This is a genomic window from Dinoroseobacter sp. S375, from assembly GCF_049800775.1.
Classification (GTDB): Bacteria; Pseudomonadota; Alphaproteobacteria; order Rhodobacterales; family Rhodobacteraceae; genus Dinoroseobacter.
The window spans coordinates 113,664-168,765 of record NZ_JBNAFR010000007.1; the positions used below are offsets into that span (position 1 = coordinate 113,664).

At 66.0% G+C, this 55,102-nt stretch carries 57 protein-coding genes and 2 tRNA genes (1 of these 59 running past the window's edge); 34 read left to right on the plus strand and 25 right to left on the minus strand.

Annotated features, from left to right (window positions below):
- Positions 1-1,402, minus strand: the 5' portion of a protein-coding gene (tkt, locus tag ACP150_RS15645; RefSeq protein ID WP_424967599.1) for a transketolase. It extends 614 nt beyond the left edge of the window; the window shows 1,402 of its 2,016 coding nt (coding positions 1-1,402); the start codon lies at positions 1,400-1,402; the stop codon falls past the left edge of the window.
- 328 nt (positions 1,403-1,730) lie between these two features.
- On the opposite strand from tkt, the gene ACP150_RS15650 reads away from it, so the two are divergent.
- The 7 genes from ACP150_RS15650 (at position 1,731) to ACP150_RS15680 (ending at position 6,966) form a co-directional block, all read left to right on the plus strand.
- Positions 1,731-2,171 (plus strand): hypothetical protein, encoded by a 441-nt coding sequence (locus tag ACP150_RS15650; protein ID WP_424967600.1) that lies wholly within the window; start codon positions 1,731-1,733, stop codon positions 2,169-2,171.
- Between the two features lie 2 nt (positions 2,172-2,173).
- Positions 2,174-2,584 carry a cell division protein ZapA gene (locus ACP150_RS15655; RefSeq protein WP_424967601.1) on the plus strand — a complete coding sequence of 137 codons (411 nt, stop codon included), beginning with the start codon at positions 2,174-2,176 and terminating at the stop codon, positions 2,582-2,584.
- A gap of 3 nt (positions 2,585-2,587) precedes the next feature.
- A complete protein-coding gene (gene speB / locus ACP150_RS15660) occupies positions 2,588-3,550 on the plus strand; it encodes an agmatinase (RefSeq protein WP_424967602.1) in 963 nt (320 codons plus the stop codon).
- Positions 3,551-3,614: 64 nt separating this feature from the next.
- Complete coding sequence (locus ACP150_RS15665) at positions 3,615-4,073, plus strand: DUF1499 domain-containing protein (RefSeq protein ID WP_424967603.1); 459 nt, start codon at positions 3,615-3,617, stop codon at positions 4,071-4,073.
- Between the two features lie 63 nt (positions 4,074-4,136).
- Positions 4,137-5,192, plus strand: coding sequence for a peptide chain release factor 1 (prfA, locus tag ACP150_RS15670; protein WP_424967604.1), 1,056 nt, complete (start codon positions 4,137-4,139; stop codon positions 5,190-5,192).
- Positions 5,189-6,013, plus strand: coding sequence for a peptide chain release factor N(5)-glutamine methyltransferase (gene prmC / locus ACP150_RS15675; RefSeq protein WP_424967605.1), 825 nt, complete (start codon positions 5,189-5,191; stop codon positions 6,011-6,013). The genes prfA and prmC overlap by 4 nt, the downstream gene beginning before the upstream one ends.
- A 257-nt stretch (positions 6,014-6,270) precedes the next feature.
- On the plus strand, positions 6,271-6,966 hold the full coding sequence (locus tag ACP150_RS15680; protein WP_424967606.1) for a DUF4167 domain-containing protein: 696 nt from the start codon (positions 6,271-6,273) through the stop codon (positions 6,964-6,966).
- 69 nt (positions 6,967-7,035) lie between these two features.
- Here the strand turns inward: ACP150_RS15680 and ACP150_RS15685 are convergent, their stop codons facing one another.
- On the minus strand, positions 7,036-7,362 hold the full coding sequence (locus ACP150_RS15685; RefSeq protein ID WP_424967731.1) for a HesB/IscA family protein: 327 nt from the start codon (positions 7,360-7,362) through the stop codon (positions 7,036-7,038).
- 85 nt (positions 7,363-7,447) lie between these two features.
- On the opposite strand from ACP150_RS15685, the gene ACP150_RS15690 reads away from it, so the two are divergent.
- From ACP150_RS15690 to scpB, 6 genes are all read left to right on the plus strand, one after another.
- Entirely contained in the window at positions 7,448-8,611 is a 1,164-nt protein-coding gene (locus ACP150_RS15690) for a deoxyguanosinetriphosphate triphosphohydrolase (protein ID WP_424967607.1), read from the plus strand.
- Between the two features lie 103 nt (positions 8,612-8,714).
- Positions 8,715-10,460 (plus strand): arginine--tRNA ligase, encoded by a 1,746-nt coding sequence (gene argS, locus ACP150_RS15695; protein ID WP_424967608.1) that lies wholly within the window; start codon positions 8,715-8,717, stop codon positions 10,458-10,460.
- A gap of 80 nt (positions 10,461-10,540) precedes the next feature.
- Positions 10,541-11,470 carry an SPOR domain-containing protein gene (locus ACP150_RS15700; RefSeq protein ID WP_424967609.1) on the plus strand — a complete coding sequence of 310 codons (930 nt, stop codon included), beginning with the start codon at positions 10,541-10,543 and terminating at the stop codon, positions 11,468-11,470.
- Positions 11,467-12,474, plus strand: a complete 1,008-nt coding sequence (locus ACP150_RS15705) for a glycoside hydrolase family 3 N-terminal domain-containing protein (RefSeq protein WP_424967610.1) — start codon at positions 11,467-11,469, stop codon at positions 12,472-12,474. Before ACP150_RS15700 ends, ACP150_RS15705 begins: the two co-directional genes overlap by 4 nt.
- A 24-nt stretch (positions 12,475-12,498) precedes the next feature.
- Positions 12,499-13,293 carry a segregation and condensation protein A gene (locus ACP150_RS15710; RefSeq protein ID WP_424967611.1) on the plus strand — a complete coding sequence of 265 codons (795 nt, stop codon included), beginning with the start codon at positions 12,499-12,501 and terminating at the stop codon, positions 13,291-13,293.
- Entirely contained in the window at positions 13,293-13,961 is a 669-nt protein-coding gene (gene scpB, locus ACP150_RS15715) for an SMC-Scp complex subunit ScpB (RefSeq protein WP_424967612.1), read from the plus strand. The genes ACP150_RS15710 and scpB overlap by 1 nt, the downstream gene beginning before the upstream one ends.
- Before the next feature lie 165 nt (positions 13,962-14,126).
- Here scpB and ACP150_RS15720 read toward each other — a convergent pair whose 3' ends face one another.
- The 10 genes from ACP150_RS15720 to ACP150_RS15765 all read right to left on the minus strand — a co-directional run bounded on the left by ACP150_RS15720 (position 14,127) and on the right by ACP150_RS15765 (position 20,968).
- Positions 14,127-14,681: a hypothetical protein gene (locus tag ACP150_RS15720; RefSeq protein ID WP_424967613.1), complete on the minus strand. Its 555-nt coding sequence runs from the start codon at positions 14,679-14,681 to the stop codon at positions 14,127-14,129.
- A 349-nt stretch (positions 14,682-15,030) separates the two neighbouring features.
- Positions 15,031-15,336, minus strand: coding sequence for a hypothetical protein (locus tag ACP150_RS15725; protein WP_424967614.1), 306 nt, complete (start codon positions 15,334-15,336; stop codon positions 15,031-15,033).
- Positions 15,337-15,354: 18 nt separating this feature from the next.
- Entirely contained in the window at positions 15,355-16,458 is a 1,104-nt protein-coding gene (locus tag ACP150_RS15730) for a 2'-deoxycytidine 5'-triphosphate deaminase (protein WP_424967615.1), read from the minus strand.
- A 57-nt stretch (positions 16,459-16,515) separates the two neighbouring features.
- Positions 16,516-16,592 (minus strand) — tRNA-Pro (locus tag ACP150_RS15735).
- 99 nt (positions 16,593-16,691) lie between these two features.
- Positions 16,692-17,339, minus strand: coding sequence for a MerR family transcriptional regulator (locus ACP150_RS15740; RefSeq protein ID WP_424967616.1), 648 nt, complete (start codon positions 17,337-17,339; stop codon positions 16,692-16,694).
- Positions 17,340-17,378: 39 nt separating this feature from the next.
- Entirely contained in the window at positions 17,379-17,684 is a 306-nt protein-coding gene (gene ihfA / locus ACP150_RS15745; protein WP_424967617.1) for an integration host factor subunit alpha, read from the minus strand.
- Between the two features lie 113 nt (positions 17,685-17,797).
- Positions 17,798-18,772 carry a beta-ketoacyl-ACP synthase III gene (locus ACP150_RS15750; protein ID WP_424967618.1) on the minus strand — a complete coding sequence of 325 codons (975 nt, stop codon included), beginning with the start codon at positions 18,770-18,772 and terminating at the stop codon, positions 17,798-17,800.
- Positions 18,765-19,916: a phosphate acyltransferase PlsX gene (gene plsX / locus ACP150_RS15755; protein ID WP_424967619.1), complete on the minus strand. Its 1,152-nt coding sequence runs from the start codon at positions 19,914-19,916 to the stop codon at positions 18,765-18,767. The genes ACP150_RS15750 and plsX overlap by 8 nt, the downstream gene beginning before the upstream one ends.
- A 33-nt stretch (positions 19,917-19,949) precedes the next feature.
- On the minus strand, positions 19,950-20,156 hold the full coding sequence (gene rpmF / locus ACP150_RS15760) for a 50S ribosomal protein L32 (RefSeq protein WP_424967620.1): 207 nt from the start codon (positions 20,154-20,156) through the stop codon (positions 19,950-19,952).
- Positions 20,157-20,374: 218 nt separating this feature from the next.
- Positions 20,375-20,968 (minus strand): YceD family protein, encoded by a 594-nt coding sequence (locus tag ACP150_RS15765; protein WP_424967621.1) that lies wholly within the window; start codon positions 20,966-20,968, stop codon positions 20,375-20,377.
- A 214-nt stretch (positions 20,969-21,182) separates the two neighbouring features.
- Here ACP150_RS15765 and ACP150_RS15770 point away from each other — a divergent pair, with 214 nt between their 5' ends.
- The gene (locus tag ACP150_RS15770) at positions 21,183-21,641 is read left to right on the plus strand and encodes an outer membrane protein assembly factor BamE (protein ID WP_424967622.1); all 459 of its coding nucleotides are present in this window, start codon (positions 21,183-21,185) and stop codon (positions 21,639-21,641) included.
- Between the two features lie 20 nt (positions 21,642-21,661).
- Here ACP150_RS15770 and ACP150_RS15775 read toward each other — a convergent pair whose 3' ends face one another.
- Together ACP150_RS15775 and ACP150_RS15780 are read right to left on the minus strand one after the other, a co-directional pair.
- Positions 21,662-22,495 carry a sulfotransferase family protein gene (locus ACP150_RS15775; protein WP_424967623.1) on the minus strand — a complete coding sequence of 278 codons (834 nt, stop codon included), beginning with the start codon at positions 22,493-22,495 and terminating at the stop codon, positions 21,662-21,664.
- An 81-nt stretch (positions 22,496-22,576) separates the two neighbouring features.
- A complete protein-coding gene (locus tag ACP150_RS15780; RefSeq protein WP_424967624.1) occupies positions 22,577-24,412 on the minus strand; it encodes an ABC-F family ATP-binding cassette domain-containing protein in 1,836 nt (611 codons plus the stop codon).
- 256 nt (positions 24,413-24,668) lie between these two features.
- On the opposite strand from ACP150_RS15780, the gene purL reads away from it, so the two are divergent.
- From purL to ACP150_RS15810, 6 genes are all read left to right on the plus strand, one after another.
- Positions 24,669-26,828 carry a phosphoribosylformylglycinamidine synthase subunit PurL gene (gene purL / locus ACP150_RS15785; protein ID WP_424967732.1) on the plus strand — a complete coding sequence of 720 codons (2,160 nt, stop codon included), beginning with the start codon at positions 24,669-24,671 and terminating at the stop codon, positions 26,826-26,828.
- A gap of 165 nt (positions 26,829-26,993) precedes the next feature.
- Positions 26,994-27,230 carry a BolA/IbaG family iron-sulfur metabolism protein gene (locus ACP150_RS15790; protein WP_424967733.1) on the plus strand — a complete coding sequence of 79 codons (237 nt, stop codon included), beginning with the start codon at positions 26,994-26,996 and terminating at the stop codon, positions 27,228-27,230.
- A complete protein-coding gene (locus tag ACP150_RS15795) occupies positions 27,227-27,505 on the plus strand; it encodes a hypothetical protein (protein WP_424967625.1) in 279 nt (92 codons plus the stop codon). Before ACP150_RS15790 ends, ACP150_RS15795 begins: the two co-directional genes overlap by 4 nt.
- Positions 27,498-27,860, plus strand: coding sequence for a Grx4 family monothiol glutaredoxin (gene grxD / locus ACP150_RS15800; RefSeq protein ID WP_424967626.1), 363 nt, complete (start codon positions 27,498-27,500; stop codon positions 27,858-27,860). The genes ACP150_RS15795 and grxD overlap by 8 nt, the downstream gene beginning before the upstream one ends.
- 61 nt (positions 27,861-27,921) lie before the next feature.
- Positions 27,922-28,428 carry a GNAT family N-acetyltransferase gene (locus ACP150_RS15805; RefSeq protein WP_424967627.1) on the plus strand — a complete coding sequence of 169 codons (507 nt, stop codon included), beginning with the start codon at positions 27,922-27,924 and terminating at the stop codon, positions 28,426-28,428.
- 191 nt (positions 28,429-28,619) lie between these two features.
- Complete coding sequence (locus ACP150_RS15810; protein ID WP_424967628.1) at positions 28,620-30,059, plus strand: exopolysaccharide biosynthesis polyprenyl glycosylphosphotransferase; 1,440 nt, start codon at positions 28,620-28,622, stop codon at positions 30,057-30,059.
- 417 nt (positions 30,060-30,476) lie between these two features.
- Here ACP150_RS15810 and ACP150_RS15815 read toward each other — a convergent pair whose 3' ends face one another.
- Positions 30,477-31,235 (minus strand): GNAT family N-acetyltransferase, encoded by a 759-nt coding sequence (locus ACP150_RS15815; RefSeq protein ID WP_424967629.1) that lies wholly within the window; start codon positions 31,233-31,235, stop codon positions 30,477-30,479.
- A gap of 123 nt (positions 31,236-31,358) precedes the next feature.
- Here ACP150_RS15815 and msrB point away from each other — a divergent pair, with 123 nt between their 5' ends.
- Entirely contained in the window at positions 31,359-31,751 is a 393-nt protein-coding gene (gene msrB, locus ACP150_RS15820; RefSeq protein WP_424967630.1) for a peptide-methionine (R)-S-oxide reductase MsrB, read from the plus strand.
- Positions 31,752-31,802: 51 nt separating this feature from the next.
- Here the strand turns inward: msrB and ACP150_RS15825 are convergent, their stop codons facing one another.
- Positions 31,803-32,558, minus strand: a complete 756-nt coding sequence (locus tag ACP150_RS15825) for an SDR family NAD(P)-dependent oxidoreductase (protein WP_424967631.1) — start codon at positions 32,556-32,558, stop codon at positions 31,803-31,805.
- 295 nt (positions 32,559-32,853) lie between these two features.
- On the opposite strand from ACP150_RS15825, the gene ACP150_RS15830 reads away from it, so the two are divergent.
- The 4 genes from ACP150_RS15830 to ACP150_RS15845 all read left to right on the plus strand — a co-directional run bounded on the left by ACP150_RS15830 (position 32,854) and on the right by ACP150_RS15845 (position 37,423).
- The gene (locus tag ACP150_RS15830; protein WP_424967632.1) at positions 32,854-33,450 is read left to right on the plus strand and encodes an outer membrane protein; all 597 of its coding nucleotides are present in this window, start codon (positions 32,854-32,856) and stop codon (positions 33,448-33,450) included.
- 198 nt (positions 33,451-33,648) lie between these two features.
- Complete coding sequence (cysS, locus tag ACP150_RS15835; protein ID WP_424967633.1) at positions 33,649-35,019, plus strand: cysteine--tRNA ligase; 1,371 nt, start codon at positions 33,649-33,651, stop codon at positions 35,017-35,019.
- Complete coding sequence (cimA, locus tag ACP150_RS15840) at positions 35,016-36,656, plus strand: citramalate synthase (protein ID WP_424967634.1); 1,641 nt, start codon at positions 35,016-35,018, stop codon at positions 36,654-36,656. The genes cysS and cimA overlap by 4 nt, the downstream gene beginning before the upstream one ends.
- Positions 36,653-37,423 carry a squalene/phytoene synthase family protein gene (locus ACP150_RS15845; RefSeq protein ID WP_424967635.1) on the plus strand — a complete coding sequence of 257 codons (771 nt, stop codon included), beginning with the start codon at positions 36,653-36,655 and terminating at the stop codon, positions 37,421-37,423. The genes cimA and ACP150_RS15845 overlap by 4 nt, the downstream gene beginning before the upstream one ends.
- A gap of 39 nt (positions 37,424-37,462) precedes the next feature.
- Here the strand turns inward: ACP150_RS15845 and ACP150_RS15850 are convergent, their stop codons facing one another.
- The 3 genes from ACP150_RS15850 to cobA all read right to left on the minus strand — a co-directional run bounded on the left by ACP150_RS15850 (position 37,463) and on the right by cobA (position 40,904).
- A complete protein-coding gene (locus tag ACP150_RS15850) occupies positions 37,463-38,689 on the minus strand; it encodes an MFS transporter (protein ID WP_424967636.1) in 1,227 nt (408 codons plus the stop codon).
- A 71-nt stretch (positions 38,690-38,760) separates the two neighbouring features.
- Positions 38,761-40,062: a cobyrinate a,c-diamide synthase gene (locus tag ACP150_RS15855; RefSeq protein WP_424967637.1), complete on the minus strand. Its 1,302-nt coding sequence runs from the start codon at positions 40,060-40,062 to the stop codon at positions 38,761-38,763.
- Positions 40,059-40,904, minus strand: coding sequence for a uroporphyrinogen-III C-methyltransferase (gene cobA / locus ACP150_RS15860; protein WP_424967638.1), 846 nt, complete (start codon positions 40,902-40,904; stop codon positions 40,059-40,061). The genes ACP150_RS15855 and cobA overlap by 4 nt, the downstream gene beginning before the upstream one ends.
- 97 nt (positions 40,905-41,001) lie before the next feature.
- On the opposite strand from cobA, the gene ACP150_RS15865 reads away from it, so the two are divergent.
- From ACP150_RS15865 to ACP150_RS15890, 6 genes are all read left to right on the plus strand, one after another.
- Entirely contained in the window at positions 41,002-42,051 is a 1,050-nt protein-coding gene (locus ACP150_RS15865; protein ID WP_424967639.1) for a cobalt-precorrin-5B (C(1))-methyltransferase, read from the plus strand.
- Complete coding sequence (locus ACP150_RS15870) at positions 42,048-42,794, plus strand: cobalt-precorrin-6A reductase (protein WP_424967640.1); 747 nt, start codon at positions 42,048-42,050, stop codon at positions 42,792-42,794. The genes ACP150_RS15865 and ACP150_RS15870 overlap by 4 nt, the downstream gene beginning before the upstream one ends.
- Entirely contained in the window at positions 42,776-43,408 is a 633-nt protein-coding gene (locus ACP150_RS15875) for a DNA-3-methyladenine glycosylase family protein (RefSeq protein ID WP_424967641.1), read from the plus strand. Before ACP150_RS15870 ends, ACP150_RS15875 begins: the two co-directional genes overlap by 19 nt.
- The gene (locus ACP150_RS15880) at positions 43,405-44,076 is read left to right on the plus strand and encodes an alpha/beta hydrolase (protein ID WP_424967642.1); all 672 of its coding nucleotides are present in this window, start codon (positions 43,405-43,407) and stop codon (positions 44,074-44,076) included. Before ACP150_RS15875 ends, ACP150_RS15880 begins: the two co-directional genes overlap by 4 nt.
- A 211-nt stretch (positions 44,077-44,287) precedes the next feature.
- Complete coding sequence (locus ACP150_RS15885; protein WP_424967643.1) at positions 44,288-44,884, plus strand: HNH endonuclease; 597 nt, start codon at positions 44,288-44,290, stop codon at positions 44,882-44,884.
- Between the two features lie 191 nt (positions 44,885-45,075).
- The gene (locus ACP150_RS15890; protein WP_424967644.1) at positions 45,076-45,852 is read left to right on the plus strand and encodes a transglutaminase-like domain-containing protein; all 777 of its coding nucleotides are present in this window, start codon (positions 45,076-45,078) and stop codon (positions 45,850-45,852) included.
- Between the two features lie 9 nt (positions 45,853-45,861).
- Here the strand turns inward: ACP150_RS15890 and ACP150_RS15895 are convergent, their stop codons facing one another.
- Positions 45,862-46,806, minus strand: a complete 945-nt coding sequence (locus ACP150_RS15895) for a radical SAM protein (RefSeq protein ID WP_424967645.1) — start codon at positions 46,804-46,806, stop codon at positions 45,862-45,864.
- Between the two features lie 197 nt (positions 46,807-47,003).
- Here ACP150_RS15895 and zwf point away from each other — a divergent pair, with 197 nt between their 5' ends.
- The 3 genes from zwf to pgi are packed head-to-tail and all read left to right on the plus strand — an operon-like array spanning position 47,004 to position 50,762.
- Complete coding sequence (zwf, locus tag ACP150_RS15900; protein WP_424967646.1) at positions 47,004-48,458, plus strand: glucose-6-phosphate dehydrogenase; 1,455 nt, start codon at positions 47,004-47,006, stop codon at positions 48,456-48,458.
- On the plus strand, positions 48,458-49,132 hold the full coding sequence (pgl, locus tag ACP150_RS15905; protein ID WP_424967647.1) for a 6-phosphogluconolactonase: 675 nt from the start codon (positions 48,458-48,460) through the stop codon (positions 49,130-49,132). Before zwf ends, pgl begins: the two co-directional genes overlap by 1 nt.
- A gap of 25 nt (positions 49,133-49,157) precedes the next feature.
- Entirely contained in the window at positions 49,158-50,762 is a 1,605-nt protein-coding gene (pgi, locus tag ACP150_RS15910) for a glucose-6-phosphate isomerase (protein WP_424967648.1), read from the plus strand.
- Here pgi and ACP150_RS15915 read toward each other — a convergent pair.
- From ACP150_RS15915 to ACP150_RS15935, 5 genes are all read right to left on the minus strand, one after another.
- Positions 50,753-51,238: an acyl-CoA thioesterase gene (locus ACP150_RS15915; protein WP_424967649.1), complete on the minus strand. Its 486-nt coding sequence runs from the start codon at positions 51,236-51,238 to the stop codon at positions 50,753-50,755. The genes pgi and ACP150_RS15915 overlap by 10 nt on opposite strands.
- A 15-nt stretch (positions 51,239-51,253) precedes the next feature.
- Positions 51,254-51,327: transfer RNA gene (locus ACP150_RS15920), tRNA-Gly, on the minus strand.
- A 47-nt stretch (positions 51,328-51,374) separates the two neighbouring features.
- Positions 51,375-53,459: an ASKHA domain-containing protein gene (locus ACP150_RS15925; RefSeq protein WP_424967650.1), complete on the minus strand. Its 2,085-nt coding sequence runs from the start codon at positions 53,457-53,459 to the stop codon at positions 51,375-51,377.
- Between the two features lie 136 nt (positions 53,460-53,595).
- Complete coding sequence (locus ACP150_RS15930; protein ID WP_424967651.1) at positions 53,596-54,207, minus strand: DUF6778 family protein; 612 nt, start codon at positions 54,205-54,207, stop codon at positions 53,596-53,598.
- 150 nt (positions 54,208-54,357) lie between these two features.
- Entirely contained in the window at positions 54,358-55,071 is a 714-nt protein-coding gene (locus tag ACP150_RS15935; protein ID WP_424967652.1) for a hypothetical protein, read from the minus strand.
- Positions 55,072-55,102: the final 31 nt, after the last annotated feature.

A 55,102-nucleotide genomic window follows, 5' to 3' on the forward strand; every position in this document is an offset into this window, starting at 1 on the left:
CGATGGAGTCGTGGGTCATCACATAGACCACCGGCTGCTTCATCAGCGCCGACAGACGCATGGCCCCACGGGCATAATCGGTGAAGCACATGAAGGTGCCGCCATAGGGGCGCACCCCGCCATGGAGGCTCATGCCGTTCATCGCCGCCGCCATGCCATGCTCGCGGATGCCGTAATAGACGTAACGCCCGTCGCGGCTCTCGGGCATGAAGGTCCCGAGATCGGCCGTCTTGGTGTTGTTCGACCCGGTCAGGTCCGCCGAGCCGCCCACGGTCTCAGGCATGATCGGGTTGATCGCCCCAAGCGCCATTTCGGACGCCTTGCGAGTGGCCACCTTGGGCGCATCTTCGGAGGTTTGCTTTTTCAGCGCCTTGATCGTCGCGCTCAGCTTCTTGGGCAGCTCGCGCGAGAAGGTGCGGGCAAACTCGGTCTGCTTGGCGCCGGACAGCTTGGCAAAGCGCGCGTCCCATGCGGCTTTCTCGTCGGAGCCGCGCGCGCCGATGGCCTCCCACTGGGATTTCACATCCGCCGGAACCTCGAAGGCGGCGGCGGACCAGCCCCAGGCCTCTTTGGCGGCGGCGTTCTGGTCCCCATCGGTCAGCGCGCCATGGCCCTTGGAGGTGTCCTGGGCCGCGTGGCCGAGGGCGATATGGGTCTTGCAGGCGATCATTGCCGGGCGCGCGCTGGCCTTGGCCTCGGTGATCGCGCGGTCGATATCGGCGGGGTCATGCCCATCGCAGGAGAACACGTCCCAGCCGGAGGCGGCAAACCGCGCAAGCTGATCCGTGCGGTCCGACAGGTCGACCTTGCCGTCGATGGTGATGCCGTTGTCATCCCAGAGCACGATGAGCTTGCTCAGCTCCTGACGCCCGGCAAAGGCGATCGCCTCCTGGCTGACACCTTCCATCAGGCAGCCATCGCCCGCGATCACCCAGGTGTGGTGATCCATGATCTTGGCCCCCCAGCGCGCGCGCAGGACTTCCTCGGCCATGGCAAAGCCCACGGCGGTGGCAATCCCCTGGCCGAGCGGGCCGGTGGTGGTCTCGATCCCGGCGGCGTGGCCAAACTCCGGGTGCCCGGCGGTCGAGGCGCCGAGCTGGCGGAAATTCTTGATTTCCGACAGGGGCATGGACTCGTATCCCGTGAGATAGAGCAGGGAGTAGAGCAGCATCGAGCCATGGCCCGCCGACAGGATGAACCGGTCACGGTCCGCCCAGTCCGGGGCGCTCGCGTCAAATTTCATGTGCTTTTCAAACAGCACGGTGGCCACATCGGCCATCCCGATCGGCATGCCCGAATGCCCCGAATTCGCGGCAGCCACCGCGTCGAGGGTCAGGCTCCGGATCGCGGTCGCTTTCATCCAGTGTTCAGGGTGCGCAGAGCGCAGGGCAGCTATATCCACGGAGGCTTCGTCCTTCTCGGCTCGTATTTCAACGGGTCGGCGCGACGCCGTGGGCCGCTCTTTAACCATCGGTGGGCAAAGTGCAACCTTTGCGGGCGATCTGGGCGGCCCGAAGCGGGCGGGGAGGGGCCTCCCCCCGAAATGGGGGGGCGCATTTGCGCGACCTGCTTGGTAACGTGCGCACGCCGAACCCATCGAATCGCCCGGCGCGGGGCAGCGGGGGATCGGCGCGGCGGGTCCGAAAAGCGCAGCGCGCTCAGGTCAGGACCGCTCAGGCCGGGAACACATGACCGAGAACGGACAAAAAGAAGAACAGGAGAGGCGCGCCATGAGCGATATCCCTCAGTTGGAGCAACGTATTGCCGTTGCCCTGGAACGCATACGGGCCGGGGTGGACGCCCTGGCGGCCCCTCAGGACACGTCCGAACTGGTCGCGGCCGAGGCCCGGGCCGATGCGCTTGCCGCCGAGCTGGCTGGGGTGAAGTCGCAACTGGGCGCGGCGCGCGAGATCGAGGCCGAGGTCACCGCCCTGCGCACCAAGCTGGCCGAGGCCGATGCCGAGAAGGGCGAGCTTCTGACGACGATCCAGTCGCTGCAGGGCGTGAATGCCGATCTGCGGGCGGCGGCGGCCGAGGGGCTGTCGGATCCCGATGTGATCAACAAGGCGCTGGTCGCCGATCTCGAGGCGCTGCAAACCGCGCGCGCCGCGGATCTGCGCGATATCGAAACCCTGCTGGCCGAGCTGGCCCCGATCGCACAGGAGGCCTGATCATGCCCGAAGTGACCATCTCCATCGGCGGCCGGGATTTCGCCGTGGCCTGTCAGCCGGGCGAAGAGCCCTATCTGCAATCGGCGGCCGAAATGCTCAATGCCGAGGCCTCGGTTCTGTCGGACCAGCTGGGCCGGATGCCGGAATCGCGCATGCTGCTCATGGCGGGGCTGATGCTCGCGGACAAGACAGCGGCCATGGAAGACAAGGCCAATGCCGCCGAAGCGAAGCTGGCCGAGGCGATGGGCGCGCTCGAGGCGTTGCGCAACGCGCCGGCGCCCGAGCCCGAGCGCATCGAGGTGCCGATGATCCCGCCCAGCGTGGCCGAAGGCATGGCCGAGCTGGCCGCCCGAGCCGAAGCCATGGCCGATGCGGTCGAGGCGCGGGCCGCCGAGCGTGCGGACACGGCCTGATCCATGGCGCTCGAAGACGCGTCGGGCGAGGTCGACAATGCGTTCACCCGGCGCGAGGCGCGCGGGCTCAGCTATGAGGCGGCCTATGGCGGCGCGCTCAGTTTCCTGCGGCGGCGCTATACCAAGGATCTGACCGGGGTGGATGTGGCCGTCACCGGCGTGCCCTTCGATCTGTCGGTCACGAACCGGCCCGGTTGTCGGCTGGGGCCGCGGGCGATCCGCGAAGCCTCCAGTCTGCAGCCCTTCGATCCGCCCTATGGCTGGGGCTTTGATCCGATGACCGAGGTCTCGGTGGTGGATTACGGGGATCTGGCGTTCGATTATGGCAAGGCGGCGGGCTTTCCCGCCGCGCTGACCGCGCATATCGCCGGGATCCTCGAGGCGGGTGTCGCGCCGCTCACCATGGGCGGGGATCATTACATCACCTATCCGATCCTGCGGGCCATGGCGGCCAAGCACGGGCCATTGTCGCTCTTGCAGTTCGACGCCCATTCCGACACCTGGCCGGACGAGGATTTTGACCGGCTCGACCATGGCACGATGTTCTACAAGGCGGTGAAGGAGGGGCTGATCGACCCCAGCCGCTCGGTGCAGGTGGGGATCCGGACCACGAACGAAACCGATCTCGGGTTTCACGTGATCGACGCCCGCGAGGTGCATGAGGCGGGACCAGCCGCGGCGGCCGAGAAAATCCGTGCGATTTTGGGAGCTAACAAGACATACCTCACCTTTGACATTGACTGCCTGGACCCGGGCACGGCGCCGGGCACGGGGACGCCGGTCTGGGGCGGGCTGAGCGCAGGTCAGGCGGCGATCCTGCTGCGCGATCTGGCGGGGATCCACCTGGTCGGGGGCGATGTGGTCGAGGTCTCGCCGCCCTATGATCCGTCCGGGGCCACGGCTGTGGCCGGGGCGCATGTGCTGACCGAGATCCTCTGCCTCTGGGCCTGGACGCGGCGGGGCTGAGTGCCCTTGCGCAATGGGTCTGTCTCCTTAAGTCTTGGGGCAGAGCAAGCAAGGGAGCCGCAGAATGGGCAATTGGATAGGCGTGCTGATCATCGTGGCGATGTTCGCCGTGGTCGGCGTGATGGGGTATTTCCGTTTGGCGCCCACCGATGCCGAAAGCTGGCATGTGGACCCGACCGATCTGAGCCTGAGCGATGGCAAGGGCGCGGCGTTGGTGCGGGCGGATGGCGCACTCAGCAGCCCGGTCTTCGACGAGACCCCTGAGGCGCTTCTGGCGCGGGTCGATGCGGTCGCGCTTGAGACCCCGCGCACCCGGCGCATCGCCGGCAGCGTGGACGCGGGGCGCATCACCTACATGACCCGTTCGCTGATCTTCGGCTTTCCCGATTTCACCACCGTGACCGCCATCCCCTCGGGTGCGGGCGCAGAGCTTGTCGCCTATGGCCGTCTGCGCTTTGGCAGCTCGGATATGGGCGTCAACAAGGAGCGACTCGAGGGCTGGCTGGCCCAGCTCGGCGGCTGAGCGCGTCCGGGCCGGGACCGGGGCCTCTTGACCCCGGCGGGGCCGGGCGGCACAACCCGCGCCATGGTTCCCACGGATAAACTCGCCCAGATCACCGAACGTTTCGAATATATCGAGGCGTGCATGGCCTCTGGCACAGCCGGGGATGACATCGCAGCCCTTGGGCGCGAATACGCGGAGCTCAAGCCCGTGGTCGAGGAAATCTCCGCCTATCACAAGGCGTTGGAGGATCTGGCCGAGGCTGAGGCCATGATGGACGATCCCGAGATGCGCGCGCTCGCCGAAGAGGAGCTGCCCGAGCTCAAGGCACGCATTCCCGAGATGGAACATGCCTTGCGCCTTGCACTCTTGCCCAAGGATGCCGCCGATGCCCGCCCGGCGATGATCGAGATCCGCCCGGGCACGGGCGGCGAGGAGGCCGCGCTCTTTGCCGGGGATCTGTTGCGCATGTACCAGCGCTATGCCGAGGGGCAGGGCTGGCGCTTTCAGATCGTCGAGGAAAGCCTGACCGAACTTGGCGGCATCAAGGAAGTGATCGCCAATGTGGCCGGGCCGGGGGTCTTTGCGCGGATGAAGTATGAAAGCGGCGTGCACCGGGTTCAGCGCGTGCCCGTCACCGAAAGCGGGGGGCGGATCCACACCTCTGCCGCCACGGTCGCAGTTCTGCCCGAGGCCGAGGAGGTCGATCTCGACATTCCCGCCAGCGATCTGCGGATCGACACCATGCGGGCCAGTGGCGCGGGCGGACAGCATGTGAACACCACCGACTCGGCCGTGCGGATCACCCATCTGCCCACCGGCATCATCGTTGTCAGCTCCGAGAAGTCCCAGCACCGCAACCGCGAGATCGCCATGCAGGTCATGCGCGCGCGGCTCTATGATCTGGAACGCCAGCGCGCCGATGCGGAACGCTCCGCCGCGCGCAAGGGGCAGGTGGGCTCCGGCGACCGCTCCGAGCGGATCCGAACCTACAACTTCCCGCAAGGCCGGATGACGGATCATCGGATCAACCTGACGCTCTACAAGCTCGATCAGGTCATGCAGGGCGATCTGACCGAGGTGATCGATGCGCTGATCGCGGATGATCAGGCGCGGCTGCTGGCGGAGGTGGATGGATGATCGACGGGCAGGCAGAGGCGCTTCGGGCCATGGCCGAGGCCGGGGTGGCGGACCCGTCGGGGGATTTCCGCCGCCTTTACGAGTGGGCCTATGCCAAGGGCGAGGAAGACCCCGAGCCGCAGACCCGGGACGCCCCCAATGACTGGACCCTCTACCTGCTGAAGGACGCTGTGGATGCGCGCGTTGCACGTCAGCCCGTGTCGCAGATCATCGGGACCCGCGCCTTCTGGGAGCACGCGTTCGAGGTCACGCCGGATGTGCTCGATCCGCGCCCGGATACCGAAACGCTGGTCGAGGCGGCGCTGGCGCGCCCGTTTGACCATGTGCTCGATATCGGGACGGGGTCCGGCTGCATCCTGCTGTCGCTGCTTGCGGCGCGCCCTACGGCAAGCGGGATCGGCGTGGATATCTCCGAGCCCGCGCTGGCCGTGGCCCGCCGCAACGCCGCTGCGCTGGAGCTGACGGACCGGGCGGTGTTTCGCCGCTCGGACTGGCTTGCGGAGGTGCCCGAGCAATTCGACCTGATCGTGTCGAACCCGCCCTATATCGACGCGGCGAGCTACAGCGCGCTGGAGCCCGAAGTGCGGCAATGGGAGCCGCGCAGCGCCCTTGAGGCGGGGCCGGACGGGCTCGACGCCTATCGTGCCATCGCGGCTCAGGTGCCCAAGGCCTTGAAACCGGGCGGGCGGCTCTTGCTGGAGATCGGCCATGATCAGGGACAATCCGTTCCAAAGCTGCTGGCCGGTGCCGGAATTGAAACGGTGAACCTGTTAAAGGATCTTAACGGCAAGGACCGCGTGGTCGTTGCAAACTTGATCTGAATCGCGTTCGCCCGGGGAAATCGCATTTCCATATGGGTTTGGCATAAAAAACGCCGTTTTTTGCTTGCCCCACGCGCGCGCACATGCTTACTGAACCGCACGGGTAGCGCGACCTCGCACGGCGAGGGCCGCTCGTATAACCCAAATCATCACCGATATCCGTGGCGCAGGCAGAAGCTTCGCTGCAATGACGGATAAAGCTGGATAGGCCCCTTGGGCGGTATCTCCGACTGCCACAAAGGCGGAAAAAACCTGATATGAGATCATCTAAGTCCCGGTCGCGGAATAAGAATAATCGGCGCAGCGTTGGCAACATCGTCAACCGCGTCTTTGACAGTTCTGGTCCCGAAGGCAAGGTGCGCGGCACGCCGCAGCAAATCATCGACAAGTACCAGACCCTGGCGCGGGATGCCCAGCTGGCCAATGATCGCGTGGCGGTCGAAAACTTCCAGCAGCATGCCGAGCATTACACCCGCATGCTGGGCGAGGCGATGCGCGAGCAGGAAGCCCGCCGCGAGCAGCAGGAACAGCAGCAGCAACAACGCAACAATCAGCGTAATTCGGAACGGGGCGACCGGTCCGATCGCGGCGATCAGGGCCAAGCGCGGTCGCAGGATCCGGGTGATGCGCCGCAGCCCGACGCCGCCGCACAGCCCAAGGCCCCGGCACAGAGCGACAGCTCATCCTCGGATGTCATCGACCTGAATGCGGGCGCTGATGCCGATACCGGTCTGGTCGAGACGCCCGAGAGCAAACCGGCCCGCAAGCCGCGCACCCGCTCGCGGCGCAAGAAGCCCGAGGATACCCCGGCAGCAGCCGCACCGGCCGATGCGGGTGGCGAGGACGCTCCGGCATCCGCGCCGAAAAAGGCCCCCAAGGCCGAGCAATCCGGCGAGGCCCCCGCAGCGGCCGCCGCCGAAGCCCCGGCCTCGGACACTCCCGCCGCCGAGTAAGGCGGCGCGGCCCGTCGGGCGACGCTGTCAAAGCAGGTTTGGGCCAGTCCATGGGGTGGCCCGGCACGTTTACATCGAGAAACTGGTCCCGCAGCCGCAGCTCGAGCTTGCATTCGGGTTGTCGATGGTAAACCGCGCGCCGATCAGTTCTTCGGTGAAATCGATCACGGCATTTTCGAGAAAGGGCAGGGACAGGGCGTCCACGACCACTTTCTGGCCTTTTCCTTCGAGGATCAGGTCATCCTCCGCCGGGTCGTCCAGCTTGATCTCGTATTGAAACCCGGAACAACCGCCGCCCTCAACGGCGACGCGCAGGGCTTTCACCGCATCCCCATCGGCATTGATCTCGGCAAGCCGCGCAAAGGCGCGCTCGGTCACGGTGGGGGGCAGGGTCAGATCCATAGCATCGCTTCATCTGTTCTTGAGGGTCATCTTGCCATATAAGATGCAGCAAAACAGAGAACAAGAACAGGCAGATCATATGAGAGCGCCCTTTGCGTGCGACCCCAACGGCTCGCGCGGACGGCTCCATGGCGAACCCGAGAGCGATTTTCGCTCCTGCTTTCAGCGGGATCGCGACAGGATCATCCATGCCAGCGCGTTCCGGCGCCTCAAGCACAAGACCCAGGTTTTCGTCGAGCATGAGGGTGATTTCTTTCGCACCCGGCTGACCCATTCCATCGAGGTGGCGCAGGTGGCGCGCACGATCTCGGGCGCGCTGGGGCTAAACGAGGAGCTGACCGAGGCGGTCGCTCTGGCCCATGATCTGGGTCACACGCCCTTTGGCCATACGGGCGAGGATGCGCTGGACGCGCTCATGGCGCCCTATGGCGGGTTTGATCACAACGCGCAGGCGCTCAAGATCGTCACGGATCTCGAACGGCATTATGCCGAGTTCAACGGGCTGAACCTGACATGGGAGACGCTGGAGGGGATCGCCAAGCATAACGGCCCGGTGATCGGCGAGCTGCCCCATTCCCTCGCGCAATACGTGACGCGCCACGATCTGGAACTTGGCACCCATGCCAGCGCCGAGGCGCAGGTCGCGGCCCTTGCCGATGACATCGCCTATAACAACCACGACCTGCAGGACGGGCTGCGGGCGGGGCTGTTCTCGCAGGCCGATATCCTCGATCTGCCCCTTGTGGGGCCGGCCTATGCCGAGGTGGATGCAAAATGGCCCGGGCTCGAGCCGTCGCGCCGCAAGCATGAGGCGCTCCGCCGGGTCTTTGGCATGATGGTGGCCGATGTGATCGCCACCAGTCGCGCAGGGCTAACGGAGGTCGCGCCGAAGAATGCACAGGCCGTGCGGGAGCTCGGACGCGCAATCATCCGCTTCTCGCCCGAGATGTGGCAGAGCCTGACCGAGATCCGCGCCTTCCTCTTCACCCGCATGTACCGCGCCCCAAGCGTCATGGCCAAGCGGGCCGAGGTGACTTGCGTGGTCAACGAGCTCTTCCCGGCCTATATGGCCGACCCGTCCCGCTTGCCCGCCCGCTGGCAGCCGGACATCCTTGCCACCCGGACGCGCACAGATCTGGCGCGGATCGTGGCCGATTACATCGCCGGGATGACCGACCGCTACGCCCTGCAGGCCCATGCCCGTCTTGGCGAGACCGAGGACAGCGCCGCCGCCGCCTTGTGAGCGCTGGTTCTCGCCGCGGTCTTCTCAGCCCGGTCTGGTGATTTCGGTTGGACCCGGCGGGGCTTGTTGCTACACCCCAGCCGACCCTAATCCGAGACCGACCATGAACCTGTTTACCGATCTGCGCGCGGGCGTTCTGACCGCGCTGAGCGAGATGCAAGCCGAAGGCGTCCTGCCCGAAGGGCTGGACTTTGCCAATGTGGCGGTGGAGCCGCCGCGCGATGCGGCCCATGGGGACATGGCCACCAACGCCGCCATGGTGCTGGCCAAGCCCGCCAAAATGAAGCCGCGCGACATAGCCGATGCGTTGGCGGCCAAACTGGCCGCCGATCCGCGCGTGGCCAGTGCCGAGGTGGCGGGGCCGGGCTTTCTGAACCTGCGGCTCGCGCCCGAGATCTGGCAGGGGCTCGTGCGCAACGTCCTCGAGACGGGCACGGGCTTTGGCCGGTCGGATATGGGGCAGGGCAAGAAGGTCAATGTGGAATATGTCTCGGCCAACCCGACCGGTCCGCTCCATGTAGGGCACACGCGGGGTGCGGTCTTTGGCGATGCGCTGGCGAGCCTGCTGGATTTTGCGGGCTACGAGGTCACGCGGGAATACTATATCAACGATGGCGGCGCGCAGGTCGATGTCCTCGCGCGCTCGGTCTATCTGCGCTACCTCGAGGCCCATGGGCAGGAGGTCGCCTTCGAGGATGGCACCTATCCCGGCGACTACCTGATCGCCGTGGGCGAGGCGCTCAAGGCCAAGGTCGGGGATGCCTTTGTGGGCAAGGGCGAGCAGTTCTGGCTGCAGGAGGTCCGCGACTTCGCCACCGACGCGATGATGGACCTGATCCGCACGGATCTGGCCAGTCTCGGCGTCAAGATGGACGCGTTCTTTTCGGAAAAGAGCCTCTATGGCACTGGCCGGATCGAGGCGGCGATTGCCGATCTCGACGCCAAGGGGCTGATCTATCGCGGTACGCTGGAGCCGCCCAAGGGCAAGGTCCCCGAGGATTGGGAGCCGCGGGAGCAGACGCTCTTCCGCTCGACCTCCCACGGGGATGACGTGGATCGTCCGATCAAGAAATCGGACGGCAGCTGGACCTATTTCGCGCCGGACATCGCCTATCACTTCGACAAGGTGGAGCGGGGCTATGACGCGCTGATCGATGTCTTCGGTGCGGATCACGGCGGCTATGTGAAGCGGATGAAGGCGGCGGTCTCGGCCCTGTCCGAGGGGCAGACGCCGCTCGACATCAAGCTGACGCAGCTCGTGCGGCTCTTCAAGAATGGCGAGCCGTTCAAGATGTCCAAGCGCGCTGGGACCTTTGTCACGCTTGCCGATGTGGTCGAGCAGGTGGGCCCGGATGTGACCCGCTTCGTGATGCTGACCCGCAAGAACGACGCGCCGCTCGATTTCGATTTCGACAAGGTGCTGGAGCAGTCGCGCGAAAACCCGGTGTTCTACGTGCAATACGCCCATGCCCGGGTCTGCTCGGTGCTGCGCAAGGCGCGCGAGGCCGGGATCGATGTGGATGATGCCACGCTGGCGGGCGCGGATCTGTCGGGGATGCGCGATCCGGCCGAGCTGGCGCTGGCGAAGTCGCTCGCGGAATGGCCGCGCCTCGTGCAGATCGCGGCGCGGACGAACGAGCCGCACCGAATCTCTTTCGCGCTTTACGACATCGCCTCGGACCTCCACGCGCTGTGGAACAAGGGGAATGACACGCCGGAGCTGCGCTTCTTCCAGGAGAGTGACGCAGAGGCAACACAGTCGAAAATCGCACTCGCGCGAGCCTGCGCCGTTGTTATTTCGACCGGTCTTGGTATCCTTGGGGTGGCCCCCGTGGAAGAGATGCGCTGATCAAAAACCAAGCGCGCCGCCTCGGGATCTGAGCAGTCGACGACCCTCCTGCGCTGCGGAGGGATGTGAGAGGCAGGACAATGACCGTGTACGAGAGCGACGCCTATGGGGCGTATGATGGGCGCGAGTCCGTCGAAGGGGCGGCCCCGCTGGGCCGCGCAATGGGCCCGCTTGTCACCAGCATGGGCGCGGTGGCGTCCCTGGCGCTGGTGGCGGGGCTTGGCATGTGGGGCTACGATCTGGCCATGCGCGATGTGGCCGGAGTGCCGGTGATCCGCGCGCTCGAAGGACCCATGCGCGTGCAGCCGGACGATCCCGGTGGCCGTCAGGCCGAGCATCAGGGCCTTGCCGTGAACGCCGTGCAGGCCGAGGGCGTTGCCGAAGCGCCGCCCAACCAGATCATCCTCGCGCCGTCGCCCATCGACCTGAGCACCGCGACCCCCGCCATCCCCGAGGGGCAGGCCGTGGCCGCACCGGCCATTGATGTGGCCCAGCCCGCGGGCGAGGAGGCGCCTGAAGCGCCGGCGGCCAACACGACCGGGCTCGCCGTGGACAACCTGATCCGTGATCTCGTGGCCGAGGAAGAAGCCAACCGCCTGCAGATCGTGCCGGCAAGCCAGCCCGGTGTCGCCCGCTCGCCGCGTCCGACCGCCCGTCCGGCGGCCATGGCCTTTGCCAGCCGCGCCGGGGCCGGGGTCGATTTCACCGCCATTTCCGCGCCCTTGCCCGCAAGCTTTGTCGAACCCGAGACGATCGCGCTCGGCACCCGCATGGTGCAGTTCGGGGCCTTTGATGATGATGCGACCGCGCGGTCGGAATGGGACCGGATTTCGGGCCAGTTCGCGGACTATCTGGTGGGCAAGGCCCCTGTGATCCAGCAGGCCGAGCGCGCGGGTCAGGTGTTCTACCGCCTTCGCGCCACCGGGTTCGAGGATCTGGCCGATGCGCGCCAGTTCTGCTCGCTCTTTCTTGCCGAAAACATGGCCTGCATTCCGGTGGTCTATAAGTGACGCAAGCTGACGCGCCGCGTCCGACCGCCGTCATCTTTGGCTGCGCGGGGCTTGAGCTGACCCCCCAAGAGGCGGCGCTGTTTGCAACCAGCCAGCCTTGGGGCTTCATCCTCTTTGCCCGCAACATCCGGGACCGCGCGCAGATCGCCAAGCTGACGGCGGACCTGCGGGCGGCGGTGGGCTGGCACGCGCCGATCATGATCGATCAGGAAGGTGGGCGCGTCGCGCGCATGGCCCCGCCTGACTGGCGCGGGTTTCCCCCGGCACTGGATCAGGCCGCAGCGCCTGACGCCGCGCGGGCTTTCTGGCTGCGGGGGCGGGCCATCGCGCTCGATCTGGCCGAGGTCGGGATCGATGTGAACTGCGCGCCGCTGGCCGATATCGCGCTGGACGAGACCCATGCGGTGCTGCGTAACCGCTGCTACGGGACCGAGGTCGCGCAGGTGGTCACCAATGCCCGGGCCATGGCGGATGGAATGCGCGCGGGCGGGGTGCTGCCGGTGCTCAAGCATCTGCCGGGCTATGGCCGCGGTACGGTGGACAGCCATCTGAACCTACCCCGTGTCTCGGCCGGGGCCGCAGACCTGCGCGCCACGGATTTCGCGCCCTTCGTGGCCCTGAATGACATGGCCATGGGCATGACCGCCCATCTGGTGTTCGAGGCGTTCGACAAGGACCGCCCGGCCACGGTCTCGCCCGTGATGATGGATCTCATCCGCAGCGAGATCGGCTTTGACGGGCTTCTGATGACCGACGACATCTCGATGGAGGCGCTGTTCGGCGATCTGCCCTGGCGGGCGCTGGCCGCGCTCGATGCCGGATGCGACCTGATCCTGCACTGCAACGGCGATCTGGCCGAGATGGTGCGCCTGCACAAGGCGCTGCCCCCCATGAGTACCGCGGCCTGCCGCCGGGCGGAGCGGGCCCTGGCCGAGCGCCAGCCCCCTGCGCCCGTTGACATCCCGGCGCTGGACGCCGAACGTAAGGCTCTGGAGCCGTCCTGAGCGCGCTGAGGGCCGAAAGAGCCGATGACAGACCCCCAAGGTGAGATTTCCCTGGCCCCGGCCAGTGTCGAGGACCGGCTCGCGGCCGAAGCCCTGATCGTGGATGTGGACGGGTTCGAGGGGCCGCTCGACCTGTTGCTGTCCCTGTCGCGGACCCAGAAGGTCGATCTGCGCAAGGTGTCGGTCATGGCGCTGGCCGAGCAATACCTCACCTTCATCGAGAAGGCCAAGGAGCTGCGGATCGAGCTGGCGGCGGATTATCTCGTCATGGCGGCCTGGCTGGCGTTCTTGAAGTCTCGGCTGCTCTTGCCGCCGGATCCGTCCGATGAGGGCCCGTCGGGTGAGGATCTGGCGGCGCATCTGGCGTTCCAGCTCGAGCGGCTCGAGGCCATGCGCGAGGCCGCGGCCAAGCTCATGGCGCGGGACCGGCTGGGCAAGGATTTCTTCGCCCGCGGCATCCCCGAGCAGGTGACCCGCTCGCGCCGGGTGACCTATTCCGCGACGCTCATGGACCTGATGCAGGCCTATGCGCGGATCCGGACCAAGGATGATTTCCGCCCCTTCGTCTTTGACCGGGACTCGGTGCTGACCATGGAACAGGCGCTTGACCGGATGAAAACCATGGTGCGGTTTGCCGGGGACTGGACGGATCTGTCGGCCTATCTCCCCGAGGGTTGGGTGATGGACCCCAAACGCCGGCGCTCGGCCACGGCGGCGACTTTTGCCGCTTCGCTGGAGCTGACCAAGGCGGGCAAGATCGAGCTGCGCCAAGGCGACACCTTTGCCCCGATCCAGATCAAGCGAAAGCCGGAGACGTGATGCAGGACGACAGCGCGGATGCGCCGAAAATGGCCCCGGACGGCCCGGAAGAGAGCCTGTTCGAGGCCCCGCCCATGGGCGATCAGGAGCGGATGGTCGAGGCCATCCTCTTTGCGACCGCCGAGCCGATGACCGTGCGCGGGCTGCAGGCGCGCATGCCCCATGGCTGCGATGCGGCCGAGGCGCTGACGCGTCTGCGCAAGCGCTACGAGGGGCGCGGGGTTCATGTGGTACGGGTCGGGGATGCCTGGGCCCTGCGGACGGCGCCGGACCTTGGGTTCCTGATGCAGAACGAGGTGGTCGAGACCCGCAAGCTCAGCCGGGCGGCCATCGAGACCCTTGCGATCATCGCCTATCACCAGCCGGTCACCCGCGCCGAGATCGAAGAGATCCGCGGTGTGTCCGTCAGCCGCGGCACGCTGGACCAGCTGATCGAGCTGGAATGGGTGCGCTTCGGTCGCCGTCGTATGACCCCGGGCCGCCCGACGACTTTTGTGGCGACCCAAAGTTTTCTGGACCATTTCGGGTTGGAAAACGCACGAGATCTGCCCGGGTTGTCGGACTTGCGCGCCGCAGGTCTGCTCGAGAGCCGTCCGCTTCCCGGGGGCGATCCGGAGGAGGAGCCGGGCGAGGGAGACGAGGACCAGAGCGATATGTTCGAGGAATAGACGACCAAAGGATCTTGGTGCGGGGCGCCGCCGACTGATCCGGCTGGCCTACTGCCTCAACTATTGCGCCGAATTCTATGCTTATCCACAAAAAAACCGCGCCCTTCCCAGCCGAAAAGGACGCGGTGAATTCTGTTGCATCAACCGACCAGACGTCGGATTGCTTTATGCAGCTTTGTACTTCCGAAGCGCCAAACCACCCAGCGCCGTCAGGAGCAGCAGACCGCCCGCAGGCAGCGGGATCGGTGCCGTATCGGCGAGATCAAATTCGAAAGTCGAGTAGCCAACACCAGCCGCAGCGGATGCATTATCAACGAACAAGAGACTCGTGATGCTTGCAAAGCCGGTGAAATCGACAACACCGTTCGCGGTGAAGGTTGACGACCCCAAGGCGACCAAGTCGTCGAAGGCGGTGATGGTGACGCTGTCTCCGGGATTCCAGCCGTCAATGTCGAACGTCAGGTTGGTGACCGCAGACGTAAAATCCATTGTTCCACCGGCGGCGGCCGACCCAAAAGGACTCACGAAGCAGAAGCCATCGACTTGACCCGCGCAGAAGGTGCCGACCAGCAGGTTTCCACCGGACTCCTGGGTCACGGTTGCGCCGGGGACGGAAAAACTCCCGACGTTCGTGCCTTGCACGCCACTAAAATCGAGGCTGGCCGCAGACGCAGCGGTAGCCGTCATGCCAAGAATGACGAGAGTAGTTAAAGCTTTCATGTTGTTGTCCTCAAAAAAGGTGCACTATTGACTCTCTCCAACATGGAGAGACCTACGTCTTATGGTTAGGCGGAAATCAATATGTCGGCAAGATTCTTTGGCAAATCAATCAAATTTCGCACAAGTATGGTTATCGCCGCGCCGATCGTTTCGAGTGTCAGACGTTCTGGTCGGCTGTCATATGGCCAGATGCCCGCGAGGAAGCTCCGCGCCAGTCGGCCTCTCTCCCGGACCGAGTGAGAGCATCTCGCGAAAGCCCGGTCGCAACAATCTCAGCCGTCAAAGCTACTGCCAGCCATCCGTCACTCTGGGGGGCAACCGGGGCGAGACGCGCCAGCAGCACTTCGTATCAGATATCAGAGGACCGGCGGACCCGCAGCGCCACGCCCGTAAGCGCGGTCAGGGCCAATCGCAAGGCCCGATCACCGCCAACCCGATCCGACTGAGGCGCAAGCAAAAGGGCAGAGAGCGCCGTCGTAAGCCCGTAGCTCGCCGAGGCCAGCAGGACCGCATCCGCCGTCTCGGACAGATCCGCCGCAATCGCGCTGGCAATGGGGGAAAGCAGCAACCCGTTCGCGCCGATCACGCCCACGGCGGCCATGAGGGTCAGCACCGCGCGGGCCGGGACCGGCTGGCTCATTGCGGGACCGCGCATGGCATGGGGCAGGGCGGCCTAGCGGCCCGGCGTGGCAAAATGCTTGGACAGCTTCAGCCCCTGGCCCTGATAGTTCGAGGCGATCCCCGCGCCATAGAGCTGGGTCGGAACCTCTGCCATGCGTTCATAGACCAGGCGTCCGACGATCTGTCCGTGTTCCAGCACGAAAGGCGCCTCGTGGCAGCGCACTTCGAGCACGCCGCGCGACCCGGCTCCCCCGGCCGCTGCATGGCCGAACCCGGGGTCGAAGAACCCGGCATAGTGGACGCGGAATTCGCCGACCATGGCGAGGAAGGGGGCCATCTCGGCGGCGCAATCGGGGGGGATATGCACGGCCTCGCGGCTCACGAGAATATAGAAAGCACCGGGGTCGAGAATGATGCGGCCCTGATCGCTGTGAACCTCTTCCCAGTATTCGGCAGGCGGGTAATGGTCGATCTTTTCCAGATCGATCACGCCCGTATGGGGTTTGGCCCGGTAGCCGACCAATGTGCCGCGCTCGGGGCGCAGATCGACGGAGAACCCGAGCCCCTGATCGATATGGGCCGGGCCTGAGACCAGCGGTGTCGTCGCATGGCGAGCGCGCAGATCCGTATCGTCGAGCACGGCCTGACCGGTGCGAAACCGGATCTGGTTCAGCCGCATACCCGGCCGCACCAGCACCGAAAAAGAGCGCGGGCAGATCTCGGCATAAAGCGGCCCGGCATACCCCGCAGGGATACGGTCGAACTCGGTGCCCCCATCGGAGATCGTCCGCGTGAGCAGGTCGAGCCGCCCGGTGGAGCTCTTGGCGTTGGCCACGGCTTGCACCGTTTCGGGCAGGTTCAGATGCTCCATCAATGGGACGACATAGACGCAGCCCTTCTCCAGAACGGCACCGTCCTGAAGCGAAATCCGGTGCATCTCGAAATCCGCGAGTCGGTCGGCGACAGCGGCCCCTTCGCCCGCCAGAAACGACGCGCGGACCCGGTAAGCCACGGTGCCCAGGCGCAGGTCGAGGCTGGCCGGTTGCACCTGGCCCTCGGTGATGGCGGGCTCGGCCGAGATCGCACCGGCGGCGATCATCTCGGACAGGGTCTGGCAGGGTAGGACGCCCGGGCTGGGCAGGGTCGGCACGGACATGGTCGCCTCCGTCGCAGCGTCCTGCGGCGGACGGCGCGCGCCGGAGCAGTGTCGAAATGGTCGGGCTAGCAGGACTCGAACCTGCGACCTTCCGTCCCCCAGACGGACGCGCTACCAGGCTGCGCCATAGCCCGACACTCCCGCGTGTTTACCCGTTTGAGCGCCGGGGGCAACCCGTATTTCGCGGCTTTTGGGGCAAGAATTGCGACGCGGTGGCACGCAGGCGGCGCGGCCTAGCCCGTCTCGGCATCCGCGTGGCCACCGCTGAGCCGCGCCTTGAGCGCGAGCAGGGCCGAGACCGATTGCTGGGCCTGTTCGCGGGTGACGGCTTTGGCCGTGGGCGGGGCCGCGCGGAGCTGTGCTGCGACCTTGCTGAGCCCGGACGGTGCCTGCGGGCTGGCCCCGGGCAGGGTGGGTTTTGCGGGGGCGGGTGCCGCCCGGGACGAGAAAAGCGGCAAAGGCTCGCTCTCGGCGGCGGGTTCGGCGGGCGCGTTGTCCGGGGTCGCAAAGGTGCTGGCCGAAAGTTCGACAACCGTATCGTCGGGCGCGGGGGCCTGTGCTGCGGGTTCGGGGGCGGTGGGTTCGGGCGCGGCGGGCGCCTCGGTCAGGCTGCGGTCGCACCGCTCGGCCACATGCTTGGCGCCTTTTTCGCGCAGGAGCTTCTGCACACCGCGAATGGTCATGCCATCATCGTGCAAAAGCACCCGGATCCCGGCCAGCAGCGCCATGTCGTTGGGGCGATAGTACCGCCGTCCGCCCGCGCGCTTGACCGGTTTGACCTGCGAGAATTTGCTCTCCCAGAACCGCAGCACATGGGTGGGCACACCGAGCCAGTCGGCGACCTCGCTAATGGTCCGAAACGCGTCGGCAGATTTCTCCATCATCCCTCCGAGAGGTCCCGGGCCTGGTCCGGTCCGGCCCTAGCTGGCCCGGTTGCCATTCGCGACCCGCTCTTTCATCAGGTGAGAGGGGCGAAAGGTCAGAACACGGCGCGGGTGGATCGGAACCTCCTCCCCGGTCTTGGGGTTGCGGCCGATTCGGGCGGACTTGTCCCGGACACTGAAGGTGCCGAAGGACGAGATCTTGACGCTCTCGCCGCGCACAAGGGCGTCGGACATATGGGTCAGAATGCTCTCGACCAATTGGGCGGATTCGTTGCGCGACAAACCCACTTCGCGGAATACCGCGTCGCTCAGGTCCATGCGTGTCAGTGTCTTGTCGGTCATACGTCCCCCCATCCATCTCAGTACGAGCAGTATGCCCGGCGCGGTTTTCGAGTCAATATCAAGGGGTTGCAGATTGGCCTTGAGAAGCCGTTAAAACCGGCCCGCAAAGACACTTACCAGCGAAGAACCACCGATCCCCAGGCCAATCCGCCGCCGATCGCCTCGGTGACGACGATATCGCCTTCGGTGATCTGGCCATTGGCCACCCCGACCGACAGCGCGAGCGGGATCGAGGCGGCAGAGGTATTGCCATGTTCCTGCACGGTCACGACCACCCGGTCCATGCCCACCCCCATCTTGCGCGCGGTGGAGGCGATGATCCGCAGGTTCGCCTGATGGGGCACGACCCAGGTCACATCGCCGGTCCCGAGCCCGGCCTTTTCCAGGGCGGTTTCGGCGGTCTGGGCGAGTTTCTCGATGGCGTGGCGGAAGACCTCCTTGCCCTCCATCCGCAGATATCCCGTGGTCTGCGAGGCCGAAACGCCGCCATCCACATAGAGGATATCCTTGTGGCGCCCGTCGGAATTCAGGTCCGTGGCGAGGATCCCGCGATCCGCGGAGGTGCCTGCGCCTTCGCGCGCCTCAAGGATCACGGCGCCTGCGCCATCCCCGAAGAGCACGCAGGTGCTCCGGTCCGACCAGTCCATGATCCGGCTGAAGGTCTCGGCCCCGATGACCAGTACACGGCTGGCCTGCTCGGACAGGATCAGCGCGTTGGCATTGGCCAGCGCAAAGACGAAACCGGCACAAACCGCTTGAACATCAAAGGCATAGCCCTTGGTCATGCCCAGTCGCGCCTGCACCATGGTGGCCACGGAGGGAAAGGTCAGATCGGGGGTCGAGGTCGCCACGATGATCGCGTCGATGCTGCCCGCGTCGATCCCGGCCCGGGCAATCGCGGCTTCGGCTGCATGGGTTGCCAGATCGGAGGTCTTCTCCCCCTCGGCCGCGAAATGCCGCTGCTCGATCCCGGAGCGTGTGCGGATCCACTCATCGGTGGTGTCGACCGTCTTTTCGAGCTCGGTATTCGTTACAATGCGTTCCGGCAGATAATGCCCGACGCCAATCACTACTGCGCGTTTACCCATTCGCGGACCCTGAAACCTCTTTGCGCTCAATCTGTTCAGTGTCGCGCGCGCGGCCCGCGGAGGCAACCCGTGCGGCAAGACGTTCCGTGAACCCTGACTGAGCAAGGATGAAGGCCAGTTTAATGGCCGCTGCGACACCTGTGGCATCGGCTGAACCGTGCGATTTCACCACAGTGCCATTGAGGCCCAGAAACACGCCGCCATTGACCCGGCGCGGGTCGATCCGTTTGGACAGGCGCCGCAGGGAGGTATAGGCGAGCAGGGCGGCGATCTGAGACCAGGGGGTCTTCTTGAAGGCCTCGGTCAGAAAGTCGCGGATCAGCGCCGCAGTGCCCTCGGCGGTTTTCAGCGCCACATTGCCCGTGAACCCGTCGGTGACGATCACATCGACCCGGTCCGACGGGATATCGCCGCCCTCGACGAAGCCCACGAAGTCAAACCGGTTGTCCTCGGCGGCATTCGCGATCAGATCATGGGCGGCCTTGAGTTCGGCCCGGCCCTTATGCTCTTCGGTGCCCACATTCAGCAGGCCGATCCGCGGATGGGCGAGGCCCAGCCCGTTGCGGGCATAGGACGCCCCCATCAGGGCATAGGCCAGCAGGTCCTGCTCGTCGGCTTTGATATCCGCGCCCACATCCAGCATCACGTTGAACCCCGATGCCGCGCGGGAGGGCCACAGGCAGGCAATCGCCGGGCGGTTGACCCCGGGGGCCTTGCGCAGGCGCACCATGCTGAGCGCCATCAGCGCGCCGGTATTGCCGCAGGAAACGCAGACCGTCGCCTCTCTGTTGCGGACCGCGTCGATCGCGCTCCACATCGAGGTGGCCTTGCCGTTGCGCATCACCTGGCTCGGTTTGTCGTCCATCGTGACGACATCCTCGGTGGCACGAATCACGACCCGGTTGAGCAGCTCCTTGCGCTTGGCGACAAGAGGCGTGAGCTCATCGGCATTGCCGTGCAGCAGAAAGGCGATGTCTGGATTTTTGTCGGCGGCGATGGATAACCCGGCGACAATTGCCGCCGGTCCCTGGTCGCCGCCCATCGCATCCACAGAGATGACGGTGCCCGTCAGCCCATGTGGGGCCGGGTCCGCTTGGCCCCCTGTCTCATCGGGCGTTCTGCCCTGCGAGGTGACTGAGGCCATGCGCTCTTACCCCGGTTTGCGCATTTCGTCCGCTTATGCCGCGTCGTCGTCGAGATCGATCTCGTCGGCCTGCGCGATCACTTCGCGCTCGGCGTAGTGGCCGCAGGACGCACAGACGTGGTGCGGACGCTTCAGCTCACCGCAATTCGGGCACTCGTTCGGGTTGCCCGCGACGAGCGCGTCATGGGACCGTCGCTGACCGCGACGGGACTTTGTGATCTTATTCTGAGGGACTGCCATGTCTCAACCTCGGGTTCTGGGGGCAGTGCCCCGGTGTTCTTGGGTGGCGCTCTGCGCCATACGATCCGCTCGCGCGTCGGGTGTTCAGCGCAAGCTCAGAGCGAGGCGCGGAACATACTGTGATTCCGATAGGGCGCAAGTGTTTTGTGCGCCGCGTTTAAACCGTGACATGGGGGTGTCGCAAGCCTATTTCGCCCTGCCGATGCGCCGCAGGGCGCTTATTGCTCCGAGCTGTCGGGTTTCGACACCACACGCAGGCCCTGCAGGGCGGCAAACGGGTGGGCATCCTCGTCTGTCATTGCGGCCTTTCCCGGCTCGGTGAAGACCGCCTCACCCAGCTCGACCCCTTCGGCGCGCGGATAGAGGGGCAGGGCCAGGGCCAGCTCTTCGGCCAGCAGCGCTGCGAGGTCCAGGGTCGCGGGCACGGGGCCAGCATTGTCATCTTCGGGCATCTCGATTTCGGCGCCATCGGGCTCGGACCAGTCCGACAAAAAGCGCCGCTCGATCGTCTCTTCGATCCGGGTGCTGACCGGGGCGAGGGTCACGCTGCAGGGCTGGACCACCGTCGCGCCCAGCTCGGCCTGCAGGATCCAGTCCGCCTTGCCCAGCGGTTGCAACGCACCGGTCAGGCGCACCTTGCGCAGATCGGTCAGGTCCATCTCCTGGGCGAGCGCGGCCAGATCGGCCTCCTCCGGTGTCAGGGAAAACCGCGTGGGCTTGCGCGACGACAGGTCCGCGAGGCGCAGCACATGGGGACGCAATTGCGGCGTGTCGGTCTCCGGGCTGGGGGACGGATGCGGCTGCTCGGTCATCGGGGTCTCCTTTCGGCGGGGTCGTCTGTTGGCATGGTCCGGCGGACAGCGCCCGGAGCGTCCGGCTCCGGGCTGGGTGAACTTCCGCGCGGATCGATCACCTCCCGGGGAGGAGCGCTTGATCCAGCGGGCAGAGTTCGGTATCGCACGGGGGCTGCTTGTAACATCTGCTCAGGGTTGTTGACGCGATTTGCACATGGGGACGTGCCAGAACATGAAATATGTCGGCTCTCGGCTCGGCAAAAGCCTTGCGGGCGTGATTCTCGTTCTGTCCCTTGTGGGCTGTTCCGCGACCTATCGCAACTCGGGCTATGTGCCCACCGAGGATGAACTGGCCGAAATCGCCGTCGGGATCGACGATCGCAGCTCGGTCGAAGAGACCGTGGGCCGCCCTGTTTCGCAAGGGGTGATCGCCGATCAGGCCTGGTATTTCGTGGGCACCCGCTGGGAGTATTTCGCCTATCGCGCGCCGCAGCAGATCGACCGGCAGGTCGTGGCGATCTCCTTCGATGACGGCGGTACGGTCGAGAATATCGAGCGGTTCACCCTGGCCGATGGCGAGGTCATCCCGCTCAATCGCCGGGTCACCGACAGCAATATCGAAGGGGTGTCCTTGATTCGTCAGCTGCTCGGCAATATCGGCAATTTCGACGCGGGCAACTTCCTGAACTAGGTGCCCCGACCGGGCGTCTGTCACAGCTGCGCGGTGAAGGTCGCGTCGAAGCGCGTGGTCAGAAACGCATATTGCGGCGCGAGCACCTCGCGGAAATGGGCGTGAACCGCCTCGGGCACGTCCATCTGCTGGCTCACATGCACCTTGCGGCGTAGCCCCCAGGGGTCCTCGCGCTCCAGTCCGGCGAAACGTTCGATCTGGCGCATGACGCCTTCGGGATCGGCGCTGATCTGACCATAGGGCAGATAGAGCAGGCGGCGGTCATCGAATTGCGCGTCCCAGCGCGGGATATAGGTCTTGTAATCGCCCCGGTTCAGGATTGCTTGATCCTGCGCGTGGCGCATCCAGGCGCGGGTGCTGGACGGGGTGATCTTGCGGCGCGACAGGTTCATGCGCAGCTGCGACAGGGCGCGGGTGACCGGGTCGCGCAGGATGTAGATGAACCGCGCCTCGCGCAGGAACTTCGCGAGGAAGTCCACGCCCTCCTCGGGGAGGGTCGAGTATTCCGGGGTCACATCGAGACAGAGCTGCCGTGCCGGGGCACGGGAGAAGACGGCCTTGTACCATGTGCCGTTATGGGTGGGCTGGGTGATCAGCCGGTCGAGATAGGCGATGTAGTCCGGGTCCGGCTCGGGCTGGTTCCGGAGGTGGCGGCGCATGGAGGCATCCACACCGCGCACGAGGCCTGCGCGGATCCAGTCGCGGTTCTCCGGACAGAATTTGTGGTCGAAGAAATGGACCTCCTTGAAGGGCGGCACCCAGATATCCGAGCGCGCCTGACAGACGCGGTAGAGCCAGCTTGTGGCCGCCTTTTGCGCGCCGATGCAGACAAGGTCGGGTTTGCGGCCGATCATGGGGGGCTCCGGATGGGATGGGCGCAGGGTACCCGTCCCGCGCCGGAGGGCAAGAGCGGTGCCTTGTCCCTGTGACCGGGGCTAGCCGCCTGCGCGCTCTTCGAGGTCGAGCCATTCATCCTCGGCGGCCTGCAGTGCGGATTGGCGTTCCACCAGGGCCTCGGTGGCCTTCTGGAACTTCACCGGCTCACGCGTGTAGAGGTCGGGCATTGCGAGGAATTCTTCGAGCTTGGCGATCTCGGCCCCGAGCCGGTCGATCTCGTCGGGCAGGGCTTCCAGCCGGTGCCGCTCGGTAAAGGACAGCCCCGTCTTTGACGGGGCGGACGCGCCTGGCGCCTCGGTCTTGCTATGGGGCGTCGAGGCCGGTTTCGCCGCCGGTCTGGTCTGGGCGGGTCCCGCCGAAGCGGTGTCCGCTTCGGCCCGCTGGCTGAGATAATCGCTCCAGCCGCCGGCATAGGCCGTGGCGCGCCCGTCGCCCTCCATGGCGATGGTGGTGGTGGCAACCCGGTCGAGGAAATCCCGGTCGTGGCTGACCAGCAGGACGGTACCCGGGTAGTCCGACAGGATCTCCTGCAGCAGATCGAGCGTTTCGATGTCGAGATCGTTGGTCGGCTCGTCGAGCACCAGCAGGTTACTTTCCCGCGCCATGATTCGCGCCAGAAGCAGCCGGGCCCGCTCGCCCCCCGACAGGGCGCGCACCGGGCTGCGGGCTTGGTCATCGGTGAAGAGGAATTCCTTGAGATAGCCCACCACATGGCGCGGGGTGCCGCGCACCATCACCTGATCGGCGCGCCCGGCCACGCGCATCTCCTTGTCGCCGGTCAGGTTCTCCCAGAGCGAGGCATCGGGGTCGAGCCCCTCCCGGCGCTGGTCGAACACCGCCGTTTCGAGATTGGTGCCCAGGGTCACGCTGCCACTATCAGGGGCCAGCTCGCCCGTGAGCATCTTCAGGAGCGTCGTCTTGCCCGCCCCATTGGGGCCGACAAAGGCGATCCGGTCGCCGCGCAGCACGCGCAGATCGAAGGGCCGCAGGATGGTCTTGTCGCCAAAGGCCTTGGCGATGCCGCGCGCCTCGATCACCCGTTTGCCCGAGCTCTTGCCCGCCTCGAGCGCCATTTCGGCAGTGCCCTGGCGGCGGATCATGTCGGCGCGCTGCTGGCGCAGCTCGCCCAGGGCGCGGACCCGGCCCTGATTGCGCTTGCGGCGCGCGGAGATGCCTTCAACCGCCCAGCGGGCCTCGGCCTTGATCTTGCGGTCGAGTTTGTGGCGCGCGAGGTCCTCTTCTTCCCAGGTCTTGTCGCGCCAGGCTTCGAAATCCGCAAAGCCCCGTTCCTGCCGCCGCACCACACCGCGATCGATCCACAGGGACGCGCGGGTAAGGGCCGTCAGAAAGGCCCGGTCATGGGAGATCAGCACGAAGGCCGCGCGGGTGCTGCGCAGGTGGTCTTCGAGCCAGGCGATGGCCTGGATGTCGAGATGGTTGGTGGGCTCGTCGAGCAGCATCAGCTCCGGCGCTTCGGCCAGAAGCCGGGCGAGGGCGGCGCGACGGCGCTCGCCCCCCGAGGCGGCCTCGGTGGCGATATCGAGATCGAGCTTCAGCCCTTCGGCGGCGATATCGATCCGGTAGGCTTCGGACGGATCGAGCGTTGCACCGGCGAAATCGCCCAGGGTCGCGTAACCCGCGAGATCCGGGTCCTGCTCCATATAACCTACGGAGGTGCCGGGGGCGGCGGTGCCGGTATCGGCCTCGACCTGACCGGCCATGACCTTCATCAGGGTGGATTTGCCGGATCCGTTGCGGCCCACAAGGGCGACGCGGTCACCGGGCTGGATCACCAGATCGAGTCCGGCAAAGACCGGGTTTCCGCCATATCCCAGGCGGATGTCGTTGAGCTGAAGGAGAGGGGGACGTGCCATGGCGCGGAGGTATGGGGCACGGGGCGCGGGGTCAATGGGGATCGTGGCGCAGACCGGATCTGCGGGCGTCGCTTGTGGCGCGGGCAGGAGCCTCCGGCGGGGATATTTGAAGACTTAAGTCGGGGCAAATGCCTGCGAGGCGGGCCTTGGCGCGTGCTGTGGGGGTGGGACCGGTTATGCCCCCTTTCACCTCAGCGCTGCTTGGACTAAGACGCGCGCAGTCCGAAGCCGGAGGATTGCGCCCATGACTGCCCCTATCTCAGAGCCTGCGATAACCCCTGATCTGATTGCTGCCCACGGGCTGTCGCCAGACGAGTATGACCGCATTCTCGGGATCATCGAGCGGGCGCCCAGTTTCACCGAGCTGGGGATCTTCTCGGCGATGTGGAACGAGCATTGTTCCTACAAGTCGTCAAAGAAGTGGCTGCGCACCCTGCCGACCGAGGGGCCGCAGGTGATTTGCGGGCCCGGCGAGAATGCGGGCGTGGTTGATATCGGCGACGGGCAGGCGGTGGTCTTCAAGATGGAGAGCCACAATCACCCATCCTATATCGAGCCCTATCAAGGGGCGGCGACCGGGGTCGGGGGCATTTTGCGCGATGTCTTCACCATGGGCGCGCGGCCCGTGGCGGCGATGAACGCACTCAGCTTTGGCGAGACCAGCCATCCCAAGACCAAATCCCTCGTGGCCGGTGTGGTCGAGGGGATCGGCGGTTATGGGAATTGCTTCGGCGTGCCGACTGTCGGCGGCGAGGTGCGATTCCACGCGGCCTATAACGGCAATTGCCTGGTGAATGCCTTTGCCGCGGGCCTCGCGGATGCGGACAAGATCTTTTACTCGGCGGCCTCCGGTGTGGGCATGCCGGTCGTGTATCTCGGGGCCAAGACCGGGCGCGACGGCGTTGGCGGGGCGACCATGGCCAGCGCCGAGTTCGACGACACGATCGAGGAAAAGCGCCCCACGGTGCAGGTCGGCGATCCGTTCACCGAAAAGCGCCTGATGGAGGCGACGCTGGAGCTGATGCAGACCGGTGCCGTGATCTCGATCCAGGATATGGGGGCAGCGGGCCTGACCTGTTCCGCGGTCGAGATGGGGGACAAGGGGGGCCTTGGCATCCGGCTCGATCTGGAGCGGGTGCCCGTGCGCGAGGCGGCCATGACCGCCTATGAGATGATGCTCAGCGAGAGCCAGGAGCGGATGCTCATGGTGCTCAACCCCGAACTTGAGGCCGAGGCCAAGGCGGTGTTCGACAAGTGGGATCTGGATTTCGCCATCGTCGGTGAGACGATTGCCGAGGACCGCTTCCTGATCGTGCTGAACGGCGAGACGAAAGCGGACCTGCCTTTGTCGAAACTGGCCTCCAGCGCGCCGGAATATGACCGCCCCTGGGTGCCGACGCCTGAGGCGGCGGAGATGGACCCGGTCCCGGCGGTGGATCCGATTGACGGGCTCAAGGCGCTGCTGGCCAGCCCGAACTACGCCCGCAAGCACTGGGTCTGGGAGCAATATGACACGCAAGTGATGGCCGACACCCTGCGCACGCCCGGTCTTGGCGCGGGCGTGATCCGGGTCCATGGCACCGACAAGGCGCTGGCCTTCACCAGTGACGTGACCCCCCGCTATGTGCGCGCCAACCCGGTGCAAGGCGGGCGGCAGGCCGTGGCCGAAGCCTATCGCAACCTGATCTCCGTGGGCGCGACCCCGCTGGCCACGACCGATAACCTGAACTTCGGCAACCCGGAAAAGCCCGAGATCATGGGACAGTTCGTAGGGGCCATTCAGGGGATCGGCGAGGCTTGTGCGGCGCTCGACGTGCCCATCGTGTCGGGCAATGTCAGCCTTTACAACGAGACCGACGGGCAGGGGATCCTGCCGACCCCGACCATCGGCGCGGTGGGGCTGATCGCCGAGACCGAGCAGGCGATTGCCGGCCAACCGGCAGCGGGAGAGCTTGCCTTGCTGGTGGGCGCAACCGAGGGGCATCTGGGGCAATCGGCGCTTCTGGCGGAAGTGTTCCACCGCGAGGATGGCGACGCGCCTTCCGTGGACCTTGAGGCCGAACGGGCGGCGGGTCAGTTCATTCTCGACAATCGGGGATGGATCTCGGGCTGCACGGATCTGGCAGATGGCGGGCTTGCGCTGGCAGCCTTCGAGATGGCCGAGGCCGCGGGGCTCGGCCTGACGCTGGATGCCACGGAGATGGGCATGCTCTTTGGCGAGGATCAGGGCCGCTACCTGATCGCCTGCAGCTATGACGCGGCCGAGGCCCTGATGGTGGCTGCGGGACAGGCCGGTGTGCCGATCGAGACCGTGGGCCGGTTCGGCGGGGACGAGATTGCGCTTGGCGGTGCGAAAGCGTCGCTGGCCGAGCTCAGCACTCTTTATCGCGGGGCTTTCGAAGACGCCGTGGCCTGAGCCCGCGCGGCTTCGAACCGAGGCGTGACGAAAAAGGCAGGCCGCATGAAATTTGCGCCTGCACCCGGTCTCAGGGGCCGCCACCTCTGGACGCCCGGGCCGTGACCTTGCAGGATCGGGGTCAGAAGCTTACTATACATGTACGAAAAAATCAGGATTAAGCCCATGCCGATGCATGCCGATGAAATCGAAGCGCTCCTGCGAGAAACCTTTCCCGATGCGCAAATCGACGTTCAGGGCGACGATGGCGTCCACATGTCCGCGATGGTCGTCGATGAGAGCTTTCGCGGCAAGAATCGCGTCCAGCAGCAGCGCGCGGTCTATGCGGCCCTGAAGGGCAAGATGGACGGCTCTGCCGGAGACCTTCATGCCCTGGCCCTGACCACCAAAGCGCCTGGATGATGTTCGAGTTCGTCTGGACCACACCCATCGTGGTCTTGTCGGGCGCGCTGGTCGGCGTGCTTTTGATCCGGGCCATCTGGGTCGTGCGCGCCGAGGACCGTCACCCGCCGCCGAGAGGGAGCGAGCCGGGCGCGGGCTTCACAGAGATCGAAGCGAATTATCATTCTGGCGGACCGGGCGGAGGTCATTCGACTATCATCCGCGTTCCCAGAGACCCACAGGAATATGCACGATCCTTCGTGCCTCACCATGCCAAAGGACAAAATGATGAGTGACGCAAACGAGCGCATCAAAGAGACCGTAGCCGGAAGCGACGTGGTTCTCTTCATGAAGGGCACCAAGTCGATGCCGCAATGTGGCTTCTCCAGCCGCGTGGCGGGGGTGCTGAACTTCATGGGGGTCGAGTACACGGATGTGAACGTGCTCGCCGATGAAGAGCTGCGCCAGGGCATCAAGGACTACTCGGACTGGCCGACCATCCCGCAGCTCTACGTCAAGGGCGAGTTCGTGGGCGGCTGCGATATCATCACCGAGATGACCCTTTCGGGCGAACTGGACACGATGTTCGACGAAAATGCCGTGGCCTATAACAAGGACGCTGCCGACAAGATCCGCGAAGCCAACGCCTGATCTCCGGCACAAGACATACGGGGCGCTCCGGTTGCGGGGCGCCTTTTCCATTGGAGGCGCCATGAACCGGCACTCTGAGCAGATCCGGGTTCCGCCCGAGATCACCTTTGTGCGGCTGTCCGAGATCGACCCGCATGAGATCGCCCGCCACATGTCCGACCCCCGCGTGGCCGAGCATATGCCCCTTCTGACCGGTGCCTGGGACATGGCGACGGTGGCGGAGTTCGTGCGCCAGAAAGACGCCTGTTGGACACGGGACGAGTTGGGCCACTGGGCGTTCCTCTCAGACGGGCGCTATGTGGGCTGGGGCGGGTTCCAGAAGGAGGGCGCGGAATGGGATTTCGGTCTCGTCCTGCGGCCCGATGCCTTCGGTCTGGGCACCCGTATCGCGCGGCAGGCGCTGGCTTTTGCGCGCGCCGACCCGCGCATTCCTTTCGTGACCTTTCTGCTGCCCCCCACCCGCAAGGCATTGGGCGCGCTGACACGACTGGGCGCGCGCCCCTTGGGCGAGATCACGTATGAGGGTGCGGTGTTCCTCAAGTTCCGGCTTGAGACGGGCAGGGGGTGACCCGGGCCCGGGCAAAGCGAATGCGCCCTGAGGTGCGCAAGGGTTTTGCGCGCCATGGGGGCCGCGCATTCTGCCGCAAGCGCGTGGAAAGCCGGGTCTTCCTTACGCGACCTTAATCCTTCGTGCCTATGCCGGAGCCGGGGCATCGACCAGTTTCTGGCCGGTCTTCGGGACCTTTCGGCGTGCGAGTAATGGACGGACAATCAATTGAGCTGAACGAAGCGGCGCGGAGCGTGGCCTTGACCGTGCGGCGCGGCGCGCTGGAGCCGCTTTGGCTGCTCTGCGTGGCGATGGCGGTTGATGTGCCCGTCTTCACCCTGGCATTCTGGTTCGCCCTCTATGGTTCTGTTCTGGCGACAGATTTCGCGCCTCTGGTCGCGGCGGCTCAGGCGGCATCGGGCGCGGTTCTGGTCGCGGTGGCTCTTGCGGCCAGTGGGGCCTATCGCAGCAAGACCATGGCCAGTCTGCCGGCGTTTCTCAGCGCCACGCTGTTCGCGGTTCTGGTGCCGGGTCTGGGACTGCTGCTCCTTGCGCCGGTGGCGGGGCTCGGACCTGCGCTCTGGGCCTTTGGGCTCAGCCTGCTCGTGGCGATTCTGTCCACGCGGATCGGCGCGCGGGCCATTCTCCGCTGGGTGATCGACACCGGTCTGATCGCGCGCCGTACGGTAATTGCCGGGGGCGGCGAGGAAGCGGCGCGACTGATCCGCGGGGTGCATGCGCGGACAGGCAATGACATCCGGTTTTACGGGATTTTCGACGACCGCAATGACGCCCGATCCCCGCCTCAGGTGCTCGGGGTGCCCAAGATCGGGGGCTATGATGACCTGATCGCCTTCGTGCGCGCCTCAGCCATTGATCTGGTGATCATCGCGCTGCCTCATACCGCCGAGGCGCGGATCAAGTGGTTGCTGGATGAGTTCCGCGTGCTGCCGGTGGAAGTGGGCCTGTCCACCCACAGCAAGGACTACGCGTTTGACCAGGGGGGCGGTCCCTATCTGCAGAAGCTCAAGCGCAGTTTCGCGCCGGAATGCCGGCTGACTAAGCGGATCTTCGATATCGTCTTTGCACTCGTCGCGCTTGGGGTGCTGTGGCCGGTGATGCTGGCGGCAGCTCTCGCCATTCGACTTGAGAGCAAAGGCCCGATCCTGTTCCGGCAACTGCGCCATGGCTATAATGATCGCACGATCGAGGTGCTGAAATTCCGCTCCATGTATGCCGAGGACAGCGATCCCGGGGCCGAGCGGATCGTGACCAGAGGGGATCCGCGGGTCACGAAGGTCGGTCGCTTCCTGCGCCGCAGTTCGATTGATGAGCTGCCGCAACTTTTCAATGTGCTCAGGGGGGATCTGTCTCTCGTCGGCCCCCGACCGCATGCGATCAGGGCGCAATCGAGCCAGCAGGATCTTTTTACCCAGATCGTGGACGGATATTCCGCCCGGCACCGGCTCCCCCCCGGGATCACCGGATGGGCGCAGATCAATGGATGGCGCGGCGAGATCGACCGCGCCGACAAGCTCGAGGCGCGCTATGCCCATGATCTTTACTACATCGAAAACTGGTCGATCTGGCTGGATCTTCAGATCCTCCTGCGCACGCCTTTCAGCTTGTTGAGTTCCAAGGGCGCGTATTGAAAGCACAAGGCGCGGTGTATGACGCGCCTAGAGCGCGACGGCGCAGGACGGCAGGCGCGTCAGAGCGCCGCTCGTGCCGATTCCGACGAGGCCGCGCGCGCAGTCATGATGGTCGCGGGGCGATGGGGCCGGTGGGCGTAACGCATGTCGCGGCTGACGCGGACTGACTGCAAGATAAGACCGAAGATGCGACCCCCGGCTTGGGGATGTGGCTTCGCCAAAGCGCGCCTCTCCTCCGCCTAGCAACCCGGGACACGCCGCGGGCCCCTGTGGTTTCAGGCAGGGAGCGACAGGGGGCATCGGTCGGCTGGCGACCTGTCTCGGGTCGATCCTGGCTTTCCCTGCAGAGGGCAGAACCGATCAACTCCTGTCACTGCGAACCCCCTCGGATCTCACTGGGCGCGCGCCGTCCTTCACTCAGGCGGTTGTCGTCGCACGCAGCAGGCGGGCCCGGGCCGGGGGGATCGCGCCGATCTCCAGCCCCGTGAAGACATGCAATGTGTTGAGGTCCCGATCGACCACTGCATGATCGCTGACCCACCCCCCCATCAGCAGATAGGTCCGCAAGAGCGGCGGCATGGCCTGCATCGCGCGTTTGAGGTCCGGCTTGACCCGCGCAAGACCCGTGGCAAAGGGAAAGACACGCGGCGCCTTCACCCGGGGCAGCCAGCGCGGCGGGGCAAGATGCTTTTCGGTCAGCAGCGCAAAGGCATCCCGGTAGCGCGCGCTGTCAGTCCCTTGGAAGGAAGAGCAGCCAAAAAGGAGCTTCACATCATGGGCATCCACATAGGCGGTCAGCGCGGCCCAGGCGATCCGCAGGATGTCGGGATCCGTATGGTCCGGGTGAATGCAGAACCGGCCCAGCTCGATGATCGGCCCCTCGAAACTTTCCAGCGCCGAGAGCTCGTAGAACTGCGCGGAGTAGCTGCGCGCGATATCCGCCCCATGGGCCAGGGGCAGGATCCGAAAGCAGCAGACGAGAGTGCCCGTCGCGATCTCCTCGACCATGATATGGCTGCAGGCCGCATCGAACGCGTCACAATCGCGGCCGTCCTTGCGCGCCGCCGCCCCGGTGCCATCCACGAAACTCAGATGCCGCAACCGCTGACAGGCCGCGATCTCGGCCTCGGTCTCGGCATGGCGCGCGGCATAGCGGCCTTTGGTCAATCGCAACATCGTCACCTCGTGGGGCCTTGGCGGTCGCGGTCCAGAGTATATCTATGGGCGTAACCTTCAATCCCGGTTGCGCGCAGGTTTGGCCCCGCGACGTGACCCCATGATGACCCCGCAGGAGGACCGATGGAAAAAGTCGTGAAAAGCGAAGAAGAGTGGCGCAATCAGCTCAGTGATCTGGCCTACAAGGTGACGCGCAAGCACGGAACGGAGCGGGCGGGGACCCACGAGGACTTTCCCAAGGATCCGGGCACCTATCGCTGCGTGTGCTGCGAGGCACCCCTGTTCGACCAGTCCCACAAGTTCGAAAGCGGGACCGGATGGCCCTCGTTCTACCAGCCGCTGGACGGCGATATGGTGGGCGAGAGCATCGACAAGAGCTGGTTCATGACCCGGACCGAGGTGCATTGCAACCGCTGCGAAGCCCATCTGGGCCATGTTTTCCCGGACGGGCCGCAGCCCACCGGGCTGCGCTACTGCATCAATGGCGTGGCCCTGACGTTCGAGCCCGAGGACTGACACCGCGCGGGTCCGCGCCGGGCATATATGTCCGGCGCCATGGCCCCGAGGTCACGGCATGCGCAACGCGCCGTCGAGCCGGATGGTCGTGCCGTTCAGATAGCCACAGGTGAGGATGAAGGCCACGAGGCGGGCATATTCCACCGGGTCGCCCAGACGCTTGGGAAAGGTCACATCGGCGGCCAGCGCATCCATGACCTCCTCGCCGAGCCCGATCAGCATCGGGGTTCGGAAAATCCCCGGCGCGATGGACATGGTGCGGATGCCTTCGCGCGCAAGGTCCCGCGCCATGGGCAGGGCCAGCCCGGCCACACCGGCCTTGGATGCCGCATAGGCCGCCTGACCCTTCTGGCCATCGAAGGCCGCAATCGAGGCCGTCGTGACGATCACGCCGCGCGCCCCGTCTTCGTCGGGTGCATTGTGCGCCATCTCCGCTGCCGCCAGCCGTGCGATGTTGAACGTCCCCACGAGGTTGATGTCGATCGTGCGCTGAAACGCCTCCAGCGGATGCGGCCCGTCCCGGCCGATGGTCTTCACACTGGTCGCGATCCCCGCGCAGGTCACGCAGGCGCTCAGCCCCCCAAGCGCGGCGCTGGCCGCGGTCACAGCGGCGGCGGCGCTGTCCTCATCGGTGACATCGACCTCGACGAAGACCGCACCGGTCTCTGCCGCAAGTTGGTGGCCCCGCGCGGCATCCCGGTCGAGCACGGCCACTGCGGCCCCCTGGGCGCAGAGATGGCGTGCCGTGGCCTCTCCGAGGCCCGAAGCGCCGCCGGTGACGAGCACTTTGTGATCTTGAATGTCCATGGGGTCCTCCGGGATATGAACGCTTGTTCAATTCATTCCTGATCTGCACGTCCCTGTCCAGCCCCGTCAGGTGCCACCCCCAATCGACCGCGGGTCACGCAGCGCCGCAAAACGTGAACGGCGCGTGAGGGTCTCGGCGGGAAGCCGCTGAAAAAGCGCCGTTATTTCTGCGATGTTCAGCCGGAAGCAGCCGATCCGCTCACGATCTTCTGACGCATCTTGGATCGGGCTGCGGGCCTGCCTAGCTCGACAGACAGACCGGGCACAAGGACCCGGAGAGGCAAAGGAGACTTGCATGAAACCGCAGTATTCATCGCCCGCGCTGATCGGCGCTCTGGTGATTGGCATGGGCAGCGCGCCCGTCCTCGCAGGCAGTTTGGAAGATCCGGTGATCGCACCACCGCCCGCACCGCCGGTAATCGTGCCTGCCGGGGCGGACTGGACCGGCTTTTATGGCGGTGTGCAGCTGGGCTATGGCGATGTGGACAGCTCGGCATCCGGCGTGGACGGGGACGGCGCGATTGGCGGTCTGATCCTCGGCTATGATTATGATTTCGGGTCCTATGTCCTGGGCGCCGGGCTCGATTACGACATTGCCGATATCGATCTCGGCGGTGCCGCGACGCTCGAGGATGTGTTGCGCCTGAAACTGCGCGCCGGTGTCGAGGCGGGGCCGGCCCTGATCTATGCGACCGGCGGGTATGCCCGGGCGGGGACCGACAATCTCGGCAGCGATGACGGCTATTTCATCGGTGCAGGCGTGGATTATCCGATCACCGAAGCCTGGACCCTGGGCGGCGAGCTTCTTTACCACGAGTTCGACGATTTCGATGGCTCCGGCGTCGACGTGGACGCCACGACATTGCAGGCGCGCTTGTCCTTCCGGTTCTGAGACCGGGAGGCTGTTTCTCCTCCAGTGTGCTGCAAGGAGCGGGCCCCTCGGGGCCCGTTTTCCGTGTCGGACGACCCCGGGGTCCTTCTTGCCCGCATCTTGAGCCCGGTCCTCTATTCCAACCGGAGTGCGGAGTTGCTAAAGCCCTCGCAACCGGGCCATGCCCGGACAGCCCCGTGGGGAAGGAAGGCAGCAATCGTGACGGCTCTGCAACTGACCAATACCAAGACGCGCCGGAAAGAGGCGTTTGTCCCGCTCGATCCGAACAATGTGCGGATGTATGTCTGTGGGCCGACCGTTTATGACCGCGCCCATCTGGGCAATGCCCGTCCGGCGGTGGTGTTTGACATGCTGTTCCGGGTGCTGCGCGCGGTCTACGGGCCCGGGCATGTGACCTATGTCCGAAACATCACGGATGTGGAGGACAAGATCAACGCGCGCGCCGCCGAGACCGGTCGGTCCATCAAGGAGATCACCGACGAAACCAGCCAGTGGTATCTCGACGATATGGAAGCTCTGGGCACTTTGGCGCCGACCCATATTCCCCGCGCAACCCAGTATATCCCGCAGATGGTGTCGATGATCGAGACGCTGATCGCGGGCGGGCATGCCTATGCCGCCGAGGGGCATGTTCTGTTCGATGTGCGCAGCTACGCGGCCTATGGCGCCCTGTCGGGGCGCTCGGTGGATGACATGATCGCGGGCGCGCGGGTCGAGGTGGCACCGTACAAACGCGATCCGATGGATTTCGTGCTGTGGAAGCCCTCCGATGCGGCCACGCCCGGCTGGGACAGCCCTTGGGGACGGGGACGGCCGGGCTGGCATATCGAATGCTCGGCCATGAGCCGGGAGCTTTTGGGGGAAAGCTTCGATATCCACGGGGGCGGCAATGACCTGCAATTCCCGCATCATGAAAACGAGATCGCCCAGAGCTGCTGCGCCCATCCCGAGGGGGAGTTTGCGAAGGTCTGGATGCATAACGAGATGCTGCAGGTCGAGGGCAAGAAGATGTCCAAGTCCCTTGGCAATTTCTTCACCGTGCGGGATCTGTTTGACGAAGGGGTGCCGGGCGAGGTGATCCGGCTTGTGTTTCTCGGGACCCATTACTCCAAGCCCATGGATTGGACCGCCGCCAAGCGCGATGAGGCGACCGGCGTTCTGCGGAAATGGCGCGCGGCGGTTGCAGGCATCGAGCCCGCGCCCGCCGCGTCCCCGTCCGTCATGGCGGCGCTGGCGGATGATCTCAACACGCCGGGGGCCATTGCGGGCCTGCACCAGCTGTACCGGGACGGGGACCTGCCCGGATTGCTGGCCTCGGCGCGGCTGATGGGGCTTCTGACCGACGAGATGGGCGGCTGGGCCGCAGCGCCTCAGGTCGACCTGTCGGCCCATGCCGCGGGACTGGCGGCGGCGCGTGAGGCCGCCATGGCGAGCAAGGATTTTGCGGAAGTCGACCGCCTCAAATCGGCGCTCGTGGCGGCCGGGGTCGAGGTGCGCATGAGCAAGGCCGGGGTCGAGCTGGTCCCCGGACCCGATTTCGATGCCGCCAAGCTGGAGGCGTTGGCATGACAGGCGAGCGGCTTTTCCTCTACGATACCACCCTGCGCGACGGGCAGCAGACGCAAGGGGTGCAATTCTCCACCGCCGAGAAGCAGCAGATCGCGACGGCGCTCGACATGCTGGGGATCGATTATATCGAAGGCGGCTGGCCCGGTGCGAACCCGACGGATTCGGAGTTTTTCGCCACCAGACCCGCCTTTGATCATGCGCGCTTTGCCGCCTTTGGCATGACCAAGCGCGCCGGGTTCTCGGCGGAGAATGACGATGTGCTGGCCGCCGTTCTGAACGCGGGCACGCCCTCGGTCTGTCTCGTGGGCAAATCGCACGAGTACCACGTGACCCGGGCGCTCGGCATCGAGTTGGCCAAGAACACCGAAAACATTCGTCGCTCGGTCGCGCATCTCCGCGCCCAGGGGCGGGAGGCGCTGTTTGACGCGGAGCATTTCTTTGACGGCTATCTGGCCAATCCGGATTATGCGCTCGAAACGCTCCATGCCGCGCTGGAGGCCGGGGCGCGCTGGGTCGTGCTGTGCGATACCAATGGCGGGCGGCTGCCAGCGGAGATCGGTGAGATCACGGCGGCAGTGATTGCAAGCGGCGTGCCTGGGGACCATCTGGGCATCCATACCCATAACGACACGGGCAATGCGGTGGCCAATTCTCTGGCGGCCATCGATGCGGGCGCGCGTCAGATCCAGGGCACGCTGAACGGGCTTGGAGAGCGCTGCGGCAATGCCAATCTGGTCACGCTTATCCCGACGCTTTTGCTGAAAGAACCCTATCGCAGCCGGTTCGAGACCGGTGTGACCGAGGACGCGCTGACCGATCTGGTCCGGGTGTCGCGCACGCTCGATGACATCCTCAACCGGGTGCCGACCAAGAGCGCGCCTTATGTGGGCGCCTCGGCCTTTGCCCACAAGGCGGGGCTGCACGCCTCGGCGATCCTGAAGGATCCGAGCACCTATGAGCATATCGCGCCCGAGGCCGTGGGCAATGCGCGCGTCATCCCCATGTCGAACCAGGCCGGGCAGTCCAACCTGCGCAAGCGGCTGGCGGATGCGGGGATCGAGATTGCCAAGGGCGACCCAAGGCTCGGCGCGCTTCTGGACGAGGTGAAGCGGCGCGAGGATCTGGGCTATGCCTTTGACAGTGCGCAGGCCAGTTTCGAGCTGCTGGCGCGGCGCCATCTGGAGGGGCTGCCGGAGTTTTTCGAGGTCAAGCGCTACCGGGTGACGGTGGAGCGGCGCAAGAACAAGTATAACGAGATGGTCAGCCTGTCCGAGGCGGTGGTGGTTCTGAAGATCGGCGATCAGAAGATGCTGTCTGTGTCGGAATCCATGGATGAGACCGGCTGTGATCGCGGCCCGGTGAATGCGCTGGCCAAGGCGCTCGGCAAGGATCTGGGCCCCTATACGCGCTTCATCGAGGATCTGAAGCTGGTGGATTTCAAGGTGCGGATCACCAATGGCGGCACCGAGGCCGTGACCCGCGTCCTGATCGACAGCGAGGACGGGCAGGGGCGGCGCTGGTCCACGGTCGGGGTGTCCGCCAACATCGTGGATGCGAGTTTCGAAGCGCTGGTCGAGGCGATCCAGTGGAAGCTGATCCGTGATGGCGCGACCGCGCAGGCGCTGGCCGCCGAATGACGCTCAACGCATGTGCCGCGCTGGTGGAGCGGGGGGACCCGGACCGGTTTCTCGCCACCATGGCCGCGCCCGTGGCCGCGCGGGCGGTGTTGTTCCCGGTCTATGCCTTCAATCTCGAAGTGAGCCGCGCCCCTTGGGTGACCGAGGAGGCGATGATCGCCGAGATGCGCCTGCAATGGTGGCGCGACACGCTCGAAGAGATCGGGCAGGGGGCCGAGCCGCGCGCCCATGAGGTGGTCGCGCCGCTGAGCGACGTGCTGGATGCGGAGGCAACAGAGGTGCTGGATCGCTTGATCGTGGCCCGCCGCTGGGAGATCTATCGCGACCCGTTCGAGGATGACGCGGCCCTGAGCACCTATCTGGAGGACACGGGCGCGGGGCTGGTCTGGACCCTCGGGCGGCTGCTGGGCGCGGGGCCCGAGGCCGAAGCGCCCTTGCGCGCACAAGGCTGGGCGGCGGCGCTTGCGCGGTACCTGCAGGCGGTGCCGGAGCTTGAGGCGCGCAACCGCATCCCCCTCGTGGATGGGCGGAGCGCGGCCGTGGCCGATCTGGCGCGGGCGGGGCTGGCGCGTCTGGCAGAGGCGCGCAAGGCGCGCGGTTCCGTGCCCAAAGCGGCGCTGCCCGCGCTTCTGGCCGGATGGCAGGCTGAACCTGTCCTGCAACAGGCTGCAGCGCATCCCGAGGATGTGGCCGCAGGGGCCTTGGGCGGGTCGGAGTTCGGCAAGCGCGCGCGTCTGGCCTGGATCAGCAGCACGGGGCGCTGGTAGGCCCATGGCCGGCGGCTGTCGCCCCCGGCCTGTTGTGCCTCAGATCGCCGGTTTCGGCTTCAGCACCAGCCAGATCAGCGCGCCGCCCGCCAGCGCCAGAAGGGGTGCCATGGCAAGGTTCACGGCGGTCCAGCCCGCGACCACATCGCCGCCCGAGCAGTTCATCAGCCCGCCCGAGGCCAGCGAGGCCATGGTCACGCAGCCAAAGACGATCGCGTCATTCAGGCCCTGGATCCGCCCGCGCTCTCCCGCGCTATGGGCCGAGGCGAGCATGGTGGTCGCCCCGATGAAGCCAAAGTTCCAGCCCACGCCCAACAGCGCCAGCGCGACAAAGAAATTCCCCAGCGCCACGCCCGACAGCGCCACGGCCCCGCCCGCGCCAAGGATCAGAAGGCCCGTGGCCACGATTTTCTCGACGCCGAACCGGTTGATCAGATGGCCGGTGAAAAAGCTCGGCGCGAACATGGCGATCACGTGCAGGCTGACCACATCCGCCGCATTCCCGGTGGTAAAGCCGCAGCCCACCACCGCCAGCGGGGTCGAGGTCATCACGAGGTTCATCAGCGCATAGGCCACCATGGCACAGATGATCGCGGTCACGATCACCGGATCGCGCAGCATCTCGCGCCGGGTCCGTCCGCCCTCGGGGCCCTTCTTGGCCGAGGCGGGTTTCGGGATGTCGAGAAAGAAGAACAGCCCGATCCCGATCAGATTGATCGCCAGCGCCACCAGATAGGTGCCCAGAAACGGCACGACGAAGAGGTCGGTCGTCACCTTCACCAGCTGCGGCCCGATCAGGGCCGAGACCAGCCCGCCCGCCATCACATAGGAGATCGCCTTGGGCCGGAACCCCTCGCTCGCGGTATCCGCGGCCGCGAAGCGGTAGAAGCCCTGCGCGCTCATATAGCTGCCCGTCAGGAACGACCCGAGCAGGAAGATCCAGAAATTACCCGTGGCCAGGCCCATTGCGCCGATGATGCTGCCGAGCGCGCCGCCAAGGGCGCCGATGACGAAGCCAGTCCGACGTCCGAAGCGCTGCATCACCGCGGACAGCCAGGGCGCCGTGGCCATGGAGCCGAACACGATCAGCGAGATCGGCAGGGTCGCGAGGCAGGGATGCGGGGTCAGCATCTGACCGGCCAGCCCGCCGATGACGAAGATCATCGTGATCTGGCTGCCGAGAAAGGCCTGGGCCGCCACAAGGACCGCCACATTGCGCTTGGCGCGGGCGTCATCCATCGGGGCGGTCTCGGTCAGCATGGTCATGGGGCAGTGCTATCGGGTTGGGCGGGGCGGGGGAAGCGGCCTTTCGGTCGCGCTCTGGCTCCGGGGCGTGGTCATGCCGGGGCGATAAGATGGGCGAAGCTGCCCGCGACCGAGCCCGCCCGCAAGCCCATCGCAGGCAGATCCGCGCCCGCCGCATCGCGCGCGGTAAAGAGCGGATCGCCCTCGGCCCGGAGGGTGCTGGCATAGTGGAATTCATGGCCCGTGAGCGGCCCCGCGAACCTGGCACCAAGCGGGGCAAGCTGCCGGTAGCCCAGATGCAGCTTGCGCGCCGCGAAAGAGGTCTCCAACCGCAGCAGCCCTGCCATGGCATGGCGCGTGCCATCCGCATCCACAAGCCCATCGCCCAGAACCATGTAGCCACCGCATTCCCCATAGATCCGCGTCCCGGCCTTTGCCGCGGCGCGCAGGCTGTCGAGAAAACGCGCGGCAGCGGCAAGGCGACCGCCATGAAGCTCCGGATAGCCGCCGGGCAAAAAGACCGCGTCGACCCCCTCCAGGATCGGCGCGTCGTCCAGCGGTGAGAAAACGCTCAGCTCGGCCCCGGCATCGCGCCAGGCGGCCAGCAGATGCGGATAGGCAAAGGCAAAGGCCGCGTCCCGCGCGACGGCGATCCGTTGACCCAAGGGCGGGATATGCGGGGCCCGGCTCGGGGCGCGCAGGGGCAGAGGCTCGGCCAGCGCGATCAACGCGTCGAGATCCACGGCCTCTGCGGCAAGTGTGCCGGCACGGTCGAGAAAGGCGCGCAGATCGTGACGCTCTTCAGCCTGAACCAGTCCGAGATGGCGCGACGGGGTCCCGAGGGCCGTGTCCCGATGCACTGCGCCGAGCACGGGGATCCCGAGCGGCGCGAGTGCGGCGCGCAGCAGCGTCTCATGGCGGGGCGAGCCGACCTTGTTGAGGATCACGCCCGCGATGCGCACCTGCGGGTCGTGCCCGGCAAAGCCCGCGACCAGCGGCGCGATGGAGTGCGCCATGCGCGCGGCATCCACCACCAGCACCACGGGCAGGCTCAACTGTCGCGCGAGATCCGCGCAGGATCCGCGCCCCGCGCCACTGCCATCGGCGGCCCCGTCAAAGAGACCCATCGCCCCTTCGATGATCAGGGTGCCGGGACCGGCGGCAAGATCGCGGATCATCCCCGGCGCCATGGCCCAGGCGTCGAGATTGACACAAGGTCGGCCCGTGGCGGCGGCATGAAACTGCGGATCGATGTAATCGGGGCCGGATTTCGCCCCGCGCACGGCCATGCCCCGCGCGGTGAGAGCCGCGAGAAGACCCAGTGTGACCGTGGTCTTGCCCGCGCCCGAGCCCGGAGCCGCGAGGATCAGCCCGCGCCCCGGATCTGCGCTCATCCGGCTTCGGCCGGGCGTCCCCGGCCCAGCGGGTCGAGATCCCGTGCGACGGCTCCGGCGGCCATGGCCTGCCAATCGAGCACCTGCCGCATCAGCACCGCGCGCCCGACACAGATGATCGCCGGGGGCGTCAGACCGCTTTCGGCGATATCCTCGGCCACGCGGCCCAGTGTCGTCTCGAGCACCTGCTGATGCTCTGTCGCCGCCGATGTCACCACGGCCACGGGTTCTTCAACCGCGCGCCCGCCCGCGATCAGTGCCGCCGAGATCCGCGCGATATGCTTCATGCCCATGTAAATAACAATGACCTGACTGCCCCGGGCGATCCCTTCCCAGTCGAGGGTCGAAGGGGTCGCGCCGCTCTGGTCATGGCCGGTCACGAAGGTCACGGATTGGTTCACGTCGCGATGGGTCACGGGCACGCCCGCATAGGCCAGCCCGCCGATCCCGGCGGAGATGCCGGGGATGATCCGGATCGGGATGCCGTGCTGCACAAGGCTCTGGGCCTCTTCGCCGCCGCGTCCGAACACGAAAGGGTCGCCGCCCTTGAGGCGCAGCACCCGCCGCCCTTCGCGCGCCAGCGACACCAGCCGCAGCGAGATGTCCCGCTGCTTGGCCGAGGGTTTGCCCCCGCGCTTGCCCGCATAGATCTTTTCGGCCTGCGGATTGGCCCAGCTCAGGACGCGATCATCCACCAGCGCGTCATAGACGATCACATCCGCCTGGCGCAGGGCATTGACCGCATGCAGGGTCAAAAGCCCCGGATCGCCGGGGCCAGCACCGCAGAGCCAGACCCAGCCGGGCTCCATTGCGGGAAGATCGTGGAAAAGAGAGTCGCTCATGGCGCTGTTATGGCAGGGCAATTCCAAACCGCAAAGAGGCCAAGCGACGCAACAGAGCCTGTTTGCGCAGCCCGGCGGGGGGCGTATAGTCGCGCCGATGACACGCATGCCCGATCCTGAGCAGACACTGCGCCGTGGCTGGACGACCGGGGCCTGCGCCACGGCCGCCACCAAGGCGGCGCTTGTGGCGCTGTGGGATAGGGCGTTTCCGGACGAGGTTCAGATCACGCTGCCCAAGGGCGAGCAGCCGGTCTTTCCGCTCGCCCATCGGGCGCGGGGCGCGGATTGGGCCGAGGTCGGGATCACCAAAGATGCGGGCGATGATCCGGATGTCACCCATGGGGCGCTGGTAATCGCGCGGGTGCGGGCCTCTGCCGGCGGTGTGCGCTTCGCTGCCGGAGAGGGGGTCGGTCATGTGACCAAGGCCGGGCTGCCCATCGCGGTAGGCGAGCCTGCGATCAACCCTGTGCCGCGATCCATGATGACCGAGGTCGTCACCGCGCTGGCGGCGGAACGGTCCCGCGCCCCGGATGTCGAGATCACGATTTCGATCCCCGGCGGTGCAGAGCTGGCCGCCAAGACCTGGAACCCGCGCCTGGGGATTCAGGGCGGGCTGTCGATCCTCGGGACGACCGGCGTGGTGCGCCCCTTCTCCTGCGCGGCCTGGATCGCCTCGATCCATCGCGGGATCGATGTGGCGCGGGCCGAGGGGCTCGGCCATGTGGCGGGAACAACGGGGGCCACGTCGGAGGCGACGGTGCAGACGCTCCATTCCCTGCCAGATCACGCGATGCTCGACATGGGGGATTTTGTCGGCGGGATGACGAAATACCTGCGCAAGCACCCGGTCCCGCGCCTCACGGTCGGGGGCGGCATCGGCAAGATGAGCAAGCTGGCCCAAGGCGCGGTCGATCTGCATTCCAAGCGCTCGCAGGTGGATCTCGGCGCGCTGGCCGCAGCGATGGGTGATCCGCGCCTTGCGGGGTGCAACACGGCGCTCGAAGCGCTGGAGATCGCCGGGGCGCCCCTGGCCGCCCATGTGGCCGAGACGGCCCGGGCGCGGCTGTGTCAGATGGTCGGGCCCGAGATCGCGGTGGATACGGTGGTGATTGACCGCAAGGGCCAGATCTGGGGCCGGGCGGAATGACGCGGCTCTTGCTTCTGGGAGGCACGAGCGAGGCGCGCGATCTGGCGCGCCAGCTGGCGGGGCAGGTGGATCTGACGCTGTCGCTGGCCGGGCGCACCCGCGCGCCGGAGCTTGACGGGGTGCGCACACGGATCGGCGGGTTTGGCGGGGCCGAAGGCTTCGCGCGCCATCTGGCCGAGACCGGGACGGACGCGGTGCTCGACGCCACCCATCCCTTCGCGGCCGAGATGTCGCGGCGCAGTGCGGCGGTCGCGACCCGCGCGGGTCTGCCCTATCTTATGCTGCGGCGCCCGGGCTGGCAGCCTGACCCGGAGGATGACTGGATCCGTGTGCCGGACACCGCCGCGGCGGCGCGGGTCCCGGGGCGGGCAGATCGCGTGTTTCTTGCCACCGGGCGGCAGACCCTGCCGGAGTTCGCGCGGATGCGCGCGGCCCGGTGCTGGTGTCGGCAGATCGACCCGCCCGAGGGCGCGTTTCCCTTCCCCAAGGGCGAGTTCCTTGTGGGTCGTCCGCCCTTCCCCGAGACCGAGGAGATCGCTCTGTTCGAGCGGTTGGGCGTGACGCTTCTGGTGGTCAAGGATGCGGGCGGTGCGGCCAGTCGCAGCAAACTCGACGCCGCGCGCGCGCTGGGGATCCGGGTCGTCATGATCGACCGGCCCGACCTGTCGGACCTGCCGCAGGTGAGCACGGTGGCGCAGGCACTGACTTGGGTAGAGGAGTTGCCATGTCCGTCGGACGCCTGATCGAAACCCCCGATTGCGTCGCCGAGGGCTGCGCCTATCTGGTGGACATCGAACCGCGCTTTGCCACCGCCTTTGACGCGACCGGGCCCTTGCCCCTGCGGCGGCGGCCGGACGGGTTCGCGGCGCTTTTGTCGGCCATCGTCAGCCAGCAGGTCTCGGTCGCGGCGGCCAATGCGATCTGGTCCCGGCTCAAGGCCGCAAAGCTCACGGGGCCCCGCAAGGTCCTCTGGGCGACGGAGGAGGAGTTGCGCGCCTGCGGTCTCTCGCGCCAGAAGGTCCGCTATGCCAAGGCTCTGGCCGAAGCCAGGATCAGGTTTGCCGATCTGCGCGACGCCCCCGATGACGAGGTCGTTGCGACGCTGGTCGAGGTGCCTGGGATCGGGCGCTGGACCGCCGAGATCTACGCCATGTTCTCGCTGGGCCGGGCGGATGTCTTTGCGCCCGCCGATCTCGCCTTGCAGGAATCGGCCCGGGTGCTCTTTGATCTGCCCGAGCGGCCCAGTGAAAAGGCCCTGCGGGAGATGGCCGCGGCCTGGTCGCCATGGCGAGCGGTTGCGGCGCGCGGGCTCTGGGCCTACTACCATGTGGCCAAGAACCGGGAGGGCATACGATGACGCGTATTCTGGACATGGGCCGCAAGGGCCCCGCACAAGGCACCGCCAAGCGGGTGGTTGTGCTGCTCCATGGCTATGGCGCTGATGGCAATGACCTTCTTGGGCTCGCCGATCCGCTCTCGCCGCATATGCCCGACACGGCTTTCATCGCGCCCAACGCGCCGGAGGTCTGCGTCAACAACCCCATGGGGTTCCAGTGGTTTCCGATCCCTTGGCTCGACGGCTCTTCCGAAGAAGAAGCCGCGACGAGCATGGAGCGTGCGGTTGAAGACCTGAACGCGTTTCTCGATTCCGTGCTTGAAGGCGAGGGTGTAACCTCCGATAATCTCATGCTTTTGGGGTTTTCGCAGGGCACGATGATGAGCCTCCATGTGGCGCCGCGCCGCGAGACCGCATTCGCCGGGGTCGTCGGCTTTTCCGGGCGTCTGCTCGGGCCAGAGCGGCTCGAGGACGAGATGAAGGTCAAGATGCCGATCCTGTTGATCCACGGGGATCAGGACGAGATGGTACCGCCCGCCTCCCTGCCGGAGGCGGCCAATGCGCTGAACTCTGCCGGGTTCGAGGTCTATGCCCATATCTCCAAGGGGACGGGCCACGGGATCGCGCAGGATGGTCTGTCGGTGGCGCTGGCCTTCATGCGCGACAAGCTCGGGCTGGAGGACGGCTGAGGCCGGTTTTCGCGCCCGTTCCCGCCGCGCCATCCCTGCCCATCGCCCGCCGTCACGCGCGCGTCACACTCTGCCCGTAGCTCTGGCAGGCAAGTACCGTATTTGCGGGGCTTGTCAGGTGGCGAACGCCATATATAGTGACAGCAAGCGAACGGGGCGGGGTGTCCCGCCTTGGTCCAAACCTGGATAGACGAGGCGGAGACGGAGTCCCATGAGTGAGCCGATCGAGCGTGAGTTCCGAACGAGTTTTGTCCGAGATCCCCAGAGCCTGCGCCACAACCCGGCCCTTGTACTGAACGCCGATTACCGGCCGCTGTCCTACTACCCGCTGTCGCTCTGGACCTGGCAGGAGGCGGTAAAGGCGGCCTTCCTCGACCGGGTGACGATCCTTGCGGAGTATGACGATGTGGTCCGCAGCCCCACCACCGAGATACGGGTCCCCTCGGTTGTCGTCCTCAAAGACTATGTGAAACCTCAAAAGCGCGTGGCCTTCACGCGCTTTAATTTGTTTTTGCGGGACCAGTTCTGCTGTCAGTATTGCGGGGCCAAGGGGGATCTGACCTTTGACCACGTGGTGCCGCGCGCCAGTGGCGGCGTGACCAGCTGGGAGAACGTGGTGGCGGCCTGTTCGAAGTGCAACCTGAAGAAGGGGTCGAAATCGCTGCGCGCCTCGGGCATGTCCCTGCGCCAGACCCCGCGCCAGCCCGCCGCCGAGCAGCTCCGGAATATGGGCCGGAAATTCCCGCCCAACTACCTCCATGAGAGCTGGATGGACTTCCTGTACTGGGATGCCGAGCTGGAAGCCTGAGAAGGCGTTCGGCCCTGTCTGACGTTACGTACCGTCATCGGCGGATTCCCCGTTGATTTCACGCCCCGCGCTGGCCTAAGCACGCGCAGTGCGGGGCCGTGGCCACGCGGGTGTTTTCCTGTTTCCTGACGTTTGAACCGGCGTTCTCATGCGAGGGCGCAAGTCTGCTTTGCCGATGATTGGGGCCTGCCGTGAAGCTCAAGATTGATGTGACGATGAATTACCAGCTCGACCCGAGCCGCCGGGTGCTTTTGGCGCTGGAGGTTGCGCAGGGCCCGGAGCAGGTTGTCCATGCCAGCCATCTCGACATCGATCATGCGCGCCTGCACCGGGTGGACGGGGCCGGCGGGGTGGGGCAACGCACCTGGGCCTTGCTCGGGATCGACCAGATGTGGCTTGGATACAACGCCGAGGTGGAAATCAAGCGCCCGGTCCCCGAGCTCGCTGCGCTGGCACCGACGCCGCTTCATGCGCTGCCGGGCGAGGCGCTGTGCTATCTGCGCCCGTCGCGATTCTGCCAATCCGACAAGTTCACCGCCTTCGTCCAGCGCCGCTTCGGCGGGATCGAGGGCGGGGCCAAGGTGGCCGCCATTCTCGACTGGATCGATGCGGAGATGATCTATGTCCCGGCCAGCTCGGACGCGGAAACCACGGTGATGGAGACCTTTGTGGATCGTCAGGGCGTGTGCCGTGACTATGCCCATATGGTCTGCGCCCTGTGCCGGGCCGCGGACATCCCGGCGCGCTACGCGTCGGTCTACGGGCTGGGCGTGGTGCCGCAGGATTTCCATGCGGTCGCACAGGTCTGGCTGGACGGGGCGTGGCGTCTGGTGGATGCAACCCGCATGTGCGCGCCGGATCAGATGGTGGTGATCGCCGTCGGGCGGGATGCCTGCGATGTCGCCTTCATGGAGACCGAGGGGTTCGCCAGCATGATCACCCAGCAGGTGAGCGTCTCCGCCCTCTAGGCAGGCGGGTCAGGCCGAGCAGCTCGCCCCGCCCAGCACGCAGAATTTGGCGCAATGGGGGTGGTTGAGCTGTACCGCGCCCTCGGCCTCGGCGAGGCTGGTGCCCAGCTCGAATTCCGGGCTGTAGGGCAGCAATGTGCAGGCCAGCACGGACGGGCTTTCGGCCCCGCGCCGCTTGACCACCATCCGCGAGGAGGCGCACATCACATCATCCGGTGACTTGTTGAGGATCCCCCAGCAAGCGGTTGTGATCTCAGGCACTTCTGCGGTTTCATCCATCTCGGGAAAGAGCACGGTCTGGCCCGGATTGCGGGCATCGATCTGGTAGCCGCGCGCCTCGAAAAGGGCGGCATAGCCATCGCGGCTCTGGGCGTCGGTCTCGCCCCAGACGGTGCGCCCGGCAACGGCCATCCGGATGCCGTGATCGCGCAGCCAATCCATGCCTTCGAGCGTGCGGGCAAAGCTATTCTTGCCGCGCTCTTCGTCATGGCGGTCCTCGGACCAGTGATCGACGCTGATCCGCAGGGTCAGCTTGTCGCCATGGGTCTTTTGCAAATCCAGCAGGCCTGCGCGCATGGATTTGCGCATCATCGGGCGCATGGCGTTGGTGAGGATCAGAACCTCATAGCCGCGTTGCAGGCAGTCGCGCGCCATCTCGATCATGTCGGGGTTCATGAAGGGCTCGCCGCCGGTAAACCCGATCTCGCGCACATTCCACTGCCGCGCCTCAAGCTGATCCAGATAGTCCCGCACCTCGGCTGCGGTGATATAGACCAGCCGGTCATTGGTCGGAGAGCTCTCGATATAGCAGTTCACACATTCAATGTTGCACAAGGTGCCGGTGTTGAACCACAGCGTGTCAGGATTCGTGAGGGCCACGGAGGCCCGCTGATCGCCCGCCGCGGTCACATAGGGGTCTTGGAACTTGCCGGCATTCGCTGCGAGGTCTTTCATCGTCGTCTCCGTGTTGCCCCTTAGAGGTACGCTGCATCTGCGAGAGAGAAAAGCCATGACACTTGTAGTGACGCTGTTGTGAAGGCATCCTTTTCCCAATGCGTGCTGGACAGGCGCGCGTGCGCCACGTAATTAGGCGGCGTTAGCGCTAACGCCGGGCGTTCGCGCAGTGCAGAAAGTCTTGTGGAGATAGCAACATGGTCGCACGCGTAATTCCAGTCGATGTGTTTGATCTGGTGATCTTCGGGGGGACCGGGGACCTCGCGCGGCGCAAGATCCTGCCGGGTCTGTTCCGACGCCATCTCGCCGGGCAGATCCCCGAGGATGCCCGGATCATCGGCGCGGCCCGGTCCGAAATGGACGCCGAGGCTTACCGTGCCTTCACCCGCGAGGCGCTGCACGAATTCGCACCGAAATCCTGCACGGATGAGGCCCGCGTGGACGAGTTTCTCGCCATGCTCGAATATGTCGCCATCGATGCCAAGGGCGAGGGCGGCTGGTCCGATCTCGCCGCGCTGATGCGCGAGGGCAAGGTGCAGGCCTTCTACTTCTCGGTGGCGCCGTCGCTCTTTGGCGATCTGGCCGAGCGGCTGCATCTGCACAAGATCGCGTCCGAGAATGCCCGGATCGTCGTCGAGAAACCCTTCGGCCGCGATCTGGCCACGGCCAAGGCCCTGAATGCCGGGCTCGCGACCTTCTTTGACGAGGACCAGATTTACCGGATCGACCACTATCTCGGCAAAGAGACGGTGCAGAACCTCATGGCGGTGCGGTTTGGCAATGTGCTGTTCGAGCCGCTCTGGAATGCGCAATTTGTCGATCACATCCAGATCACCGTGGCCGAAACCGTGGGTGTCGGCGGGCGCGGCGAGTATTACGACAAATCGGGCGCCATGCGGGACATGGTCCAGAACCACCTGATGCAGCTTCTCTGCCTGATCGCGATGGAGCCGCCCAGCCATTTCGACCCGGATGCAGTACGCGACGAGAAGCTCAAGGTGATCCGCGCCCTCGACCCGGTCGCGCCCGACGACCTCGTGCGCGGTCAGTACCGCGACGGGGATGACGGGCCCAGCTATCTCGAAGAGGTGGGCGATCCGAACTCCACCACCGAGAGCTTCGTGGCGATCAAGGCCCATGTGGCCAACTGGCGCTGGAACGGCACGCCGTTCTACATGCGCACGGGCAAGCGTCTGCGGGCGCGGATGTCCGAGATCGTGGTGGTGTTCAAGGAAACCCCGCACTCGATCTTTGGGGCCGATGCCGGGCGCAGCGCCAATATCCTGACCATCCGGTTGCAGCCCGACGAGGGAATGACCCTGCAGGTCACCATCAAGGAACCGGGGCCGGGCGGAATGCGGCTGATCGATGTGCCGCTCGACATGAGTTTCGCCGATGCCCTGGGGGAAAGCGGAAATGAGATGCCGGACGCCTATGAACGGCTTATCATGGACGTGGTCCGCGGCAACCAGACCCTGTTCATGCGGGGCGACGAGGTGGAGGCCGCCTGGGCCTGGACCGACCCGCTGATCGCGGGGTGGGGCGCACGCCGCGACCGCCCGCAAAGCTATCATCCGGGCACCAACGGACCCGAGGACAGCCTGATGTTGCTGCACCGGGATGGACGTCGCTGGCGCGACTTGGAGGCGTAATGCAGCTTGAGACCTATCCCGACCGGGACCTGCTGATGATGCGGCTGGCAGACCGGATTGCCGCCGATCTGAAGGAATGCCTGCTGACCCATGAGCGTGCGACGCTCTGCGTGCCCGGGGGGACCACGCCCGGGCCGGTTTTCGACATCCTGAGTGCGGTGCAACTGGATTGGGAGCGGGTCAATATCCTGCTGAATGACGAACGCTGGGTGCCCGAAAGCTCGGATCGCTCGAACACCGCGCTTCTGCGCAAGCGGCTTTTGACCGGGCGCGCGGCCAAGGCGCGGCTGATCCCGCTGGTTTCAGACGCGGCTATCCCGGAGGACGGGCTCGACGCCCTGACCGAAGGGCTGGATGGCGTGCTGCCGATCTCTGTCCTGCTTCTGGGGATGGGCGAAGACATGCATACCGCCTCGCTCTTTCCCGGGGCCGACCAGCTCGCCCTCGCGCTTAGCGAGGAGGCGCCGCCGCTGGTGGCGATGCGCGCTCCCGGGGCGCCCGAGCCGCGCATCACGCTCAGCGCGCCTGTCCTGAAACAGGCGATGAAAACCCATATCCTGATCGTCGGGCCCGGCAAGAAAGCGGCGCTGGATGATGCCGCGGCCTCGGGCCCGGTCGAAGATGCCCCGGTGCGCTCGGTTCTGCCGAATGCGATGGTGCACTGGGCCGAATAACCTCTCGCTTTTCAAGGAATACATCATGTCCGTCTGGCAACGTCTCTCTTTCCACCATGACCAGACCAGGGACCGCAAGATCCTCGACCTGTTCGAGGATCCGGATCGCGCCAGCGCGTTCTCGGCGCGGCTCGGCGATATGGTCTTTGATTACTCCAAGACGAATATCGATCTGGCCGGGCGCGACTTGCTGGTCTCGCTCGCCGAGGGGGCCCATCTGGCCGCGCGCCGGGACGCGATGTTCGCTGGCGAGACGATCAACGAGACCGAGGGCCGCGCGGTGCTGCATACGGCCCTGCGCAATCTCGACGGGTCGGTGGTCGTGGACGGGGTCGATGTGATGCCCGACGTCCGCGCGACCTATGACCGGATGGCCGCGTTTTGCGAGGATGTGCGCGGTGGTGCCTTCACCGGGGCCGGAGGGCAGATCACCGATGTGGTCAATATCGGGATCGGCGGGTCCGATCTTGGCCCGGCCATGGCGGCGATCGCGCTCTCGCCCTATGCGGACGGGCCGCGCACCCATTTCGTCTCGAATGTGGATGGGGCGCAGATCGCCGAGACCCTCGCCCCGCTCGACCCGACCACAACGCTGGTGATCGTGGCCTCCAAGACCTTCACCACCATCGAAACCATGACCAATGCCGAGACCGCCCGGGCCTGGATGGCCAAGACGGTGGCCGACCCCGCGGCGCAGTTCGCGGCCGTTTCGACCAGTGCCGAAAAGACCGCCGCTTTCGGCATCGCGCCGGATCGGGTGTTCGGGTTCGAGGATTGGGTTGGTGGGCGCTATTCCATGTGGGGGCCGATCGGGCTGAGCCTGATGATGGCCGTGGGGCCGCTGGATTTCCGCGCCTTCCTCGACGGTGGGGCGGCGATGGATACCCATTTCCGCGACGCGCCCCTGGCCGAGAACCTGCCTGTTCTGCTGGCGCTCGTGGGGATCTGGCACCACCAGATCTGCGGTCACGGCACGCGGGCGGTGCTGCCCTATGACCAGCGGCTGGCGCGGTTGCCCGCCTATCTCCAGCAGCTGGAGATGGAGAGCAATGGCAAGCGCGTTGCCATGGACGGTACGACGCTGGAGCGGACCGCCGGGCCGGTCGTCTGGGGGGAGCCGGGGACGAATGGCCAGCACGCCTTTTACCAGCTGATCCATCAGGGGCAGCAGGTCGTGCCCTGCGAATTCCTGCTGGCGGCCAAGGGGCATGAGCCCGATCTGGCGCATCAGCACCGGCTGCTTGTGGCGAATTGTCTGGCGCAATCCGAGGCGCTCTTGCGCGGGCGCAGCCTCGAGGTCGCCACGCAGATGATGGCCGCCAAGGGGCTGACCGGGGCCGAGCTCGACCGGCAGGCACGCCACCGGGTCTTCCCGGGCAACCGGCCTTCGACGACGCTGGTCTATCCGCAGCTCACGCCCTTCATCCTCGGCCAGATCATCGCGCTTTACGAGCACCGGGTCTTTGTCGAGGGCGTCATCCTCGGCATCAACTCCTATGACCAATGGGGCGTCGAGCTGGGCAAGGAACTGGCTACGGCGCTGGGTCCGGTCGTGGCGGGCGAGGCGTCGGCCGAGGGCAAGGACGGCTCAACCCAGGCGCTTGTCAGCTTCGTGCGCGCTCACGCCTGACGAGGTTGCGCCCCGTCGCGCGCCGTGAAAATGGCGCGCTGCTCCGCCGACAGGGGGACGCCCGTCTTGCCATCGGCGTGCAGAAGGACAATCGCCGCGCTGCCTTCGGCGCGCAGCTGGCCTTCGACGAACACGCCGTACTCCATCTGGAAACTGGTGCGGCCAAGCAGGGTGGTACGGCCCGTGGTGATATAGGTTTCACCCAGATGCAGCGGCGCGTGATAGGTCACGCCCACCGCCCGCATCACCAGCAGCGGCTCGCCCGGCACGTAATCATACACGCCATATTCCGCGAGATAGGCGACGCGCAGGCTTTCGAACCAGCTCAGATAGACCGCGTTGTTCACATGGTTCAGAGCGTCGAGCTCATGGAACCGCACCCGATCCGCCATCCCGAATTGCCACGGGTCCGGCACGCCAAATGCCCGCAGGTCGGCACCAAGCAAGGGGGTCAGGACGGGCGGTGTTTGGGTCATCGATATGTCGTGATCTGGAGCGGGTAACGGGAATCGAACCCGTAACTTAAGCTTGGGAAGCTCGCGTGATACCTTTTCACCATACCCGCTTTGTGACGGTTGGCATAGCCAAGCCGCCAGATGTCGTCAATCGCATTTATCCACGTCTGCGCCGTCTGCGCCCGCCGCCGTCTGCGCCGCTGCCGGTGTTGAAGGCGACATCAGGCAGAGTGACGATTTTCGACAGCTCCGGGAAGGGGGCCGTGGCATGGGGGATGGCGTTGGCGGCCACGAAATGCTCCTGAAAGCGGGGCTCGATGGCGGTTTCGATCTTGGTGATCCCGGCCACGGTGGCCTCGATCTCGCGGCGCGCGGCCCGGCTGCACAGCGCCATGCGTGCCCCGGTGCCGGCGGCATTGCCCGCGGATTGGACCTTGTCCAGCGGTGCATCAGGGATCATGCCCAGAACCATCGCGTGCTTGGGCGAGATATGCGCGCCGAAGGCTCCGGCGAGTGTCACGCGGTCGACCTGCTCGACCCCCATCTCATCCATCAGGAGCCGCGCGCCCGCATAGAGTGCGGATTTGGCAAGCTGGATCGCGCGGATATCGCCTTGGGTCACCGTGACAAGCGGACCACCCTCGGCCCGGCCATCATAGAGCACATAGGCAAAAGTCCGCCCCTCGGGGACAGACCGCGCGGTGCCGGTCTGCTCCGGCCCGCCGATCAGGCCGGACGGGTCCAGAAGGCCCGCGATCCGCATTTCGGCCACCGCTTCGATGATGCCGGAGCCGCAAATGCCTGTGACGCCGGTAACCGCGATCTCGGTGGCGAAGTCCGGGTCGTCGGACCAACGCTCGGAGCCGATCACGCGAAAGCGCGGTTCCCTGGTGGCCGGATCGATCTCGACCCGCTCGATCGCCCCGGGGGCCGCGCGTTGACCCGAGCTGATCTGCGCGCCCTCAAAAGCCGGCCCCGTGGGCGAGGAACAGGCCAGAACCCGCTCGCGATTGCCCAGCAGGATCTCGGCATTGGTGCCCACATCCACGATCAGCACAAGGTCTTCGGATTTGTCCGGCGCCTCGGACAGGGCAACTGCGGCCGCATCAGCGCCCACATGACCCGCGATGCAGGGCAGGAGATAGGCGCGCGCCGCCGGGTTCGCCGCGCTCAGACCCATGTCGCGCGCGGGCAGCTCCAGCGCGCCGGAGCTCGCCAATGCAAAGGGCGCCTGTCCGAGTTCCACCGGGTCGATGCCCAGCAGAAGGTGATGCATCACCGGGTTGCTGACAAACACGAGCTCGAGCACGTCATGCGCCGGCACCCCGGCCTCGGCACAGATCTCGATGGTCAGCGTGTCGAGCGCGTCGCGGACCGCGCCGGTCATGGCCTCGGCCCCGTCCGCGTTCATCATCGCGTAGGACACGCGCGACATCAGATCTTCGCCAAACCGGATCTGCGGGTTCATCAGGCCGGAAGAGGCCACCACCTCGCCCGTGCCGAGATCGCAGAGATGCCCCGCGATGGTTGTCGAGCCGAGATCGATCGCGAGGCCCCAGATCGGGCCGTCGTGATAACCGGGCCAGATCTCAACCAGCACGGGCTGCGCCGCGCCGGAATTCACAGCCACAGTCACCTGCCAACCGCCCTTGCGCAGCGCGGGCTGCAGTTTGCGCAGCACGCTCAGAGGCGCGATCAGATCCGGCAGGTCCCATTGCGCAGCGAGGGCGGATTTCAACCGCTCGAAATCGCCCGAGGGTTCGTCCATATCCGGGGCTTCGACCTCGACGAAATAGAGCCGCGTGGCCGGGTCCATGGAGATGGCGCGGGTGCTTGCCGCCTTGCGGACCACTTGCTTGTGGACCTGGCTTGTGGCGGGGACATCAATGACCATGTCGCCTTGAATACAGGCCTGGCAGCCGAGGCGCCGCCCCTCGGCCAGCCCGCGCTTTTCATCATACCGCGCCTCGACCGCGTTCCAGTCGGACAATGCGCCCTCGGCGACCTCGATCCCGAATTTCGGAAAGCTGCCATAAGAGGGCGTCACCTGGCATTTCGAACAGATCCCCCGCCCGCCGCAGACACTGTCGAGATCCACGCCAAGCTGCCGGGCGGCGTCCAGAACGCTGGTGCCCTTGGCCACATATCCGCGCTGACCCGAGGGGGTGAAGACCACCATGGCCTCATCGGCCGATACGGCGGACCCGACGAGATCCTGGGCAGAGGGGGTATCATTGGCCATGACGCGATGCCTTCGAAGGAATTACCCCTCGATATGTAACCCGTCCTGCGCGCGGCTAAAGCGCAAAGCCGACACGCCGAGGATCATTCTCGTCACAATGATCATGAACGCCCTTCATGGGCGCCTATCATCGCCCCTAGCGCCCGACCCGTGCGAATTCCGAGCGCACATCCGGACCGATCCCGAGATAGCCTGCGGTGACCTTGGCGATATGGTCTGTGATGCGCACCTTTTGGGTGATCCCCTGGGCTTCGGCCTCGATCGCCTGATCGCCGACCAGCGCCACGAGATCGGCCTGGATCGTCTCGGCATCGGTCAGGGCGGCGCCGCTGCCCATGTCGAAGACCTGCATGGCGAAGGTGATGTTATGCACGCCCGAACTGCTGAGCCCATAGCGGGCAATCTCGGTCAGGGCGTGGAAGGTGCCGACCGTCACCTTGATGCGCACCGGGGTTGAACCCGACAGCCCCGAAGCGCCGCGTGTCACGCCGTCTTCCACGATGGCGGCGACCTGATCATAGCGCGTGCTGCCAGCGCCCAGCGGATCCTCGCGCCAGACGATGTCGGCATCGGGCAGATAGACATTGTCTTCGCTAACGCTCAGCGTTTCGGGCACGGTGACCACCACATCGCCCAGGCGCCAGTTCTGCGACACCGAACTCGGCACTGGCGCATCATAGCTGGTCTGCCATGAGGAACAGGCAGCGAGGAGCACGAGGCTCAGAAACAGGCTCAGGATCGCTTTCATGGCAACTCTCTTTCGCGGTGCGGTTCCCCGCGACTAGCATCCGATTGGTAAAGATATCGGCAATATGCGCCATTTTCGAAGGCAATATGCGGGGATTGTCAACTCTCCCTCCGGTTGTTCCACCCCTTTCGGCGAGGGCTCGCGTGCGGATCAGGAGCCGAGGATCCCCGGTCCGAGCGCCCAGACTGCAAAGGGCACCGGCGCGGCCGCGCAGGCAATCGTTAGCAATGTGGCGCGCGGGCTGTAGAGACGACTGAGCCCAGCGATCAGGCAGAGCCCGCCGCCGCCACCGATCACCGAATTGCCCGGCAGGTTGAGCGCGCCCGCCAGCGCGAGATAGCGGTAGTTCACCACGTAAGGCCCCAGCCATGCGGGCAGGCGGCTGCGCAGCAGGGCAAGCCGACGCTCGGGGCTGAGCGCGGCGACCTGATCCAGCAGCTCGCAGGCCTTGCGCAGGCGCAGATCCTGAAACACCCCGTGCAGCCAGGCATAGGGCAGGACACGCCCGGCCAGAAACGCCAGCCCGAGCCCGAGGCAGGTCGCAGCATAGACAAAGGGCGCGATGGCGGCCCCCTGCAGCACCAAGAGGGTCACCCCGATCTCGATCCCGGGCACGAAGGGCATCGCGATCAGCAGCGCATACAGGGCCAAGGCAAGCACCAGAACCGAGATCTGCGCCGCGCCGCGGGTGGCTTCGGGCAGGGTCTCGGCGGTCTCCATCGCCTCCATGATCAGGGATTGCGCCGCGAAGGCCACGGCGAGGATGACCAGCAGGCGCAGCGCCAGCCGCGCCAGCGTCTTGCCCAGGCCCGGCGGGGCGTAGCCCAGGCGCGCGGGCGTATTGGAGGGGGCTTTGGGGACCACCGCACGAGGGTGACCCCGAAGCGGGCGCAAA

Excerpts from the sequence above, each read along its gene's own strand:
- ACP150_RS15790 (WP_424967733.1), top strand. The coding sequence starts at position 26,994 with ATGCCGATGCATGCCGATGAAATCGAAGCGCTCCTGCGAGAAACCTTT.
- ACP150_RS15885 (WP_424967643.1), top strand. The coding sequence starts at position 44,288 with ATGAGTGAGCCGATCGAGCGTGAGTTCCGAACGAGTTTTGTCCGAGAT.
- ACP150_RS15710 (WP_424967611.1), top strand. The coding sequence starts at position 12,499 with ATGACAGACCCCCAAGGTGAGATTTCCCTGGCCCCGGCCAGTGTCGAG.
- ACP150_RS15805 (WP_424967627.1), top strand. The coding sequence starts at position 27,922 with ATGAACCGGCACTCTGAGCAGATCCGGGTTCCGCCCGAGATCACCTTT.
- ACP150_RS15765 (WP_424967621.1), bottom strand. The coding sequence starts at position 20,968 with ATGACCGAGCAGCCGCATCCGTCCCCCAGCCCGGAGACCGACACGCCG.
- pgl (WP_424967647.1), top strand. The coding sequence starts at position 48,458 with ATGCAGCTTGAGACCTATCCCGACCGGGACCTGCTGATGATGCGGCTG.
- msrB (WP_424967630.1), top strand. The coding sequence starts at position 31,359 with ATGGAAAAAGTCGTGAAAAGCGAAGAAGAGTGGCGCAATCAGCTCAGT.
- ACP150_RS15915 (WP_424967649.1), bottom strand. The coding sequence starts at position 51,238 with ATGACCCAAACACCGCCCGTCCTGACCCCCTTGCTTGGTGCCGACCTG.
- pgi (WP_424967648.1), top strand. The coding sequence starts at position 49,158 with ATGTCCGTCTGGCAACGTCTCTCTTTCCACCATGACCAGACCAGGGAC.
- ACP150_RS15815 (WP_424967629.1), bottom strand. The coding sequence starts at position 31,235 with ATGTTGCGATTGACCAAAGGCCGCTATGCCGCGCGCCATGCCGAGACC.
- ACP150_RS15795 (WP_424967625.1), top strand. The coding sequence starts at position 27,227 with ATGATGTTCGAGTTCGTCTGGACCACACCCATCGTGGTCTTGTCGGGC.
- ACP150_RS15880 (WP_424967642.1), top strand. The coding sequence starts at position 43,405 with ATGACGCGTATTCTGGACATGGGCCGCAAGGGCCCCGCACAAGGCACC.
- ACP150_RS15830 (WP_424967632.1), top strand. The coding sequence starts at position 32,854 with ATGAAACCGCAGTATTCATCGCCCGCGCTGATCGGCGCTCTGGTGATT.
- ACP150_RS15655 (WP_424967601.1), top strand. The coding sequence starts at position 2,174 with ATGCCCGAAGTGACCATCTCCATCGGCGGCCGGGATTTCGCCGTGGCC.
- cobA (WP_424967638.1), bottom strand. The coding sequence starts at position 40,904 with ATGAGCGACTCTCTTTTCCACGATCTTCCCGCAATGGAGCCCGGCTGG.
- ACP150_RS15730 (WP_424967615.1), bottom strand. The coding sequence starts at position 16,458 with ATGTCCGTGCCGACCCTGCCCAGCCCGGGCGTCCTACCCTGCCAGACC.
- ihfA (WP_424967617.1), bottom strand. The coding sequence starts at position 17,684 with ATGACCGACAAGACACTGACACGCATGGACCTGAGCGACGCGGTATTC.
- ACP150_RS15875 (WP_424967641.1), top strand. The coding sequence starts at position 42,776 with ATGTCCGTCGGACGCCTGATCGAAACCCCCGATTGCGTCGCCGAGGGC.
- ACP150_RS15850 (WP_424967636.1), bottom strand. The coding sequence starts at position 38,689 with ATGACCATGCTGACCGAGACCGCCCCGATGGATGACGCCCGCGCCAAG.
- ACP150_RS15680 (WP_424967606.1), top strand. The coding sequence starts at position 6,271 with ATGAGATCATCTAAGTCCCGGTCGCGGAATAAGAATAATCGGCGCAGC.
- plsX (WP_424967619.1), bottom strand. The coding sequence starts at position 19,916 with ATGGCCTCAGTCACCTCGCAGGGCAGAACGCCCGATGAGACAGGGGGC.
- ACP150_RS15650 (WP_424967600.1), top strand. The coding sequence starts at position 1,731 with ATGAGCGATATCCCTCAGTTGGAGCAACGTATTGCCGTTGCCCTGGAA.
- ACP150_RS15925 (WP_424967650.1), bottom strand. The coding sequence starts at position 53,459 with ATGGCCAATGATACCCCCTCTGCCCAGGATCTCGTCGGGTCCGCCGTA.
- grxD (WP_424967626.1), top strand. The coding sequence starts at position 27,498 with ATGAGTGACGCAAACGAGCGCATCAAAGAGACCGTAGCCGGAAGCGAC.
- ACP150_RS15665 (WP_424967603.1), top strand. The coding sequence starts at position 3,615 with ATGGGCAATTGGATAGGCGTGCTGATCATCGTGGCGATGTTCGCCGTG.
- ACP150_RS15775 (WP_424967623.1), bottom strand. The coding sequence starts at position 22,495 with ATGATCGGCCGCAAACCCGACCTTGTCTGCATCGGCGCGCAAAAGGCG.
- ACP150_RS15865 (WP_424967639.1), top strand. The coding sequence starts at position 41,002 with ATGACACGCATGCCCGATCCTGAGCAGACACTGCGCCGTGGCTGGACG.
- scpB (WP_424967612.1), top strand. The coding sequence starts at position 13,293 with ATGCAGGACGACAGCGCGGATGCGCCGAAAATGGCCCCGGACGGCCCG.
- speB (WP_424967602.1), top strand. The coding sequence starts at position 2,588 with ATGGCGCTCGAAGACGCGTCGGGCGAGGTCGACAATGCGTTCACCCGG.
- prmC (WP_424967605.1), top strand. The coding sequence starts at position 5,189 with ATGATCGACGGGCAGGCAGAGGCGCTTCGGGCCATGGCCGAGGCCGGG.
- ACP150_RS15770 (WP_424967622.1), top strand. The coding sequence starts at position 21,183 with ATGAAATATGTCGGCTCTCGGCTCGGCAAAAGCCTTGCGGGCGTGATT.
- cimA (WP_424967634.1), top strand. The coding sequence starts at position 35,016 with ATGACAGGCGAGCGGCTTTTCCTCTACGATACCACCCTGCGCGACGGG.
- ACP150_RS15720 (WP_424967613.1), bottom strand. The coding sequence starts at position 14,681 with ATGAAAGCTTTAACTACTCTCGTCATTCTTGGCATGACGGCTACCGCT.
- ACP150_RS15855 (WP_424967637.1), bottom strand. The coding sequence starts at position 40,062 with ATGAGCGCAGATCCGGGGCGCGGGCTGATCCTCGCGGCTCCGGGCTCG.
- ACP150_RS15930 (WP_424967651.1), bottom strand. The coding sequence starts at position 54,207 with ATGAAAGCGATCCTGAGCCTGTTTCTGAGCCTCGTGCTCCTCGCTGCC.
- argS (WP_424967608.1), top strand. The coding sequence starts at position 8,715 with ATGAACCTGTTTACCGATCTGCGCGCGGGCGTTCTGACCGCGCTGAGC.
- zwf (WP_424967646.1), top strand. The coding sequence starts at position 47,004 with ATGGTCGCACGCGTAATTCCAGTCGATGTGTTTGATCTGGTGATCTTC.
- prfA (WP_424967604.1), top strand. The coding sequence starts at position 4,137 with ATGGTTCCCACGGATAAACTCGCCCAGATCACCGAACGTTTCGAATAT.
- ACP150_RS15750 (WP_424967618.1), bottom strand. The coding sequence starts at position 18,772 with ATGGGTAAACGCGCAGTAGTGATTGGCGTCGGGCATTATCTGCCGGAA.
- ACP150_RS15780 (WP_424967624.1), bottom strand. The coding sequence starts at position 24,412 with ATGGCACGTCCCCCTCTCCTTCAGCTCAACGACATCCGCCTGGGATAT.
- ACP150_RS15690 (WP_424967607.1), top strand. The coding sequence starts at position 7,448 with ATGAGAGCGCCCTTTGCGTGCGACCCCAACGGCTCGCGCGGACGGCTC.
- ACP150_RS15825 (WP_424967631.1), bottom strand. The coding sequence starts at position 32,558 with ATGGACATTCAAGATCACAAAGTGCTCGTCACCGGCGGCGCTTCGGGC.
- rpmF (WP_424967620.1), bottom strand. The coding sequence starts at position 20,156 with ATGGCAGTCCCTCAGAATAAGATCACAAAGTCCCGTCGCGGTCAGCGA.
- ACP150_RS15725 (WP_424967614.1), bottom strand. The coding sequence starts at position 15,336 with ATGCGCGGTCCCGCAATGAGCCAGCCGGTCCCGGCCCGCGCGGTGCTG.
- ACP150_RS15870 (WP_424967640.1), top strand. The coding sequence starts at position 42,048 with ATGACGCGGCTCTTGCTTCTGGGAGGCACGAGCGAGGCGCGCGATCTG.
- ACP150_RS15700 (WP_424967609.1), top strand. The coding sequence starts at position 10,541 with ATGACCGTGTACGAGAGCGACGCCTATGGGGCGTATGATGGGCGCGAG.
- ACP150_RS15895 (WP_424967645.1), bottom strand. The coding sequence starts at position 46,806 with ATGAAAGACCTCGCAGCGAATGCCGGCAAGTTCCAAGACCCCTATGTG.
- ACP150_RS15845 (WP_424967635.1), top strand. The coding sequence starts at position 36,653 with ATGACGCTCAACGCATGTGCCGCGCTGGTGGAGCGGGGGGACCCGGAC.
- ACP150_RS15740 (WP_424967616.1), bottom strand. The coding sequence starts at position 17,339 with ATGGAGAAATCTGCCGACGCGTTTCGGACCATTAGCGAGGTCGCCGAC.
- ACP150_RS15810 (WP_424967628.1), top strand. The coding sequence starts at position 28,620 with ATGGACGGACAATCAATTGAGCTGAACGAAGCGGCGCGGAGCGTGGCC.